A 56365-nucleotide genomic window follows, 5' to 3' on the forward strand; every position below is an offset into this window, starting at 1 on the left:
TTCTACACGCACGCACTCACGGTCGGCAATGTCGAGCAGGAACATCCTAGGCCGACATCCGGTGCTCGCGTCCGAGTCGGTGGGGCGTGTGTCGATGCTGCGGTCAGGGCCAGGCAGGGTGGCGCGTGGGTGGACTCTGGTCTGCGCTTCCGCCAGGACGGCGCGTGGAGCCAGAGGTCGCACTAGTCGTCAACGCCACTCCGGACGGTGTCGTACATGCTGTCCACGACTGCACTTGAGTGGACCGTGTCATTGCATCCGCACATCACCGGATCGCCGAAAGTACTGACGGTGGAGCTGCTGCATTCTGGCCTTCGGAGTGAGCGGTCGAGAATGAGTCGCAACCGATTGGCCCGAACAGACGCTGCGATTCCCTCCCCTACATAGCCGCAGGTAGGACAGTTTGAGCCTCCGCGAGGAGTACTCGACCAGGGGAGTGTCCCACGAGGGCAGGTGGGTCACACGTCCAAGTCTCGCTTACGGATTGCGGGCACGCCAGCATAGAGCCCGTTCGGCTCGCAGTCCTTCGTGACGACCGCGCCGGGCGCGACGATGCAACCAGCCCCGATCGTGACCCCGGGATTGACGATGACCCCGGCGCCGAGCCATGCGCCATCTCCGATGATGACCGGTTGAAAGTTGGTGGGATCGCTGGCCCGCTTGACGCTGGGGCCGATCTCGTGGGTGCCGGTCATGACGATCACTCGCGGACCGAACGACACGTTGTCACCGATATTGATGCCACCCGTGGGATGAAGCGAGCAGCCTGTATTGAGGAACGCTCCGTCGCCGATGGTCAGCCCGGATATATCGCCGCCGACGGTCATGCCGTGCATGATGCGAGCGCGGCCGATCTTCGCGCCTGCTGCCCGGAGCAGCGTAAGTCGCACCTTCGAGTGCAGGAGCGCGGATGCGGCGGGACTGTTGGCGAGCCAACCCTTGATCGTCATTCAGCAGATCCTGCCCCGTGGAGCATCTCGATGCGCTTCTCGGGGTGGCGCTCGTAGTAGGTGCCGTGGTCCTGCGTGTACTTGAAGATGCCACCCATCACAGCGATGGTGATTGCGACGAGCACGGCGAGCGCCCACCAGTAGACAGGCTTGATCCTGACATCCATTAAGTGCATGAGGTGCATTCTCCGTGAGGGTGCCTAGGGGTGCATCTCGAGTGCCGGCGCGGCACCAGGCGCTCAGCTACGCAACGACGATCAATGCGGACATGAACAGGCCGGCGAGTGCGCCTCCGGCTAGGCCCCACAAGATGTCGATCTGCGTGTCGTTCATGGAGGGGATTGTTTCTCATCCTCGCTATGGTCCTCGCATCTGACCCGCTCGTAACGCATCTGCGTGGACGGTACGGGAGTCGTCCGCGCTGTTCCTCGTCTGTTTCGCAAACCTGGCTGAGCCCAGCCGCCCACACCGACTCATGAATCAACTCAGCGAAGCAGTACTTGCCCTTCCCCGCACGCTGAACTCGTCCGTAGCCCTCGCATTGGCGACGATCGGCCTCGACCGTGTCGAAGTCGTCGTTGTCGCACACCCGGATGCGACGAGCATCCGCCCCATCGTCGAATGGAGTTCGCCGGTCAGGAATTACGAGCGGACCTCACCAACGCGATCGATCCCACCTTGGGAGGTCGCACGTCCGCGATCACGGCGTGGTCCGTGACCCCGTCGTCGCGGCACTGCTCCAGAGCGTGGACTCGGACGCGGTGGTACTCGTCTCGAACCTGTCCCCCGTTGCGGGGTGAGGCGATCTGTTTACGGCGACGGCATCCCACCGTTGACGTGGATCGTCGAACCCACCACGTAGCTCGATTCCGGTGACGCCAGGAACACGTAGGCCGGTGCCAGTTCGGTCGGCTGTCCCGCACGTCCGAGCGGGGTGTTCTGCCCGAACTCGGGCAGTTCTTCCTTCGGCTGGCCGTCCGACGGCTGCAACGGCGTCCAGATCGGTCCGGGCGCAACCGCGTTCACACGGATACCCTTCTCCGCCAGCTGGGTCGCCATGTTCTTCGTGAAGTTGTTGATCGCGGCCTTCGTCGACGAGTAGTCGATCAACGCCGGCGACGGCTGGTACGCCACGATCGAGGTGGTGTTGATGATCGTCGAGCCCGGCTGCAGATGCTTCAACGCCGCACGGGTGGTGCGGAACATCGCGAGGATGTTGACCTGGAAGGTCTGCTCGAGCTGATCGTCGGGCAGGTCGTCGAGCCCCTCTACCGCGATTTGCTTGCCCGCATTGTTGACGAGGATGTCCAGTCCACCCAGCTGTTCGACCGCCTGGTTCACGACGTCGGAGCAGAACGAGGCATCCGTCAGATCACCGGGGAGAGTGACCGCCTTGCGACCGCTCTCGGTGATGATGCGTGCGACATTCTTGGCGTCGGGTTCTTCGTCCGGCAGGTACGAGATCGCGACGTCGGCGCCCTCGCGCGCGAACGCGATGGCAGTGGCAGCGCCGATGCCGGAGTCGCCACCGGTGATCAGCGCCTTGCGACCTTCGAGGCGGCCCGTGCCCCGATACGAGAACTCGCCGATGTCGGCCTTGGGCACCATGTCGGCGTCGAGTCCCGGCTCGGGCTGATCCTGCTTCGGAGGTGAGATGGAGGGGTAGCGAGTGGTCGGATCCTGAAACTTCAGTTGATCGGTCTTAGTGGTGTGTACGTCTTCCTCAGGCATGAAATACCGTCCTGTACATCGGTGGAGTCGTCGAACTGCGCAGATCTCGTTGACAGTCGACTTCCCGCCGGACCCGCCTCGCAAACGCCCCCGGATGCCCGAAGACCGTCGAGGCAGCTATCACCGGCTCAACCGGCGTCCTCCCATCGCGTATCACCGTCTTCGGGAAACGGTGGCGGGGCCTCGCGCTGGTCACGAGCCCGAATGATTCGCCCTAAGATCACGGCCACGGCGATCGACACGACAACCCAACCGAGGAGTACGAACACAATCCACTGCACAAGTTGGACAACGGTCCAACTTCGTGTTTCGTAGCCTGACGGGCCGGATATCACCCGATGAATTCACCCTGCCGCTGGAGGCATAAGACCTACTCGGGCCAGAAGAAGTGTGCCCACAGACAACAGAAGCCCCGCCGGAAGGCCATGCGAGTAACCTTCCGGCGGGGTTCGATGTCACCGTGCAGGGGACGGCGACAGCCTGAGACACTACCGCGAAGTTGATCTTGGGGCGAGAATCGCTCGATCGAAGATCAGTACGCGCCTTCGCTGGCGACGACCGCCTTCACGGTCTTCATGATGATCAGGACGTCGGAGACCATGGACCAGTTCTCCACATACGACAGGTCCAGACGCACCGACTCGTCCCACGACAGGTCCGAGCGGCCGCTGACCTGCCACAGGCCCGTGACACCGGGACGCACCAGCAGGCGACGCTTGACCCGGCCGTCGTAGCTCTCCACCTCACGGCGCAGCGGCGGACGCGGACCCACTACGCTCATCTCGCCGCGCACGACGTTGATGAACTGCGGCAGCTCGTCGATGCTGAACCGGCGCAGGACCCGACCCACACGGGTGACGCGCGGATCCACTCTCATCTTGAAGAGCAGGCCGGCGCCCTCGTTCTGATCGAGCAGCTTGTCGACCAACTTGTCGGCGTTCTGCACCATCGAGCGGAACTTGATCATTCCGAACGGGGTGCCGTCGATACCGATGCGCTCGGACTTGTAGAAGATCGGGCCGCCGTCCTCGAGCTTGATGAGCAGCGCTACGACAGCGAAGACCGGAGCCAGACACAGCAGCGCGGCGAGCGAGAAGGCGAGGTCGAACAGACGTTTCCCGCTGCGCTTCGCACCGTGATAGCTCGGCTTCTCCACATGGATCAGTGGCAACCCGGCAACCGGGCGCATCTCGATGCGCGGGCCGGCGACATCGACGACGCCCGTCGCCACCACCAGATCGGCGCGCTCGGGTTCGAGCTGCCACAGCAGGTCGCGGATGCCTTCGTGGCCGAGGGTCTCGGTGGCGGTCACCGCGACGGTGTCGGCACCCGAAGCACGCAACGCTTCGACGACGGTGCTCTCGTCGCCGTGGATCGGGATCTTCCGTCCGTCCACATCGATACTCTCGCCCGGCACACCGGAATACCGCGGCACGCACACGCCCACCACGCGATAACCCTCACCGCTACGGCGCTGGAACGTGCCGGCCATGTGGCGAACTGCGCGAGCGCCACCCACCACCAGCACTGACGTCGTGAACTCACCCTTCCGGCGCCGACGTGCGACAGCTCGTCGCCAAACCCACCGGAAGAACAGCAGTCCCGCGAGACCCACGGGCAGAGCGATGGCGAGATAGCCGCGCGCAAGCTCCATCCGGAAGATGAGCGCCACGATGGCAACGAGACCGAAAAGATTGAGCGTCGCCGAAACGACGCGCTGATATTCCTCGAAGCCGGCGCCGATGACCCGCCTGGAGCGGGTACGGAACAGGGAAAGAAATGCGATCCACGCCGCGCCGAACGCAACGGAGATCAGCGTGTAACTCAGCGTTCCGACGCCGTCCATGGTGACGAGCGAATCCTGCCCGAACCGCATCACATGCGCGAGCGCAATGGCCAGCACGACGACCAGAGCGTCGGTGACGAACAGAGTGTTGACGTAGGACTTCTGCCATCCCCATCTGGTGGACATCCGAGCACCGGCCGGAGCGCCGGTACTGGTGTCGATAAGCGAAAGGTCATGTGCAGCATCGTCGTTCGTGTGACGAACTGTGGTCATGACGGAAGAACCCTCATAGTGTGTCTCCTCCCCGAGACGCTTCGACGCTCGAGCACCTCCCTGCACTCGGACGTCGACAACCCCGTATATCGATGCCGCGTCCTCCGTAGCGACTCCGATACGTTATGCGATTGAGATCGTCTCACAGAAGTGTCGCTCGCGCGCGTCAACAAAAGAGAAGTTATCGAGAAACTCGTCCGTCGGTAGCGTGCCCGGGGTCGAGATCGAGGCGCCTGAGCGTCTGCGCGTTGAGCGCGACGACGATCGTCGACGCCGACATGAGCACCGCGGCCACGGCCGGCGAGATCGCGATACCGGCGAAGGCCAGCACACCGGCCGCCAACGGAACGGCGACGACGTTGTATCCGGTTGCCCACAGCAGGTTCTGCCACATCTTGCGGTAACTCGCGTGCGAGAGCTTGATGATCGACAGCACTGCTCGCGGATCGTTCGCGGCGAGGACGACACCGGCCGACTCGATCGCGACGTCCGTGCCCGCTCCGATCGCGATACCGACGTCGGCTCGCGCGAGGGCAGGCGCGTCGTTGACCCCGTCGCCGACCATTGCGACGGTGTGCCCGCGCTTCTGCAATTCGGCGACCTTCGCGTCCTTGTGTTCCGGGAGCACTTCCGCGAACACTTCGTCGATGCCGAGATCGGCGGCCACGGCGTCGGCCACCTGCTGGGCATCACCGGTGATCATCGCGACCTTCACGCCCCGCGCATGCAGGGCGTCGACGGCCTGCCGCGATTCGTCGCGCACGGTGTCCTCGAGCGCCACCGCGCCGAGCACCCGACCGTCGGAGGCAACGTGCAGCACCGATGCACCGCGTCGTACCCATCCGTCGGTGACCGCGGCGACGTCGTCGGGCACCGACAACTGCAGGGACGACAGCATGGACGGTCCGCCGATCGTCACCTCCACTCCGTCGACGAGTCCACGCACGCCTCGGCCGGGCAACGAGCGGAAGTCCGTCACTGCCATCCGCTCGGCGGACGGCACGCGGGCACGGGCGGCGGCGACGATGGCTCGCGCGACCGGGTGCTCGCTGTCGGCTTCGACCGCTGCTGCCAGAGCGAGCAGATGATCCTCGTCGGTTCCCGCCGTGGCGACGACACCGGTGACCTCGTGCCTGCCCTGTGTGAGGGTGCCGGTCTTGTCGAACAACACTGCGTCGACGGTGCGCATGCGTTCGAGCGCCAACCGATCCTTGACGAGCACACCCGCCCGAGCCGCACGTTCGGTCGAGATGGCGATCACCAGCGGGATCGCCAAACCTAACGCGTGAGGGCAGGCGATGACGAGAACGGTGACGGTACGGACCACCGCTTCGTCGAGATTGCCGAGCAACGTCCACACGAGGAAGGTGAGAGCACCCGCGATCGCGGCGAAGTAGAAGAGGAAGGCCGCGGCGCGATCCGCCAAGGCCTGCGCGCGGGACGAGGATGCCTGGGCATCGGCGACCATGCGTTGGATGCCGGCCAACGCGGTGTCCTCCCCCACCGCCGTGATCCGCACCCGCAGCGCGCTGTCGGTGGCGACGGTGCCCGCGACCACCGTGTCGCCGACGTCGCGGGTGACGGTCTTGGATTCGCCGGTGACCATCGACTCGTCGACCTCGGCGGTGCCGTCGATGACCGTGCCGTCGGCGGGCACGCGTGCTCCCGCGCGCACGAGCACCACGTCGCCGAGAGCCACTTCGTGCAGCGGCACCTCGACCACACCGTCGTCGGTGACCTTCTCGGCAGTGTCGGGCAGCATCGCGGCCAGTGCTTCGAGTGCTCCGGACGCCGAACCCAGCGCCCGCATCTCGAGCCAGTGACCGAGCAGCATGATGACGATCAGCAGCGCCAATTCCCACCAGAAGTCCAGGTCGAAACCGCCGACCTCGAGAGTCGTGGCCCACGACGCGACGAAGGCGACGCTGATGGCCATGGCGATGAGCAGCATCATCCCCGGTCGGCGGGAACGTAGTTCGGCCCAGCCGCCGGTCAGGAACGGCACGCCGCCATAGAAGAAGATGACGGTGCCCAGCACCGGTGGGATCCACTCGGTACCCGGAACATCCGGGAGGTGGTAGCCGAAGAGCTCGGCGACCATGTGGCTGAAGACCACGACCGGCACCGACAGGATCAGACTGACCCAGAACCGTCGCCGGAACATCTCGCCGTGGGCGCCGTGTCCCGCGTGACGATCGTGACCGGCGTGCTCGTGCTCGTGCGTGTGTTCGTGCACCTGCTGGGACATCGACAGCTCCTGACTCGGCCGACGGGACGAACCTACGACGCGGATCGGCTATAGAGTGGTCAACAACTGACGCATCGTGTCGATTTCCTTCTGCTGCGTGTCGGCGATGGTGCGGGCCAGCTCGACGGTCTCGGGGTACTGCCCGTCCTCGATCTCGTCCTGCGCCATCTCGATCGCTCCCTCATGGTGGACGATCATCTGCTCCAGATACAGGCGGGCCGCGTCGACACCCTGCGCGTCGGACAGTGCCTGCATGTCCTGCTCGCTCATCATCCCGTCCATGTGCGGCATGTCGTCCATACCCGGCATGTCCGAGACAGATGGCATGCCGGACATGTGGCCGTTCATTCCAGGAGCGTCGTCCCCGTGCATGGGCATGCCCCATTCCTGGAGCCATGCCTCGAACTGCTCGATCTCGGGTTGTTGCTCTGCCTTGATCTGCTCGGCCAGCGCCCTCACCGGCTCCGGGATGCCGTCCTTTGCCAGCAGCATGTCGCTCATCTCGATGGCCTGCGCATGGTGCGGGATCATCATGCGCGAGAACATCACATCGTCCTGGTCGAACCGCGCGGAGTTCGCCTCGGCGGATGTCGGGACCGAAGTGGCGGTCGCCGTGGTTGCTTCGTCGCCACCGGAATCACTGCACGCCGACGCTGCGAACGTCACCGCCAGCGCGATCGCACCGGCAGCCAGAGTCTTCTTGTTCATGATGTCCACCCTCGCGGGTGTACTCCCGGGATCCGATGGAGATCGCATGAAGATTTGCTCAAGATCTGCGGGCGCATCGTCAGCACCTCTGCGGGTGACGATGATGGATCCCATGCCTTCTTCTGCCCGTGTGACGGGACCTTCCGGCGGATCCGCACCCGTCCCGAGCTCGACCGCCCGGATGCGAGCCATGGTCGTCGAGGACGAGGAGTCGTTGGCGAAGCTCGTGGGTTCGTATCTCGAACGCGACGGCTTCGACGTGACGATCACCGGCGACGGATCCGAGGCCGTGACCCTCGCGCGGCAGGTCGACCCCGACATCCTGGTGCTCGACCTCGGCCTACCCGGACTCGACGGTGTCGAGGTGTGCCGGCAGCTGCGAACCTTCTCCGACGCGTACGTCGTGATGCTCACCGCGCGTACCGAGGAAGTCGACACCCTGATCGGTCTGTCCGTCGGGGCAGACGACTACCTGACGAAGCCGTTCAGCCCGCGCGAACTCATGGCCCGCATCCAGGCCATGCTGCGTCGTCCCCGGACCACTGCACGGATCTCAGCCTCTACGGGCCGGCAGGACCGCGTGTTCGGCGATCTGTCCATCGACGTCGACGGACGGGAGGTCGCCGTGGGCGACACACCGGTCGCGCTCACCCGCACCGAGTTCGACATCCTCGCCGCCCTGTCCCAGGACCCCGGCGTCGTGTTCACCCGGGCACAGCTCATCGCGGCCGTGTGGGGGCAGAATTGGGTCGGTGACGACCACCTCGTGGACGTGCACATCGGCCATCTGCGCCGCAAACTCGGCGACGACGCGAACCAGGGACGTTTCGTGCGCACCGTCCGCGGCGTCGGCTACCGGATGGGTACAGGACAATGAAGTCCCGCTCCCCCACCGCGACGAGTTTCGGCACCCGCCTGTTCCTCGCGCTCGTGGCCGTCGTCGTCGGATGTGCCGTCAGCGCATGGCTGGTCGCGTCCGCTCTCGCTCCCGGGATCTTCCACGACCATCTCGGACAAGCGGGGATCGATCACGATTCGAGCCAGGCCGCCCACGTCGAAGAAGCCTTCACCTGGGCCATCGTCCTCGCGTGGGGTCTGGCGGTCGCGATCGCAGTGCTGTTGGCCTCGGCGGTCAGTTGGTACATCGCGCGTCGTATCCAGCGTTCGCTCGATACGGTGACCACCTCTACCGCGCAGATCGCCGGAGGTCGCTACGACACCCGCGTCCCCAGCCCCGACCTCGGCCACGAATTCGACGAACTGGCAACCAGTTTCAACGAGCTGGCACGACGCCTCGAAGCCACCGAAATCACAAGGCGCAGAATGCTCGCCGACCTCGGACACGAAATGCGCACACCCATCGCCACACTCGACTCCTATCTGGAAGCACTCGAGGACGGCGTCCGCACTCTCGACGACGACACCCGGCAGATTCTGCGAGCCGCCACCCACCGGCTGAACCGCCTGGCACAGGACATCACCGCGGTCTCCCGGGCGGAAGAGCACCTCACCCGCATCCATCGGGTGCCCACTACCACCGGCACCCTCGTCGCCACGGCGGTCGACGCGGTGCGCGAGCAGTACGACGGCAAAGGCGTGACGTTGCAGGCCGAGGTCGTCGAATCTGCGCCGGTGACGGTCGATCCCGACCGGCTCGGACAGGTGCTGGCGAACCTGCTGGACAACGCCCTACGGCACACACCGGCAGGAGGAAACGTCACCGTCGCCACTCGCATCCTGGGCCGCGGCCGAACGGAGATCACCGTGACCGACACGGGCGCCGGCATCGCGCCCGATCACCTCGACCACCTCTTCGACCGGTTCTACCGCGCGGACACCGCCCGCGACCGGAATCACGGCGGCAGCGGCATCGGCCTGACGATCGCGCGGGCACTCGTCGAAGCCCACGATGGTCGCATCCACGCGCACAGTGACGGACCGGGCTGCGGAGCCCGGTTCACTCTGGAACTGCCGACGGCGAGTCAGGCGTAATTGGACAGGACGAACTCGGTCAGCCCCTTCCGGACCGCTTCGACCGCATGCTTCTGGCCGCGCTTGAGCACGAAGCCGGGAACCGGGACCTTCGGTTCGAGCGACATGGTGACGTGCACTCGCGTGCCGCGCTCGGTCGGTTCGAGTGCGTACTCGCCGTCCTGGCTGCGCTGCATGGAGCTCTCGACGAGAGTCCACGACGTCGAACTCTCTGTCCACGAATGCTCGATCGTCTGGGTGTCGGAGAAGCCGAGCAGCGACAGGGTCATGCGGATCCGGAGCGGCCGGCCGTCGTCGTCCCGGGTGAGCACCTCGACGCTCTTGTGCGCCGACGACCACTCGGGAATGCGCTCGACATCCTTCAGGGCGCGCATCACCTGCTCGGGTGTGGCGTCGATGTCGAAACGATCGGAGACGGTGGCCGCCATGTCGGATCCTCCTCGTCGGGAAACGCGGTACAGGGACCAGATGCCCCCGGATACCGCACGGCGAAACCCCGCCGATGGTGCCGGCGGGGTTCGGTCCGTGCTGTCGATCAGCTGTCGACGCGCACCTCATCGCCGGTGATGAGGAAGGTCATCAGGTCGGTGCCGACGGTCAGCGGGCCGTCGTAGTTCTCGCGGGTGCGTTCGACGAGCATCTCATCGGAGATGCCGGGGACGCGGCCGGGGATGCCGTTGACGATGTGGCTGTAGACCGCCATCTTCGGCTGGGTCTGCTCGAAGATGTCGCCTGCCTGCTGCGGGTTCGTGTGATGCGCGTACACGCTGGGGAGCGCCGACGGATCCTCGAAGTCGGCGACCTCGTGCACCAGCACGTCGACGCCTTCACCGAACTTCAGGACGTTCTCGGTGGGAACGGTGTCGCCGCTGATGAGCACCGACTTGCCCGCATAGTCGACGCGATAGCCGACCGCCGGCTGGATCGCACCGACCGGATCGTGCTCCACGGTGAACATCGTGACGGTGACGCCGTCCTGGTCGAAGACGACGCCGTCTTCTGCGAACTCGTGCGATTCGATCGGCGTGGTCGCGGGATCGACTTCCTTGTCCGCGACGCGCACGTCGATGTCGTTGCGGTAGGTGCTCTGCATTCCGTCGCCGATGTTCCGGACGCCGACGGGTCCGTAGAGCTGGAAGGCGCCCTCGCGCCCACCGAGTGCCGGGACGTAGCTGCTCATCCAGAGGTCGGACAAACCGTTGATGTGGTCGGAATGGAAGTGGGTGAGGAAGACGGCGTCGACCTGACCGACCGGAACGCCGGCCTGCGTCAGGCGGACTGTGGCTCCGCGCCCCGCATCGAAGACGAGGTTCAGACCGTTGGCCTGGACCAGCGTGGACATGCCGTAGCGCTCGGTGCTCGGCACCGGGCTGCCCGTGCCGAGCAGCGTCACGCGCATCTCTCCCTCGGCGGGAGCGTCGGCCGCGGGGTGGGCAGAGTCCGAGGCAGAGCCGTCCGAGACCGTCGTTTCCTGGACCGTGTCCTGAGCAGCGGATTCTCCGGTGCTGCAGCCTGCGAGGGCGAGCGCGAGAACACCCGACCCCACTACTGCCGCAGTGCGGAGTCGGCCGAATTCGAATGAGCGTCGTGACACCGGAGGTTCCTTCCAAGGGAATCAGAACTGTACGCACTGCGTACGTCACGAACGCTGTGCGTACATACTGTGCGGGTCATCACAGCGGAAAGTCAAATCACGGTTGGGTGTCGGAGATCGAGAACGGCCCCGGAGTCGAAACCCCGAGGCCGTTCTTTTTCGAGCTTGTGTCAGTAGGCGCCGTCGCTGGCGAGCACTGCCTTGACGGTCTTACCGATGATCAACACATCGCTCACCATCGACCAGTTCTCCACATACGACAGGTCCAGGCGCACCGACTCGTCCCACGACAGATCCGAGCGGCCACTGACCTGCCACAGACCCGTCACGCCGGGGCGCACCAACAACCGGCGCTTGACCCGACCGTCGTAGGCCTCGACCTCACGCCGCAACGGCGGACGCGGACCCACCACACTCATCTCCCCACGAATCACATTGAGGAACTGCGGCAACTCGTCGATGCTGAACCGCCGCATCACCCTGCCCACCCGCGTAACCCGCGGATCGTCCTTCATCTTGAACAACGGGCCGGCACCCTCGTTCTGCGCGAGCAGCCGATCGACCATCTTGTCGGCATTGGTGACCATCGACCGGAACTTGACCATCCCGAACGGCTCACCGTCGAGACCGATCCGCTCGGCCTTGTAGAAGACCGGACCCCGATCCTCCAACTTGATGAGCAGCGCGACCACCGCGAACACCGGCGCCAACGCCAGCAACGCCAGGCCCGCAAACGCCAGATCGAAGATCCGCTTCCCCGACCGCTTCGCCCCGTGATAGCTCGGCTTCTCGACATGGATCAGCGGCAGGCCGGCCACCGGACGCATCTCGATACGCGGACCGGCCACATCGACCACACCCGTCGCCACGACCAGGTCGGTGTCGAGCGGCTCGAGCTGCCAGACCAGATCGTGCAAACCGTCGCTGCCCAGGGTTTCAGTGGCGGTGACCACCACCGTGTCCGCCCCCGACAACTCGAGCGCTTCGACGACGGAGTGCTCGTCGCCGTAGACGGTGATCTCCCGGCCGTCGACATCGATCACATCACCGGGCGCACCCGAATAGCGCGGCACGCAGACACCGACAACGCAATAGCCTTCCCCGTCCTGACGGGAGAAGGTGCTCGCCATGTGCCGCACCGCCCGGGCACCGCCCACAACGAGTACCGACGTCTGGAACTCACCCCGAGCACGCTTGCGCGCGATCACCTTCCGCCACACCCACCGCGACAACAGCAAACCGGCAAGACCCACCGGCAACGCGATAGCAAGAAAGCCACGCGCGATCTGCTGGTTGGTGATGAGCGCGATGATGGCGATGGTGCCGAACACGGCGAGCGTCGCCGAAATGACCCGCTGATACTCGTCGTAACCGGCACCGATCACGCGACGCGACCGCGTACGGAAGACGCTCAGCGCGCCCAGCCAGGCCACGATGAGGACGGCAGATACCACCGTGTAATCGAGCTGACCGCCACCTCCGGCGCGGAGTAGATCCTCGTAGCCGAAGCGGACGGTCTGCGCCAGGATCACGGAGAGGACCACGGTGATCGCGTCCGTGAGGCACAGCCTCTTCACGTACACGTTCTGCCACTTCCACCGGTTGACACCGGTGCCGGGCGACGCGTCCGCGGGCGCACGGTCAGGTGCGCGCCGCGGAGCGTCGGACGGGTCGAGCCCTCGATCATCGACCGTCGTCATCCCGCAGTCCTCCCCATGAATGTGTCTCCTCCCCGAGACAAAACTATTTCCCGACGAATCCGGCCCCGGCGCTGGAACCGGACTCGAGCGAGCGTTACCCGAACTATCCCTGAGAAATAACTGAGCGTTACGTGTGAATCGAAGTCTTGTCGCAGATCAGCCGCGAAATCCAGACCCTGTTCGGTAGCCGGTCATGGGATCGTGTCGTGTGTTCGGTTGAATCCCTTGGTCTTCGAGTGCATCTACCTGGTCGTAGTCCGAACGATGGGAATACGAGAAGTGATGATAATCACGTTTATGTGACGTTCTTTCCAACCCGGGGCCCGATCGATTTCCCGAGATCGACGAGAGCCGGGCGCCGAATAGTGTTACTTCGAGTTTCCGAAACATCAAGCGCCCCCTGCCCGGTGGTGAGGACACCACGCGGCCCGCGCAACCCGACCGCCATGCCGATAGCCGGAGATGTGGCCGGGATAGGCTTCGGTATCGCTAGCGAGAGCCCCGAGGAGAACTGTTGAGCACCCTCCAGACCCTTGATCGCGGTCTACGCGCGCTGGACATCGTGTCGCAGCGACCAGGGGGAATCTCGATCGCGGAACTCTCGGCCGAGCTGGAGGTCGCTCGGGCCATCGGCTATCGAATCGTCGCGACTCTCGAAGCACACTCGCTCGTAGCCCGAATGCACGACGGCCGGATCAGATTGGCAGTGGGAGCCGCACTACTCGGTTCGCGCTTCCGTCCCCGCTTGCGCGAGGTGACGCAACCGCTCCTGCGAGACCTGGCTCAGCAGACATCGGCCACCGCTTTCCTGTCGACCCTCGAGGGCGACGAGTGCGTAGTGATCGCGGTGGCCGAACCCGATTCGGGCATCCTCCGAGTGGGCTACCGAGTCGGCACCAGACATCCCGTGTCCAAGGGCGCGGCTGGTATCGCCATCCTTGCCGGTCGCCCCGCATCGGAGTCCGACACCGACGCGATCCGACGCGCACGCGAGGACGGCTTCAGCATCACCGCCGGCGAACTCGAACACGGCGCTGTCGGCGTGGCAGCCGGCGTGCGCTCTCCCGTCGACCATGAGGGCATGGGATTCGAGGCGAGCGTCGGCGTCGTCGCGATCGAAGGTCTCGATACCGACACTGCGGCAACCGCCGTTGTGGCGACCGCCGCACGGATCAACAGCCTGCTCGATACCTGACCAGTACAGCCGCGCTCGAGGACGCCCGCTGAGGGCGTCCTTTTCTTGCCCTCAGCACAGAGATCCAACCCCGGCATTGACGCCGAGTGTGACCACCGTTACCGTCTGAATGTGCGTTCAACGAACACATATGTTCGATAAAAGTAAATTCGCAGTTCGCAGATGGAGAGCATCATGACGAGTCAGTCGATCGGCACCGTCCTCGACACCCCGCAACCCGCCGCGGAGAGCCATTGCCCCATCGACCACACCGCCTTCACCTCCCCGACCGGCTGCCCTGTCTCCCCGCGCGCCGCGGCGTTCGATCCCTTCACCGGGCCGTACCAGGTGGATCCGGCCGCATCTCTGCGGTGGTCCCGGGACGAAGAACCGGTCTACTACAGTCCCGAACTCGGCTACTGGGTCGTCACGCGCTACGAAGACGTCAAAGCCGTCTTCCGCGACAACGAACTCTTCTCGCCTTCGATCGCTCTCGAGAAGATCACCCCGACCTCCGACGAGGCGAACGCTGTTCTGGCCCGATACGGCTATGCCATGAACCGCACTCTCGTCAACGAGGACGAACCGGCACACATGCCGCGACGGCGAGCGCTGATGGAGCCCTTCACTCCCGCCGCGCTCGCCCACCACGAGCCGATGGTGCGCCGGCTGACCCGCGAATACGTCGATCGTTTCATCGATGCCGGTCACGTCGACCTCGTCGACGAGATGCTCTGGGAGGTTCCGCTCACCGTCGCCCTGCACTTCCTCGGTGTGCCCGAGGAGGACATGGACACCCTGCGCGAGTACTCGATCGCACACACCGTCAACACGTGGGGACGTCCGGCTCCCGAGCAGCAGGTCGCCGTCGCCGATGCCGTCGGGAAGTTCTGGCAGTTCGCGGGCACCGTTCTCGACAAGATGCGGAAGGATCCCAGCGGGCACGGCTGGATGCCTTTCGGCATCCGCGTTCAGCAGGAACAGCCGGACGTCGTCACCGACTCCTACCTGCACTCGATGATGATGGCCGGCATCGTCGCCGCGCACGAGACGACCGCCAACGCCTCTGCGAATGCCTTGCGGCTGTTGCTCGAACATCGCGACGTGTGGGAAGAGATCTGCGCCGACCCGAGCCTGATCCCCAACGCGGTCGAAGAATGCCTGCGTCATTCCGGATCGGTAGCGGCGTGGCGGCGTCTCGTCACCGCGGACACCACGATCAACGGTGTCGCCATTCCTGCCGGGGCGAAGCTACTGATCGTCAACTCGTCCGCGAACCACGACGAACGCCACTTCGACCAGGCCGACGACTTCGACATCCGGCGCGACAACGCCAGTGACCATCTCACCTTCGGGTACGGCAGCCACCAGTGCATGGGAAAAAACCTCGCACGCATGGAGATCCAGATCTTCCTCGAAGAACTGACCCGGCGCCTGCCACACATGGAGCTGGTCCCGGATCAGGAATTCACCTACCTGCCCAACACCTCGTTCCGCGGACCCGATCATGTGTGGGTTCGCTGGGATCCGACGCGCAACCCCGAACGAGCCGACCCGGAATTGCTGTCCCTTCAGCAGCCGGTCAAGATCGGCGAACCGTCGAAGAACACGATTGCTCGCACCATGGCCGTCTCCGGGCTGGAACGCGTTGCCGACGACACCCTGCTGATCACCCTGCGCGACACGAGCGGGCGGCCGCTGCCGAAATGGTCCGCCGGGTCGCATATCGACGTCGACTGCGGTGCAGTGTCGCGGCAGTACTCACTGTGCGGTGATCCGCACGACCGCACCACTTTCCAGGTGGCCGTCCTCCACGATCGGGAGAGTCGGGGCGGGTCGCGCTGGATCCACACGGAACTTGCCGTCGGCGCCACGCTGCGTGTACGCGGTCCCCGCAACCACTTCAAACTCGACCCCGACGCGAAGCGGTACGTCTTCATCGCCGGCGGCATCGGCATCACCCCGGTGATCGCGATGGCCGACCAGGTCAAGGCCGCCGGCGGCGACTACGAGATCCACTACGCCGGACGCTCGCGTACCTCGATGGCGTTCCTCGACCGGCTCGCCCGCGACCACGGCGAGAGTGTCCGGGTCTATCCCGGCGACGAAGGCGTCCGAATGGATCTTCCTTCGCTCTTCGCCGACCCGGAAGACGGCACACAGGTGTACTCGTGCGGTCCCGAACGTCTGCTCTCCGCACTGAGCGAGGCCACCGCCCATTGGCCCGACGACACCCTGCACGTCGAGCACTTCTCCTCCACGCTCGAAGAACTCGACCCGTCCAAGGAACACGGCTTCGACGTAGTGCTGAAGGATTCCGGCATCACCGTCCCGGTCGCCGCCGATCAGACAGTGCTCCAGGCACTTCGAGCCGCCAACATCGACGCGCAGAGCGATTGCGAGGAAGGCATCTGCGGTGCGTGCGAGGTACCTGTCCTCGACGGCGAGGTCGACCATCGCGACCTGGTCCTCACCAAGGCCGAGCGCGCAGCCGGGAAAACCATGATGACCTGCTGCTCCCGCGCATGCGGCGACAAGCTGACCCTCCAGCTGTGACACACAGCAGCCCCCGAAACTGATCCGAAAGGCACGACATGACCACCATCGAGCAGTCGGGTACGCCGTCGGTTCCACCGGACTCCGGCACACCGACCACCAGAACCCCCTTCAAGCGGGTTCTGGCCGGCAGCATGGCCGGCGCCGTCCTCGAGTGGTACGACTTCGCGATCTACGGCATCCTTGCCGCGACCGTCCTCGGCCCTCTGTTCTTCCCCAGCGGCAACGCCGTAGCGTCCTTGCTGATGGCACTCGCCACACAAGGACTCGGGTTCGTCGCCCGGCCCCTCGGCGGCATCGTCTTCGGTCATCTCGGTGACAAGTTCGGGCGCAAACCCATCCTGGTGGCGACGTTCCTCATGCTCGGCGGTGCCACCGCTGCGATCGGCTTGCTGCCGACCTACGGCCAGATCGGTATCTGGGCCACCGTCGCCCTCGTGGTCCTGCGCATGATCCAGGGCTTTGCCCTCGGTGGCGAGTTCGGTGCCGCAGTCATCCTGGTCAGCGAATACGGCGAACCCAAGCGCCGTGGATTCTGGGCGGCGTGGCCGCAGTCCGGAGCGCCGGCCGGTACCGTCCTGGCCACCGTCACGGTCGGCATCCTTGCGGTCGTCTTCCCCGGGGACGCCTTCGACAACTGGGGCTGGCGCGTCGCCTTCCTCCTCGCCGTGCCCCTGCTGATCATCGGCTTCCTGATCCGACGGGGTGTCGAGGAATCTCCGGTCTACCAGGCCGCACAGGCGAAGGCCGAGTCCGCCGAGGACAAGGCCGTACGCAAGGAATCGTCCAGCATCATCGCGGCCCTGCGTAAGCCGCGCCCGCTGCTCCACGGCCTCGGCATGCGCCTCGGCGAGAACATTGCGTTCTACGTCTACACGATCTTCGTCATCGCCTACGCCACGACCTATTTCGACTACACGCGCGGTGCCATCGTCACCACCGTCGCCTTCGCGTCGGTCTGCCAGTTCCTCGGAATGATCGGCGGCGGATGGTGGTCCGACCGGGTGGGACGCAAGATCGCCATGCTCGTCCCGGCCGTGTCGCTCGTCATCTGGGCGCCGATCTTCTTCTCCCTGGTGCACACCGAGAACATGACCGCGCTCGGTGTGGGTGTGTGCGTCGGCGCGCTGCTGCACGGCATGCTCGCCGGCCCGGAAGCCGCATGGATCACGGAACTCTTCCCCACCAAGTACCGCTTCGCCGGTTCGTCGCTGGTGTTCCAGGGCTCGTCGATCATCGCCGGAGCGCCTGCCCCGTTCATCGCGGTGTGGCTGGTCGACCGATTCAGTGCCACCGCAGTCATCGTCTACCTGGTGATCACCATGTCGATCACGGTGATCGCCGTGGCCACCAGTCGCGAAACCAAAGGTGTCGATCTCGACAAGCTTGAAGAACTCTACTGAGCACACCTTGATGTCGAGCCCCACCGACGCCGTCCCCGGCGCCGGTGGGGTTCGGCTTTTGCGAAACAACTTCGCGCGGTGAAACGGGGTTCGCCCGGCGTGTTGCAGGGGCGAACCTCGTTTCACCGCGTCAACCGGTGGGGGTCAGACGCCCTCGGGCGCGAGCACGATGTCGAACCGGGCCTTGGCCCAGGAGCTGTCCCCGAGGTCGCGTCCGTCCGGCGTCGGGGTGCCGGGCGCCTGCTGCGCGAACTCCTTGACGAGCGAGTCCTTCACGCCGAAGACGCTGTCGCCGATCTCGAGCTGCGGGTCGCCGTCGACGAAGATGTGGGTGACCAGGGTCCGCAGCTCGTCGGCGCTCACCATGAAGTGCAGGTGCGCGGCACGCACGGGTGAGCGACCGGTCGCGTCGAGCATCTTCCCCACCGGACCGTCGTGCGGGATGGGATACGGGACGGGTGTCAGTGCCCAGAATCGGTAGGCGCCCTGGTCGTCGGTGAACAGATGCGCGCGACCCGCGACACGCCCGTCGGTGTACTGCACGTCGTAGAAGCCGTCCTCGTCGCACTCCCACACCTCGATGCGAGCATTGGGCACGGGGTTGCCGTCGGTGTCGGTGACGGTGCCCTCGATCCAGCACGGCTGGCCCGACGCGCCGCCGGCCATGTCGCCGCCGAGCGGGATCTCGGGTGCGTCCTCGACGAAGAACGGGCCGAAGACGGTCGCGTCGGTCGCACCCTTGTACGCCTGGTTGTTCACAGCGATGGTCTGCATCGACGCACCGAGAACGTCGGAGAGCAGGACGAATTCCTGACGCTTGTCGTCGGTGATGTGCCCGACGGCGGTGAGGAACTCGATGGCCTTGTTCCACTCGGCTTCGGTCAGGCGCACGTCGCGGATGAAGGCGTGCAGGTGCGTCGTCAGCGATTGCATGATCTGCTTCAGCCGCGGGTCGGGGGTGTTCTCGAAGGACGCCAGCACCCGGCCGATCAGTTCTTCTTCGAGGGCCTGTTGGGCGGGGGTGGTGCGGGTACCGGGTTCGACGGTCATGGCCGCTGTCCTTTCTACGACGGGAAGTTGTCGCCGGCGTGCGCGCTGCGGAGCAGATCGCGCAGGTCGTCGGCGGAGACGGAGCGAGGGTTCGACGGGGGTACGACGGGCAGGACCAGCTCGACCGCTTCGTCGATATTCGACTCGTCGAAGCCGTAGTCCTTCAGCGCGCGCGGAGCATTCAGCTCGGCGCGCAACGCGTTCAGGCCGGCGACGGCGGTATCGGCACCGAAGGCCGCGGCCATCCGGCGTTCGGCATCGGGCGCTGCCGGCGCGTTGAACGCCAGCACGTAGGGCAGCACCGTGGCGTGGGTCTGGGCGTGTGGCAGGTCGTAGGCGCCGCCGAGGACGTGACAGATCTTGTGATGCAAGCCCGAACCGGCGGAGGCGAACGCCACCGCCGAGAGGTAGGCGCCATAGAGGGCCTGTTCGCGCCCCTCGAGATTCGACGGGTCGGCCTGGATCGCCGGCAGTCCTTCGGTGAGCGCCCGGATGCCTTCGGCGCCGAGTGCCCGGTTGATCGGGTCGGCGCGCGGTGCCCACATGGAGTCGACGCAGTGCGCGAGCGCGTTGAGACCCGACGCCACCGACAGTTCTGCCGGCAGCGACAGGGTGAGCTGTGCGTCGTAGACGACGCTGACGGGCAGCACCGCTGTGTCCACGCCGGTGGTCTTCCGCGAGGCCTCCGTCAGACCCCATACGTTTGTTGCCTCGGATCCGGCGTAGGTAGTGGGCACCGCGACGATCGGGATGCCGGACGTGAGTGCGACGGCCTTGGCGAGTCCGGTGGTGGAGCCGCCTCCGACGCTCACGATCAGGTCGATTGCATGCTCTGCGGCCGCCTTTCGTGCAGCCTCGGCGCGCTCGACCGGCACGTGCGGGGCGACACCGTCGTGGAAGACGGCGACGTCGATGTCGCGGCACACCTGCTGCGCCACAGTCTCTTCGGCGGGTGAGGCCACGACCATCACGCGGGTCGCGCCGAGGCGGGACACCTCTCCGGCAGCGTTCTCGGCCGCTCGTCCCGCCCCGAACAGCACGCGTTGACCGAGGGTGACGTGGTGGAAATCCATAGCCATGGTCGATCTTCCTTTCACGCGGCCGGGGTGGTCACGTCGACGGTCAGGTGGAGGCCGGCGAGGATCGTGTCGAGCGAGGCCTGCAGCCCGGCAGTATCCGACGCGGTGGCGGCGACATAGAAGTCGGGTCGCAGAATCACGAACTCCGCTCCGATCTCGTCAAGCCATGCGCTGTACGTTCCGTCGACGTCCGTCACGTCGCACTCCGCTTCTCCGATACGCACGCAGCGACCGTCGAGATCGGCCCACCGCCGCGACTGTTCGACGGTCAGCAGGTCGGCCGGTGACTCTCCACGTCCCAGGATGATCCACCCGCGCCCGACCACGTCGTCGAACCGTCCGGACCGGCCGTTCGCCTCCACGATGCCCTGCACCGACAGTTCGCCTGCGTGCGCGGAGCCTTGCTGCCAGATACCCGGTCCGAGAGAGGCGATGTCGGGGACGACCGGAGCGCCGTCGGACGAGGCTGCCTCTGCGATCATGCGACGATCTCGCTCCGCCGCCTCCTCGGGGTCGGCGATGCAGATGACCTGCCCGAGACGCATCGAGAAGTCGATGTAGTGACGCACGTGCCCCTTGCGTTCGGTGCCGTACGAGTCGAGAACGGCGTCGTCCGCCCGGCCCGACAGCACCAGGTCGAGGCGCCACGCCAGGGCGACGGAGTCGCGCAGGCCCGCACACATACCCTCGCCCGCGAAGGGCGGCATGAGGTGTGCGGCGTCTCCCGCGATCAGTCCCCTTCCGCGACGCCATGTCTCGGCCCAGCGCGCCTGGAACCGGTAGACGGCGGAGCGTTCGAGCTCCGCATTGTCGGGGTTCACGCCCCACGGCTCGAGCAGTCGCCAGGCAGATTTCTCCGACGCGAGTTCGGTCGGGTCCTCGCCGGGCAGCACCATGTACTCCCAGCGGCGCCGGCCGGGGCCGCCGGGAACGATGGTCGTCGGTCGCACCGGGTCGCACAGCTGCCAGTGAGTGGGACCCAGGTCGGGCAGGTCGCCCTTCGGGATCATGTCGAGGATCAGCCAGTCGAAGAAGAAGCCGTGGTCGGTGAAGTCCAGCTCGAGGGCTTGCCGGACGAAGCTGTTGGCACCGTCGGCTCCCACGACGTACTGCGCGCGGATCTGTTCCTGCACGGACGCACCGGCGATGTCGGTCACCGTGCCGCTGACGGTGATGCCGTTCGCGTCCTGTTCGAGACCCACTGCGGTCCAGCCGCGCCGGATGGTCACCGTGGGCAGTTCGGCCGCGACCTCGCGCAGACGTTTCTCGAGCTCGGGCTGGGAGAACCAGTAGCGCGTGCGCCACCCCGAGGCAGCGACGGACTTCCAATCCACCTCGAGCAGGGTCTCCCCGGCGGCGTTGCGCCAGTAGTAGAGATCGTCGTGGAACTCGATCGCCGGATCGTCGTCCGAATCGATGCCGAGAACGGCGAGGATGCGGGCGATCTCGTGATCGAACGTCACGGCGCGCGGCTGCTCGTAGGGGGTGGGCCACTTGTCGACGACGGTGACGCGATGCCCTTGCCGGCCGAGAAGGACCGCCAGGAGGGTGCCGACCGGTCCGCAGCCGACGACGGCGACATCGGTGTCGAACTGTCGGACGTCGTCCGCGGGAAGAGTGTGGAGGTTCGTCATGGCGAGTGGCCTTTCGGGTGATCTACGTCATACCGACTGAGACCATGGTGACATAGTCCTCAATATTGAGCAATCCCTCAGTTTTGATTGCATGCTCATATCCCTGTTCGCCTGGCGTACGGTACGGACGTGCCCACCACTTCGAACGAAGCCGCAACGCCTGCCACGTCGCGCCACCAGCGCCGACGCGAGAAGACTCGCGCGCGCCTCATCGAGGCTGCGCGCACGTTGGTCGCCGAACGGGGCGTGGACGCGGTCGGACTGTCCGACATCACCGAAGCCGCCGACCTCGGCGTCGGCACGTTCTACAACTACTTCGCGTCCCGCGAAGAAATCGTCGAAGCCGTCGCCGAAGAATCCATCGAATCACTCGGCGCCCGTATGGATTCGATGACCGAGGACATGCCGGATACGGCGGAGAGGTTCGCGTCGTCGCTGCGGCATCTGGTGCGACACGCGATGAGCGACACACTGTGGGGATGGTTCGTCGTCCGACTCGGCATCGCCCACCCGAAACTCATCGCCATCCTCGGTCCCCGCGCCGCGCGCGACCTGCGCTACGGCGTCGACGCCGGCCGGTTCACCATCACGGATATCGACATCGCGACGGCCTGCGTGTTCGGCTCTCTGCTGTCGACGCTGCACCACGTGGTCTCGGCCGAGGCTCCCGAGAACATCGACGAGATCTACGCACGGGCGATGCTGTGCATGGTGGGGATGGATCCCGCGGAAGCGGAAGAAGTCGCCACGCGCCCGCTGCCGGAACTGCCCTGACGGGCGTCGTTCAGAGACGTTTCAGGAAGCTGAAGAAACCGGGGGTGTGCACCTCACGCAGACGCGTGAGTTTGCGGTAGGAGATCAGCCAGACACCGTCGACCTTGCGGTACTCCTCGTGGTAGTGCCCCCACCCGTGCAGCGACTCCTCGACGCCGTCGTTGTCCCACCACAGCTGATCTTCCATCGCCCAGATCCCGCGGGCGGTGGAGTCGGATTCGAGGACGATCTCCGGGCAGTGGCCGTGGTGCGCCGAGGTGATCGACACCGGTCCGTCGAGGAAGTTGCTGATGGCGCGGGTGAGTGCCTCGCGTCCGACGACACGGCCGGGCTGTTCGCCGGTGCGGGGTTGTTTGTCGCTGGGGAGTCCGCCCCACGTCTCGCTCACGACGTCCTCGGTGTGCAAGGTGGGGTACAGCTCCCACTGCTTGGTGTCCATCACCCGCAGCCGGGCCGAGAAGACCTGCTCGATCTCGTGGATGGCGAGAAGCTGTTCGGCCGCAGACAGGTCGCTGGTCGGGCGGTCCGTGGTCTCGGTCATGGCGATCCTTCCGGAGCGGGCGGTCAGCTGCTTGTCTACCGATCGCCGGACGGAATCTCCTGCGACATCCCGTTGATCGGAACAACCGGCATCCTCGCGCGGTGAAACGGGTCCGGCGCGGCGTGTTGCAGGGGCGCGCCTCGTTTCATGGCGTCAACATGGGCGCGGGCCCCTCCGAGTTGCCCAGGATGTTCCGTTCAACGGAAACACCGGTGCGCGCTCACATCACAGCTGGGACTGTTCGACACGCCACACCTGCACAGCGCAAGTCGCTCCGTGCCCCGGAGCACCCCTCCACGTAGTCCCGGCTCGTCAGCAGCCGATTCCCAGGAAGAGTCACCGTCATGGGCCAAGTATTGGACAGGATCATGCAGCACGCGGACGAGATCCGCAGTGAAGGCATCGTCGGCGACGAGCAGATGCGACTGTCGGACATCTCGGCGAAGCACCTGCGCGACTCCGGCATCATCCGCATGTTGCAGCCGAAGGAATTCGGCGGCGCGGAAGCCCACCCCCGCGAGTTCGCCGAGACCGTCATGTCCATCGGCGCTCTCGACGGTGCGACCGGCTGGGTGGCAGGCATCGTCGGTGTGCATCCGTGGGAGCTCACCTTCTTCGACACGAAGGCCCAGGAGGAGATCTGGGGCGACGACAACGACATGTGGATGGCGTCGCCGTACGCACCGATGGGTGTCGCTGTGCCGGTCGACGGGGGTTACATCCTCAACGGCCGCTGGTCGTTCTCGTCGGGTACCGACCACTGCGGTTGGGTGATGATCGGTGCTGCCGTCGGCGACAAGGACGGCAACCGCACCGGCCAGGTCCTGCACGTGCTGCTCCCCCGCTCGGACTACGAGATCGACGCGGACAGCTGGAACGTCATCGGCCTGCGCGGCACCGGATCGAAGGATCTGATCGTCAAGGACGCGTTCCTGCCCGAGTACCGCACGATCGATGCGGACATCGTGCTCAGCGGAAACGGCTGGCGACACGCGGGTCGCGACGAGACGCTGTACAAGTTCCCCTTCTCGTACATCTTCCCGCTGGGCATCACCTCGTCGCTGATCGGCATGACCGAGGGCGCGCTGGCCTGCTACATCGCCGCGCAGAAGGAGCGCGTTCAGGTCACCGGTGTCCCGATCAAGGAGGACCCGTACGTCCTTTTCGCGATCAGCGAGGCGGCCGCCGAGATCTCCGCGTCGCGGCTCGCGTTGCTCGAGACCGTCGACCGGTTCTGGGACAAGACCGACCGCGGTGAGGAGATCAGCTTCGAGGAGCGCGCCATCGGCCGGCGCACCCAGATCTCGTCGGCGTGGCGTGCGGTGCGGGCGATGGACGAGATCTTCGCGCGCGCCGGTGGCGCGGCGGTGCACCTGAAGACACCGATGCAGCGCTTCTGGCGCGACGCGCACGTCGGTCTGACCCACGCCATCCACGTGCCGGGCATGATCTACCACTCCGCAGCTCTCACTCAGCTCGGTGGCGACCCGCAGGGCCCCTACCGCGCAATGATCTGATTCCCTTCCACTTTCGAGGACGACGACATGACTGAACTGAGAGGTCTCGGCTACCTCCGAATCCAGACGCAGGATGTGCCGCGCTGGCGCGCCCTGCTGCTCGACGGGCTCGGCATGGCCGAGGGAACCGGGCCCGAGGCCGACGGCTTCTACGCCCGCATCGACGAGCGTCGCTCGCGCATCCAGGTGCTGCCTGGCGAGTCCGACAAGGCACTGGCCGTGGGCTGGGAGGTGCGTGACGAGTTCGCGCTCCAGCGCGTGCGTGAGGCCGTAGAGAAGTCGGGACGCACCGTCGAGGTGCTCTCGCACAAGGAAGCGACCTACATCGACGCCGAGGGTGCCATCGCGTTCGAAGATCCGGCCGGAACCCGCCTCGAGGTGTTCTTCGGGCCGGTGCTCGACCACAGCCCGGTCGTGACGCGGTTCGGTGGACACTGGGTGACCGGCGGCCTCGGCCTGGGCCACGTCGTGCTGCCGACGGCGAACTTCGCCGAGACGTACGAGTTCTACACGCAGGTGCTCGGTTTCCTGCCGCGCGGCTCGATCCGCCTCGACGAGGACGGTCTCGTGCGCGTCCGCTTCCTCGGCATCAACGAGCGGCACCACAGCCTCGCGCTGTGCCCGGCTCCGCCGAACGAGGAACCCGGCCTGGTGCACTTGATGACCGAGGTCGACACCCTCGACGCGGTCGGTCAGGCCCTCGATCGGGTGAACAAGCTCGACTTCTCGATCTCGTCGACACTCGGCCGGCACACCAACGACAAGATGATCTCGTTCTACGTTCGTGCACCCGGAGGCTGGGACCTCGAGTTCGGCACCGAGGGCATGCTCGTCGACGAGCGTCACTACACGTCCGAGGAGATCACGGCAGATGCGTACTGGGGCCACGACCAGTCGGGATCCGAGCCGTTGAAGGCGTTCCTGCCACCCACTGCCTGACACCCCACGGTCCGTCCGACGAAATGCACCGCGACTTCCGGTCGCGGTGCATTTTCGTTGTTCCTGAAATTCGTTCTTCCGCGGAGCTCCGAGTGGCGCTACAGTCGTAGATACTCATTGATCGGTCGATCAATCAACGAACATGCCACGGAGAAGACCATGCCCGAAGTCCTCCCCACCCCCTCGTCCGTCATGGATCGCCTCGGCCTGCTGCTCGAACCGTTCCGCGACACGGACGGCCTCACCCTCACCGAGCTGTGCCGACGGACAGGCTTCCCCCGTTCGTCCGCTCATCGGATGCTTCTCCAACTCGTGCGGGTCGGGTGGATGCGTCGCAGTGGCACCACCTATCACCTCGGTCCGAAGATCGTCGAGCTCGGCGCCCTCGCGCAGGCACACGACCGGATCCACAGCGCCGCCCTCCGCTCGATGTACGACCTGCACCGAGAGACCGGTCTCGCCGTTCACCTGACCGTTCTCGACGACGACCAGGTCGTCTACCTGGAGAAGGTGAGCGGCGCGCAGTTCACCGACACCACATGGGCGGGCCAGCGGCGCCCCGCCGAGGACGCCGTCGCCGGCCTGGCGCTGCTGGCGCGACGCGACGGAACCCACCCCGCCCTGACGGGCAGCAACGGGCACTCGCTCGTCGGCGGTGTCGTACACGGAGGCGAGTGCTTCCGGCACGCCGTCGCCGCCTTCGCCGCGGGCGACGGCGAGATCGCCGCACTGTCGCTGGCCGGCCCGGTGGAGGCGATCAGCGAGGACGCGGTCCGACGGTTGCGTCGGGCCGCCGACCATCTGGAGACGACCTTGACCGCGTGACCTCACACCCTGTCAACCGATCCGCTGATCAATCGATCAGTCGATGATCTCGATGCATTGCGAGGATCCCATGGCACTCGACGACGAGTTCTCCAACGCCTTCATCGCCCGCGTGGCCGGACTGCTGGACGAGTTCCACACCGGCGATCGGCTCACCCTCTCCGAGCTCTCGACTCGCACGGGTCTGCCACGCTCGTCCACCCACCGCTTGCTCACACAGCTCGTCGAGCACGGCTGGGTGAGCAAGCGCGGCAAGACCTACGCCCTCGGACGCACCCCCCTCGAATGGGGCGCGTTGGCGCGGAACCACGACCGTCTGCACCGAGCAGCCCACCCCGTCCTGCACGACCTGCATTCGGCGACGGGTCTCGTCGTGCATCTGGCCGTCCTCGAAGGTGGCGACGTGCGCTACGTCGACAAGATCGGACGTGGACCCCTCGTGCTCCCTTCGCGCATCGGCGGGCGGCAGCCGGCACATCGCACCGCCCTCGGTAAGGCCCTCCTGGCCCACACCCGACTGCACGCCTCCCTTCCTGCAACAGGATGCACGTACCCCAGTGCCCCGAGAGCAGAGCATCTGCTGTCCCGCAACGAGATCGCACATATTCGCGAGCGACGTGTCGCGCACGAGCGTGAGGAATCGGTGCCGGGTGTCGCGTGCGTGGCGGCGCCCATCGGAAACGGGCAGACGTGCGTGGGCGCACTGTCCGTGACAGGACCCGTCGACATCGTCGACACCGTCGGCCTGGCCACCCCGGTCCGGCTCGCGGCGCGGGCGGTGTGGCGTGCCCTGTCCCCGAGCGAATCTCGGCCACACCTCACCCGATCGGTGGGTCAGCGCACCAGCGCCTGACCTCCGTCCACCGGAAGCGAGTGGCCCGTGATGTAGCGGGCGGCCTCGCTGCACAGGAAGACGACAGCGGGCCCGATATCGGTTTCGGGATCGCCGAGCCGGCCGAGCGGGATCGAACTCGCGTACGCGGCCGCTTCGTCCGGTTCGCGTTCCGCCCACTCCTGCATGGCCACCGAATCGGCGAGCGGCAGAATCGAATTGACACGGATCCCGTCCGCCGCCCACTCACAGGCGGCGGTGCGGGTGAGAACCCGGATCGCTTCCTTCGCAGCGGCGTATCCGCCCGTCCCCGAGGGGTTCCACCGGATACCGGCCGCCGATCCGAGATTGACGATCGAACCACCGCCACGCAGGTACGGATGGCAGGCCCGCATCATCCGCCAGGTCGCGGTGGGCCCGGATTCCATACCTCCGCGGTACACGTCCTCGTCGAGTTCGAGGAGCGTTCCCGGCGCCGGCGACTGCGCGTTGTTCACCAGGATGGACAGTCCGCCGAACTCCTGCACCACGGCGGCGACCGTCTCCTCGACCGCCGCACCATCGGTCACGTCGCACACATACGGCACCGCGCGACCACCACGGTCGGTGATCTCCACGGCGGTCGCACCGATCGTCTCCGCGGTGCGACCCACGACAGCAACAGCGGCGCCGGCGGCGGCGAGCGCGAGTGCAATCCCCCTCCCGATGCCCTGGCCTGCGCCGGTCACGAGAGCTGTGGCGCCTGCCAGCGGCGTAGCGGGAACGATCGGGTCCATCCGGGACACGGCCATGCATACTCCTGAAGACGTGAATAACATGAACCCATTGATCGGTTGATCAATGGGTGTGGCAGAATACGGTCCGAAGCAGGCCTGTACGGGCCTTACGAGAGGACGACGGTGGACCCGCAGGAGCGAAAGCGGCAGATACTCGACCGGTCGGCGGAGATCTTCGCCCGCAAGGGGGTCACCGCCACCACCATCCGCGAGATCGCGGACGCGGTCGGTGTCTATTCCGGAGCGCTCTACCACTACTTCCCGTCGAAGGAAGCGATCGTCACCGAGCTCATCCGCGAGTACATCACCGACCTCAACGAACGATGCCGCGAGGTGCTGGCGCGGTCGCTACCGCCCGTCGAGCGACTCGTGGCATTCACACAGATCGCACTGGAGACCTCCGAGGACTACCACGGAGCAACCTCCATCTGGCGACGCGAAGGCGAGTACATGCGTGAGCGCGTCGTCGAGGCCGACATGGTCTCCTCGGCCGACGCCATGCAGGTCGCGTGGCGCGAGGCCATCCGCGACGGCATCGCCGAAGGCGTCTTCCGTACCGACATCGATCCCGAGACGTTCCGGGAACTGATCTACGACGCGGTCTGGCACGCCTCCCGCTGGTACCGGCCCGGTCCGGACCGTACTCTCGCCGCCCTCGCGCGCACCATCGTGTCGGTGTTCGTCGACGGTTTCCGTCGCCGCGAAGCGTGATCCGTCCCGCCGCACGCAGCGGGACGGATCATCGGATCACTCCGCCGAACCGGCGAGGTTCTCCTCGACCTCCTTGTGCCACGACTCGAGCGCACGCGAGGTGTCCACCTCGAACTCGAAGCGCTGCGTCATCTCGGGCGTGACGTCGTCGAGGTCGACGTAGAACTGGTTGTACCAGCGACGCAGTTGGTAGACCGGGCCGTCCTCCTCGGTGAGGAGCGGATTCTCGATGCGGGACTTGTGCTTCCAGATCTCGATGTCCTGGGCGAACTGCTCCTCGAGACCGTCGGTGAACATCTTCGCCATCTCGGCGGCCTGCTCCTCGGACATACCCTCGATCTTCTTGACGATCGTGCCGAACTGCAGCACGAACGAGTTGTTCGTGACCGGGTAGTGGCAGTTGATCAGCTTCGACTCGATGGTCGTGCCCTCGGAGACCGTGTAGATCGTATCGAGCATGAAGGACGGACCGTAGTAGAAAGCGTCCGAGATGGTCTGCGCCTCCGGCAGATCCATCTGCACACCGGTCTTGATGTCGTCGCGTCCGTAGGAGCGCATGTGCTGGCCGGCGATGTGCCCGTCGAAGACGTTCTTGAAGTACTCGGGCATCTGGAAGTGCACGTAGAAGAAGTGCGCCATGTCGACGACGTTGTCGACGATCTCGCGGCAGTGCGAACCCTCGACGTGGATGGTCGTCCACGTCCAGTCGCTCCACTGACCGTCCTCGTAACCCTCGATCTCGGGGATCGCGAGTTCCGGTGTGGGTTCGCTGTTCTGCGGGCAGTGCCAGACGAACAGAACACCGTTGCGTTCCATCGTCGTCCACGCCTTGGTGCGACCGAGCTTCGGCGTGCGACGCGCGTACGGCACGGCCTCACAACGGCCCTGTCCGTTCCAACGCCAGTCGTGGAACGGACAGGCGATGGTGTCGCCCTTGATCTCGCCGCGCGCGAGGTTCCCACCCATGTGCCGGCAGAAGGCGTCGAGCACGTGCAGCTTTCCGGCCGTATCGGCGAAGACCACCAGATCGGTGCCGAACACCTTGACCTGGTGCGGCTTTCCGTCACGGAAATCCTTGGCGAGGCCGATGCAGTGCCATCCGCGCGCGAAGCGGGTGGGGTTGGTACCTGGATCGATGTTGCGGATCTCGATCCGCTCCTGGGGGACGGTCATGTTTTCTCCTGCGCTGACGAGGGGTGATGGGGCTGACGAGAGTCGAAGGCGAGCGACGATCACCGGGCTGGGGCGACCGTCTCCGTGGAAGCGAGAGGAGCGATCGTAGGATCGATCCGGTTCCCGGTCCGGATCACACCGTCGGCCACCGCCTCGTCCACGGTGCGATCGAGCGCTTCGCACCGCATCACGTAGGCACCCGGACCAGCGGTGGCGATCTCTCGGCACGACTCCCGGGCCTCGTCGGACCATTGGATGCTGGTATGAGCGGGGCTGTACTTCGCGACGAGCACACGAGCGCCGCAGGTATGACAGGCGAGCGACTGCATTGTTGCCGGTTCCCTTCCTCGGATGAGCCGAGACTAGGAACCGCGATGTGTGCGGCGACACAGCTTTTCAGCCCAGCGGGACAAACGGAGTTCTAGCGAACGCCCGGCGACTTCTCGTCGCGCGGTGAAACGGGGTTCACGCGGCGTGTTGCAGGGGCGAACCCCGTTTCAGCGCGTCAGCTGGGGAGTAGCCGTGGGATGCGGACACGGAAGGTCGAGCCGACTCCCTGTTCCGACTCCACCTCCACTTTCCCACCGTGCGCCGCGACCAGCGCGGCGACGATCGACAGACCCAGCCCGCTCCCACCCGATGCGCGGGTGCGGGAGGCATCGGCGCGGTAGAAGCGTTCGAAGACGCGCTCGCGGTCGTCGGGATCGAGACCGGGGCCGGTGTCGGCGACTTCCAGGATCGCATCGGAGTCCGAGGTACCCACCCGCACTGTGACATCGGCGTCTGGTGGGGTGTGGGTCAGGGCGTTTGTGACGAGATTGCTCAACACCTGACGCAGACGGGCGTCGTCGCCGAGAACCTCGGGAGTGCCTGGGCCGTCGATGATGTCGAGGGTAATGGTCCGTTCGGGTGCGACGGCGCGCGCGTTGTGCACCGCGTCGGCGGCGACCGCGAGCAGATCCACCGGGGAACGGTCGAGCGGACGTTGTTCGTCGAGTCGCGCAAGCATCAGCAGGTCTTCGACGAGCAGACCCATACGGCGGGCCTCGCGTTCGATGCGGTCCATGAGCATGACGGTGTCGGTACTCGCGCCCTGCCGGTACAACTCGGCGAAACCGCGGATGGTGGTGAGCGGAGTTCGGAGTTCGTGGCTGGCATCGGCGACGAAGCGACGCATCTTCTCCTCCGAGCGTCGCGCCGACTCCTCGGATGCTGCGGTTGCTGCGAAGGCTGATTCGATCCTGCCGAGCATGGCGTTGAAGGTCACCGACAACCGCCCGATCTCGGTTCGGGGATCGCCCTCGGGCACCCGCTCGCTGAGGTCGCCTTCAGCGATCGCGGCGGCGGTGCGCTCGACCTCGTCGAGGGGACGCAGGCTCATCCGCACGACGACACCGCCGCCCACCGCCAGTGCGACCAGCACGACCGCACCGATCACCGTCTGCAGCAGGACGAGGCTGTCCACCGTCTCGTCGGCCTCGGCCAGGCTCATCCCGACGGTGGTCACGACACCCGACGTGTTCTCGGTGCTCATCACCCGCCAGTGCGGACCGTCGTCGCCCACGGATCCGACGGTGACGGGCCTACCGGTCGGATCCTCAGGCACATCCGGTGCGGTCGACTCGTCGTTGACGACGAACAGCACTTGTCCGTCGGCGTCGACGACCTGCACGTAGAAGGGGCTCGGTGGTCGCCGGGAGGTGGGGGCGTCCAGCGGTGGCGTCGGTGGCGGCTTGTCGGGTCGCGCCCAGGTCCGTGCGGCCTCCTCGAGGTCCCGGTCGACGCGCGACAGCAGAGAGTTCTGCAGAGCCGAGGTGACGGCAACACCCGACGCGAGCAGACCGATGCCGGCCAGGAGCACCAGGGCGGCCACCAGCGTCCAACGGAGTGGCAGCGCCCGCAGCCGGTTCATGTGCGGGGTTCCCGCATCACGTAGCCCACCCCGCGAACGGTGTGGATGAGGGGGACGTCGCCGATGTCCACCTTGCGTCGCAGATACGACACGTACGACTCGACAACCCCGACCTCACCGCCGAAGTCGTAGTTCCACACGTGCTCGAGGATGCGGGGCTTGCTCAGCACCGTCCCGGCGTTGAGCATGAAGTACCGCAGCAGCGTGAACTCGGTCGGCGACAGCGACACGGGCTTGCCGGCCTTGAACACCTCGTGGGTGTCCTCGTCGAGTTCGAGGTCGGCGAAGGTGATGCGGGAGCTGCGTTCGGTCTCGGACACCTTGCCGGCGCGGCGCAGGATCGTGCGCAGCCGGGCGATGACCTCTTCGAGGCTGAACGGTTTGGTGACGTAGTCGTCGGCGCCGAGCGTCAGGCCCGCGACCTTGTCCTCCACCGCGTCTTTCGCGGTCAGGAACAGCACGGGCGCGTCGATGCCGTCGGCGCGCAGGCGGCGCAGCAGGCCCATGCCGTCCATCCCGGGCATCATCACGTCGAGGATCACTGCGTCGGGCCGGAAGCGTCGCGCCTTGTCCAGTCCTTCGGCGCCGTTGCTCGCGGTCTCCACCTCGAAGCCCTGGAACTTCAGGCTCACGGACAGCAGTTCGACGATGCTCGGCTCGTCGTCGACGACGAGCACGCGCGCTTCGGGAATCCGGTCGGTCACGACTTCGATTGTCGCGGGTAGGGCTGGCACCGCGCTCGAGATTTCCTGGCAGGTTCCTGTGAGCTTTCCGATTGTCAGGAAGTTGCCAGGAGAACTCCACGGAACCTCGAGATCACGAGTGTGTGCTGTGGGGGTGAACAACGGCTATCAACAGACCGCGAGCAGACTGCACGCGTTCAACCGGTACGAGATCAAGTATTTCGTCGACGAGATGAAGGTGCCCGAACTACGGCGCGAGCTCGCCGCCCGGATGGACACCGATCCGTACTCCCCACACGGGGGCTATCCGGTGACGTCGCTGTACTACGACACCCCGGATCTGCGGTTCTACTGGGAGAAGATCGAAGGCTTGAAGTTCCGCCGCAAGGTACGCATGCGGCTGTACGGCGACCCGGCCGCATGCACCGACGACTCTCCCGTGCAGGTCGAGATCAAGCAGCGCGTCAACCGGGTGACGCAGAAGCGTCGCACTGCCCTCCCGTACGGCGTCGCCCTGCGATGGCTGAACGGACGCGAGGACATCGAGTGCGACGACTCGCAGCGGCCGTTCGTCGACGAGGTCTCCGGTCTCGTGGGGAATCTGGATCTGCGACCGATCGTGACCACCGGCTATCTGCGCGAGGCGTTCGTCGGACGCGACGCCGACCTCGGCCTGCGCGTGACGATCGACCACAAGGTGCACGGCCGCGACCGCGACTTCCACTTCGCGTCCGGCGCAGAGAACCGCTTCATCATCCCGCCGAAGCTGGCCGTCGTAGAGCTCAAGGCCAACGAGCGGGTGCCCTACTGGGCGACCGATTTGACGGCCCGGCTGGACATGTCGGTGATCCGGGTGTCGAAGTACTGCCAGTCGGTCGAGGCGTTCGGGCTCGCACCCCGGTCCCGTTTCGGTGCACCGGAACTGGTGTCGCCGGACGGCTCCGACGCGCGGGTACCCACCGATCTTCTGTCCACCGAACCGATCCCGGCTCGCTGACCTTCCCCTTCTCCGAAACAAGGACGGATATGAATTTCGATTTCCAAGATCTCAGTGGCACGTTCACGACCTTCGACATCGTGGTGTCGCTGGCGTTGTCGTTCGTGCTGTCGAGCGTCATTGCGTGGGTCTACCGCTACACGCACAAGAACGTCTCCTACAGCCAGTCCTACGTGCAGACGCTGGTGCTGGTCGGCATGGTCATCGCGCTCATCATGCTGGTGGTCGGATCGAACATCGCCCGGGCGTTCGCTCTCGTCGGCGCGCTCTCGGTGGTGCGATTCCGCAACGCCATCAAAGAAACTCGCGATGTCGGGTTCATCTTCCTGGTGATGGCCATCGGCATGACCACCGGTACCCGCTTCTACGTGCTCGCCATCGCAGCGACCGTCGCGATCTGCCTCGTACTGCTGATCATGAACAAGTTCAACTGGTTCACGCTCGACGTGCAGCGTCAGGTGGTCAAGGTGCAGGTGCCGCCGGAGCCGGCCTACACCAGCACCGTCGAGGACATTCTCATCAAGCACTGCAGTGAATACGAGTTGGTGTCCACCGAATCCGTCCGCGCCGGCGCTCTGGTGGAGCTGTACTACACGGCGCAGCTGAAGAAGGGCACGAGCTCGAACGACCTGATCGCGGCACTGAGCGCCGTCAATGCCGGCCAGCGGGTGAGCGTCCTGACCGGATACGACCAGACCGACCTGTGATGACTGCACCCACCCCGCGGCGCCGTCTGCGGCACCGGATACCGACCTCGCTGCGGCGGCACTGGAAACTGCCGGTGGCGTTCATCGCGTTCGTCGCGATCGTGGCCACGGCCTTCGGAGCGACACGCGTGCGGCCCTACATCACAGGCGACCCGACGATCATCTCCTCGGAGATCACCGAGAACGTCGCCGGCACAGTCGATCTGTTCGACACCTCCGTCACACACGAGTTGTCGCTCGAGATCGGCGACGCCGAGTACGACGACATGATCTCCTCATACGAGAAGGACGGCGACAAGGAGTGGGTGGTCGCCGATGTGGTCATCGACGGCACCCGCATCGACGACGTGGGTGTGCGCCTGAAGGGCAACTCGACGCTGCGCGGCCTGCAGGGCGAGGGTTTCGATCAGGCGCAAGGCCCGCCCGGGATGGAGGGCACGGTTCAGGTGGATCCGGAGGATCCGACCTCGTTGCCCTTGCTGATCCGTTTCGACGAGTACGTCGACGGTCGCGCGTATCAGGGCATGACAGAACTGTCGGTGCGGCCCGGCTCGCCGGTGATCAACGAGGCGATGGCGTTGTCGCTCACCGCCGAGACCGATCAACCGACCCAGCGGTACGCGTACACGGTGTACTCGGTCAACGACAGCGCCACCGCGACACGACTGGTGCTCGAGCATCCCGATGAGCAGTACGCCAACTCGCTGTTCGACTCCCCCGGCTATCTCTACAAGGCCGATGCGTCGTCGCGGTTCGAGTACGTCGGCGACGACCAGTCGGACTACGCCGACCAGTTCGAGGAGATCAATGCCGCCGACTCCGGGACGCTGCAACCCATCATCAGCTTCCTGAAGTGGATGGACTCGGCCGACGACGCAGAGTTCGACGCGCACCTCGCCGACTGGGTCGACGTCGAGTCCTTCGCTCGGTACGTCGCCACACAGAACCTGCTCGTCAACTTCGACGACATGGCCGGACCCGGTCAGAACTACTACCTCTGGTACGACCTCGACACGAAGAAGCTCTCGGTGGTCTCGTGGGATCTGAACATGGCCATGCAGGGTGATACTTCCGCCGGCCCGGACGACTCCATCTCCATGATGGGCGGCATGGGACCGGGCGGTCGCCCGCAGGGCATGGTGGGCGCCGCGCCACCGGAGGGGATGCCTCAGGCCATGCCACCTGGAATGCCTGGAGGCGAGAGTCGCGGACCAGGCGGCGGCAATACCTTGAAGACCCGTTTCCTCGACTCCGACGCCTTCACGGAGATCTACCACCGGGTGTATCAGGAGCTGTCCGAACAGATCTACGGCAACGGTCTGGCACTCGAGGTGCTCGACGCGGTGGCGGCGTCGGTGCCGACCTCCGACGGCCTCACTGCCGAGGCGCTGCAGGAGAGCGTCGACTCGATGCGCTCCTGGATCGGGGAACGTACGCAGGCACAAGTTCAGTGGATTCAGCCCCGCTGAGCGAGGTCGGATCCACCGAAGTTACGGATACTGTCGGGCCCATGACTTCCGAAGAAATTCTGCTCGTCGAGCAGCGCGATTCCGTCCGCATTCTCACCTTCAACCGCCCGGAGGCGCGGAATGCGCTGAGCTCGGCGCGGTGAACGGCGCCGCCATCACCGGTGGTCTCGAAATGGCACTCGCGTGTGACTTCCTCATCGCGTCCGAGCGCGCCCGCTTCGCCGACACCCACGCGCGAGTCGGCGTCCTGCCGGGTTGGGGACTCACCCAGCGCCTGCCCGCGGCGGTGGGTCCGGGCTTCGCGCGTCGCATGAGCCTGTCCGGCAACTTCGTGGGTGCCGAGGAGGCGCTGCGTGCGGGTCTGGTGACGCAGGTCGTCGCGCATGACGAACTGCTCGGCACGGCCGTGGAGGTCGCGCGGACGATCGCCGGCAACGACCAATCCGGTATGCGGGCGTTGCTCGCGTCGTACCGCCGGGCCGAGGAGCATGTCGTCGAACCGGCCCTACGGGTGGAGCAGCAGACCTCGGAAGAGTGGATGCGGGAGTTCTCGCCGTCGCGGGTCGCCGAGCGACGGGCTGCGGTGATCGAACGCGGAAAGTCCCAGAACGCCGTGAATCCCAAGTCCTGAAACGCCCATGATCAAAGGGCATTTCGGTCTAATCGGACACTTTTATCACAGAAATATAACAACTAGTGACGGCAGGTAACAGGCTTTGAGGCCTTCGCGAAGTATGGGACGGAAGTGAATCGATCTTGCGGATCCATTCACTTCCCGCGCCCGTTCGCGGGCGTGCCCATCCACAACGACATGGAGGTATTCCTATGCTGCTCGGATCTCTCGCACTGACCCTCGGTGGACTGCTCGCCGCTCTCGGCATCATTCTCTGACAGCCGGACCGATCGACTCCGCGCCCGCACCACCCCCTGCGTGCGGGCGCGGTTCGGTCCATTCGGACGGATCCACTTCCGGAGTCCGGAAAACTGTTTCCTCGTCACACTTTTCGGACATCTTCTTCTCGAGTTCGTCCTTCTCGCGCTGCGCCATCTCCGGTTCCCGACACCGATGCGCGTAAACAACTACTCCGGCAACGGAACGTTCTGCAGTCGCAGCTGACCGCGAGCGAGGACCTTGCCGGTCGTGGTGTCGGTGATGATCACCAGCCACAGTTGCTGAGTCCTCCCCTGCTGCAACGGTTCTGCCGTGACCGACGCGCGGCATCCCGTCGTCGAACGTAGGAAGTGGCTTCCTCGACGACGAAGCCGCTCGCCTCGACGAATCGGCTCGGCGGCTTCTGCCCGTAGTCCTCGATCGTCGGACGAGCCTCGGTAGTTCCGGTCATCGCCCTGCTCCAGTGGGGGGACAAATACTGTGCAGATCCCGACGGCCCGTCACTGCTCATCGAACACCGCGACTGTGGCGCTTCGGTCGAAGCGGTCGTGCAATGCGCCCACGGCCACGGTCCGCTGCGGCCGAGCGAGTCGCAGACCCGGCCGGGTCCGACCGCGCGAAAACCCCCCGAGGGCACGAAAACATAACGAAGTGAACTTTCGGTCCGCGGCAGTGTTTCGCACCGAGGCGGCGGGTACTCCTCGGTCAGCGTCCCGGTGCGGACGCAGTCCGGATAACCGAACGACAGGAGGAACATATATGCACTTCGGATCTCTTGCGCTCCTCGGCGGACTGCCTGCGAAACCGGGCATCGCCCACTGAGCCAGCGCACACCGCGTCCGCATCCGTCCTGGGTGCGGACGCGGTCGTATGTGCGATGAATTTCTCGGGCGGCGCGGGTCGGTATGGTCACCGACCCCAGAAGGAGCCGACATGCCCGAATTCGTCACCCACTCGATCGACGTCCCTGGCGCGACTCTCGTCTACGACGTCCGCACCGTCCCCGGCGACGCCACCTCGCTGCTGCTCGCCGGATCCCCGATGGACGCGAGCGGCTTCACGAGCCTCGCCTCCTTCTTCGACGACCGGACGGTGATCACCTACGACCCGCGCGGCACGGGTCGTGGCACGCGCACCGACACGTCGATGCAGTCCACTCCCGCTCTGCACGCCGACGACCTGCACCGGATCCTCGTCGAACTCGATCTCGGTCCCGTCGACGTCTTCGCCAGCAGCGGCGGCGCGGTCAACGCGCTCGAACTCGTCTCGCGCCATCCCGAGCGGGTGCGCACGCTGGTCGCGCACGAACCGCCGATCGTCGAGCTGCTGCCCGATCGCATCGGGGCCGAGGCGGTGCGCGACGACATCCGCGACACCTATCAGCGCAGCGGCCTCGGACCGGCCATGGCGAAGTTCATCGCCCTGGTCGGCTACGAAGGTGAACTGACCTCCGACTATCTCGACCGGCCCGCTCCGAGCCCGTCCGACTTCGGACTGCCCAGCGAGGACGACGGGACCCGCGACGACGTGCTGCTGGGCCAGAACTGGATGTCGTGCACGGGCTACCACCCCGATCTCGACGCTCTCGCGAACGCGTCCACGCGCATCGTCGTCGCAGGTGGTCGCGAGTCGGTACGCCAGCTGTGCGGCCGCGCCGCGGCAGCGCTCGCCGACCGGCTCGGCACAACTCCGACGCTGTTCCCCGGCGATCACGGTGGCTTCATGGGTGCCTCAGAGGGTATGCCCGGCGATCCTGAAGCTTTCGCCGCCGTGCTCCGCGACGTGCTCCAACCGAGCCGCGTGTAATCCGTCCGATCGTCGAGTTCATGGGCTACACCCAGCCCTGGTATTCGGTGCGCGACCTAGACGAACCCGTGGTCGGAGCGATGGTGATGCGCGCCGTGGCCGCGTCTTCGTCTACATCCCGAAGAGCGGGTACGTCGGCATCGGAGTCGTCACCGTGATGTCGTTCTTCGAGAGTGCTCACAACAGGGATGGGTGACAGCAGAAGCTTTTTCGCACGATCACTCCGTGTCGCGCAGCGCGCTCCTGCATTCGAGTCGGCGCCGATCGGCCAGGTGGGCGTCGCGCAGCACTTCGAGCAGACGCGGCGTGGTCCGCTCGCCGGGTTCGACGACCGCGACCCATCCCAGTGAGCCGTAGAGCGGATGAGGGATGAAGACGTCGGCCTCGGCGAAGTCGATCGTCGAGGGGTCGACGGACCGGGGTGGGTAGCCGAGCAACTCGGTGAACAGCTGTGTCCCCGCATGCACGTTCATGCGCCATCGGCCCGGCTCGTCGAGGCGTGAATCCCCATCGTTCGGATAGTTCTTCGTCACGATCGTCGCGTAGGGCTGCCGCTTGTGCGGGATCTCGCCGTCCGGGGCGTAGTAGAAGAAATGGTCGCCCCACGAAATCTCGGGGAGCCCACTCCCATCCTGTGGTGCGAGCTCGAGGACACCGCTGAAGCTTCTGATCTGCGCGAGGATCTGTTCCATGGTCATACTTCGAGTGTCACCTTGAAGTGCTTATGGAGGGTTCGAGCAGTGGAGCACACGATGACGACGGGGCGCCTGGCCGCAGCCACCGGATACTCCGTGCAGCAGGTGCGCGATCTCGAACGCCTCGGAGTGATCCCTTCCGCCGTACGAATGCCCAACAGCTATCGCAGATTCGGTCCCGAACACGTCACGGCCCTGCGCGCGTACCGCGCACTGGCTGTCGCGGTGGGTCCCGTCGAGGCGCGCAGGGTCATGCACGATGTGCAGGTCCTCCCCTACGACGAGGCACTCGCCCGTGTCGTCGAACTCCACAGTGGGCTCGCGCGGGCACGCGCCGAGAGTCTCACCGCGCTCCGCGCACTCGACACCATCGTCGACGAGGCCGCCCACGACGCGCCTCCACTACCCGGCGACGCCATGAGCATCACCGAGCTGGCGAACGCCATCGGAGTGCGATCGTCCACCCTGAGGTTCTGGGAGAAGGAGGGATTGGTCGCGCCCGAACGGATCGACCGTAACGCTGCGCGGAGCTACTCCCCCGCCGCGGCGCGGGATGCGCGGATCGTTGCCGCACTACGCGCGGGTGGCTACCGCATCCCGGCGGTCCGGGCGGTGATGGCAGCGATCGGAACCGACAATGACACCGATACTGCTAGGGACGCACTCCACGAGCGCCTGCACACCATCGCAGTGCAGTCCGAAATGTTGCTGCGAGCCGGTGCAGACATCGCGAACCTGATCGAGAACCGGACTCCGCGCTCGTCTAACTCGAATCCGAAGAGTGCAACCGCCACGGCACACTCGTCACCATCACCCCGGGCTGGAAGAGCAGACGACTCTTGAGTCGCAGCGCGCTCTGATTGTGGAGCAGATTCTCCCACCAGTGCCCCACGACGTATTCGGGGATGAAGACGGTGACCACGTCGCGCGGCGAGTTGCCGCGCACCCGCCTGACGTAGTCGAGTACCGGTCGCGTGATCTCCCGGTACGGCGACTCCAGCACCTTCAACGGAATCGTGATGTCGCTGGCTTCCCATTCGCGCACGAGAGCGCGGGTGTCCTCCTCGTCGACGTCGACGGTGATCGCTTCGAGGGTGTCGGGGTGGGTGGCCGAGGCGTACGCGAGCGCGCGACGTGTCGGGTGGTGCAGCTTGGCCACGAGCACGATCGAATACGTGCGGCTGGGCAGCAGACCGTCCCATTTGCCGGCGTCGAGTTCGGCCGCCACACGTCGGTAGTGGTGGTTGACGGCCCGCATCGTCACGAAGACGATCACCATGGCGAGGATCGCGATCCACGCGCCGGCGAGGAATTTCGTGATGAGCACGATGATCAGGACGGTCCCCGTCATCGCCAGACCCACACCGTTGACGACGCGCGAACGCTGCATTCTCCGGCGGTGACGCGAGTCGGTTTCGGTGGCCAACAGCCGCGTCCAGTGACGAACCATTCCGGTCTGGCTCAACGTGAAGGAGACGAACACTCCGACGATGTAGAGCTGGATGAGATGGGTGACCTCGGCGTCGAACACCCATACCAGCACGATCGCTCCGAGAGCCAGGAAGACGATGCCGTTGCTGAACGCGAGCCGATCGCCCCGGGTGCGCAGCTGGGTCGGCAGGTGTTTGTCCTGCGCGAGTACCGACGCGAGAACCGGGAACCCGTTGAATGCCGTATTCGCGGCGAGGACGAGGATCAACGCGGTCACGGCGGTGACGAGGTAGAAACCGAGCGGGAAACCGGTGAAGACCGTCTCGGCGACCTGCGCGATCAGTGTCTTCTGGTGATAGTCGGCCGGTGCCCCGCTCAATTGTGTCGCGGGATCTGCGGCGACGACGACCCCCAGTCGCTCGGCGAGGACGATGATGCCCATCAGCAGCGTGATCGCGATGGCGCCCAGCAGGAGCAGGGTGGTGGCAGCGTTGTGCGATTTCGGTTTCCGGAAGGCCGGCACCCCGTTGCTGATGGCCTCCACTCCCGTCAGGGCCGCACATCCCGACGAGAACGCGCGGGCGAGGAGGAAGGCGAAGGCCAGCCCGGCCAGGTGGGATTGTTCGGCGGCGAGTTCGTAGTGCGACGACTCGGCGCGCAGAGGGACGTCGGACACGACGAGACGCACGAAGCCCCAGACGAGCATCACCCCGACACAGAACATGAAGGCGTAGGTGGGCACGGCGAAAGCTGTTCCGGCTTCGCGGAGTCCGCGCAGATTGACCGCGGTGAGGAGTGTGATCGCGGTGATGGCGAACAGCACTTTGTGGTGTTCGACGAAGGGGACGGCCGACCCGATGTTCTGGGCGGCCGACGAGATCGACACGGCGACCGTCAGCACGTAGTCGACGATCAGCGCGCTGCCCACCGTCAGGCCGGCGATCGCACCGAGGTTCTTCGTCGCCACCTCGTAGTCGCCGCCCCCCGACGGATAGGCATGCACGTTCTGCCGGTAGCTCGCGACCACTACGACGAGGACGACGGCGACCGCGAGACCGATCCACCCGGAGAATGCGTAGGCGGACAGGCCCGCCACCGACAACACGAGGAAGATCTCCTCCGGCGCATAGGCGACGGACGACAGAGCGTCGGACGCGAAGACCGGCAGGGCTATCCGTTTCGGCAACAGCGTGTGGCCGAGCGTGTCGCTTCGCAGCGGCCTTCCCAGCAGCACTCGCTTGGTGATGCTGTCACGGCCCTTGCGGATGGTTACGGCCACGACCACCGACTCCTGTCCGGCGCATACCCGCGCACGCAGAAGCGAACGGTACGCTCGTATTACGCCGCTCGCCAGAGGTGCAGACCGGGCGAATTTCACCCCGCCGATCACCCATCGGTGAGGTTGGCAGGTGACACAATCGTCGATAGCGTAGAGACGTTGTTGCTCCTCGCAACAAACCGTGCCGCGTCTCCTCCCCTTTTCGACTCGGCACAGACGGACCCCGTCGGCCCCTCCCCTCGTTGAGCCGACGGGGTTCTCTCATCGATTCCCCCCATGCGGTGGCTCACACATTTTCGTACAGAGCGGTCCGTCTGGCGGATCTTGCGGCGATCCCGTACAGCGGCAGCAGAACTTGACTCGTCCACAGTGCGCGCGGTCGACTACTTTCTTTCACCACGCTCACGATCCGGAGAACCCTGATGACCGATTCCATCCTCGAGCTCTACGTCAACGACGGATTGTCCGACGAGGAAATCGATCAGCAGAGGGCCACCTACGGTCCGCTCACCGGAGACGTGCGCGAGCTGATCCAACTCGCACTGCAGACGCGTGTGGATGCCGACGACGTCGCGCGGGCGCGGGAACATCTCGCAGCCGCGCGCGAGATCCTCGAACGCGACCGGGAGGACGGCCCGTACGGCACCCGGTTCAACGATTCGGGCCGATTCCGTAACTGGGGAAACGCCGCAATAGGCTTGCGCAACGCGATCGCCCCGATCGGCGGCATCCACGAGGACGACGACGGACGCGTGTGGACGGACATCCACCTCGGTCCCGTCTACGAGGGGCCGGCCGGGCACGTGCACGGCGGGGTCTCCGCACTGCTGCTCGACCAGATCCTCGGCGACGCCGCGCGCATCTCGGGATATCCAGGGATGACGGGCACGCTCGCCATCCGCTACCGCAAGCGCACTCCCCTCGGCGCTCTGCGCGTGGAGGCGAAACTCGACCGCGTCGAGGGACGTAAGGCGTTCGTCGTGGGGCACATCGCCGACTCGGAGGGGATCTGCGTGGAAGCGGAAGGCATCTTCATCGCTCCGGTGTGGATGGTTCAGCAGCGTGACTCGTTCGCGGAGATACCGAGACCCGAATAGGCTCACAACGCCCATGGTCGACCATCAGGGTTGTGAGCCTCACCCGTGTGTTGTGAACCTCCGGACGCCGGAGCCGACGATCAGGTGCTTGCTCTGACGACCGTCACCCTGCAACGCCTGAGCTGATGCTCCTGTTGCGAGGGTCACGACTTGCGACTCGGTAGGTCCGACTCCTCCGCCAGTACAGTTGATCGATATCCGGCAGGAGCGAGAGGAGTCGACCGTGCAGAACGCCGTGTTCTACTCGCTCGTCGCGATGTGTTCGTTGTTCGCCGCGTCGACGTGGTGCCTCTCGCGCCCCCTCCTGCTGTCGAGCTCGGCCGCGTTCGTGGCATCCGGGCTCTGGGTGCTGATGAACGGACCTCTCGAGGGTCGTGTGCTGTACTCGGTGACGCCGAATCACGGACTGACCGAGGCCGACCTGCTCTCGGGAGTGGGCGTGTGCATCGCAGCCTGGGGTTTCTGGACGACGCGGAACCGTCGGCGACGGCGGCGTTCGCAGCGACCGGCGTCGTACCGCAGGCATCCCGACGGGTCCAGAGCCATGCCGACCCCCGTCTTTCCGGCGGAAAGCGACGTCGAAACGGGCCCCATCCGCCGCAAAGCAGGATGAACGTCGCGGTTCGACCCCGAGAAGATTCTCAGGTCTCGTTTCAGTATCGACTCTGGACGAGTGCCCAGCTGTCACCTAAGCTCCAAAGCGGCCACGGCGTAGGTGGCCGTGTCTCCCTAGAGTCCTCCCCGACACAGGAGATACAGCGCGAGGCCCCCGCCGGCTCCTCCCCTCGAATCGCTGGCGGGGGCCCTTCCCTGTCGGCCTCCCCGACGACAGGGGCAGATCGATGGTAATCAGGTCCCGATGTCCGATTCGTCCTGCGTTCGGACGAAACGCCGGGTAACCCTTGTGACCTTCGTCTCTGCGGCGCTGTTCACAGCATAGAGCAATCTGCTCACTCGCGTGCATAGGTCTTTCTCGAGTTCACCGAAAGATCAACTCGCAGAGTCCGTTCTGCCGCTTTCGCGCGCTTCGCACTCTTCCGTCAGGCACGATCCGCCAGCTCGGCGTGCCCGGCCTGACGAGCACAATGCGCGCAGCAGAAGACGGCATCCGCCGACTCCACGCCGTGCCCGAGGATGCGGCAGTGACAGTGGGCGCACTGCGGCGCCATCTCCTCCTCTTCCGGCGTCACGATCGGACGGTGTCTGCTTTCCTTCCGGTCGGGTACCCGGAACCGCCGGAACACACGAGCCCGCCCACACCGATTCGGTGCGGGCGGGCTCGTGGACGACGGATCTATACCGGTTCAGGTTCCCTCGCTTCGTGCTTCGCGGCTTCCTGCTGCGCGGCCTCGAGCTTCAGGCGTTGTCCGAGCACCGACTTGCGGCGACCGTAGACGAAGTAGATCGCCACTCCCAGGACCATCCAGACGGTGAAGCGGATCCACGTCTCGACCGAAAGGTTGAGCATGAGCCAGCCGCAGGCGAGGACCGCGAGGATCGGGACCAGCGGCACGAGCGGCACCCGGAATCCGCGGGGCAGGTCGGGGCGGGTACGGCGGAGCACCATCACGCCGACGCAGACCAGGACGAAGGCGAACAGCGTGCCGATGTTGACCATCTCCTCGAGCACACCCATCGGGAACACCGCGGCGAGGACGGCCACGACACCACCGACCATCAGGGTGATGCGCACGGGCACACCCTTGTGGTTCGTGACGGCGAGCTTGCGGGTGACGAGTCCGTCGCGGGACATCGCGAACAGCACGCGGGTCTGGCCGAGCATCATCACCATCACGACGGTGGTGAGGCCGGCGAGGCCACCGATATTGATGGCCATCTGCGCCCAGGTGATGCCGTGTGCCTCGAAGGCCGTGGCCAGCGTGGCACTGCCGTCACCGACCAGCTCGCTGCCGGTGCGCAGGTCGGTGTACTTCACCATGCCGGTGAGCACGAGCGTGACGCCGACGTAGAGGACGGTGACGATCGCCAGCGAACCGAAGATGCCGCGGGGCAGGGCCTTCTGGGGGTTTTTGGTCTCCTCGGCGGTGGTGGCGACGACGTCGAAGCCGATGAAGGCGAAGAAGACCAGGCTCGCTGCGGCGAGGAGGCCGTACCAGCCGTAGGTGCTGCCGCCCGCGCCGGTGAGCGCCGAGAACAGCGACTGATGCAGACCGGATGCGGCGCTCTCCGCCTCTTCGGCCTGCGGGACGTACGGCGAGTAGTTGGACTTGTCGATGTAGAAGATGCCGACGACGATGACGAGCAGGACCACCGCGACCTTGATGGCGGTGACGACGGCGGAGACCCGCGACGAGACCTTGGTGCCGATCGCGAGGATGATCGTGATGGCGCCGACGATGAGCAGCGACCCCCAGTCGACCGTGATCGGTCCGAGGTCGATCGACGCGTCCCCGCCGAACATGCCCCCGAGATACATCGACCATCCCTTGGCGACGACCGCGGAGGCGAGGGCGAACTCGAGGATCAGGTCCCATCCGATGATCCAGGCGACGAACTCACCGAAGGTGGCGTAGGAGAAGGTGTAGGCGCTGCCGGCGACCGGTACCGCAGAGGCGAACTCCGCGTAACACAGTGCGGCGAGACCGCACGCGATCGCGGCGAGGACGAACGCCAGCGAGATGGACGGTCCGGCGAGATTGCCGGCGGTGCGGGCGGTGAGGGTGAAGATTCCGGCTCCGACCACGACGGCGACGCCGAACACGGTCAGATCCTTGGCGGTCAGTTCTCGTCGTAGCCGCGAACCGGGTTCATCGGTATCCGCGATCGACTGTTCGACGGATTTGGTCCGCCAGATGCCGACTCCGGGCATTGTGTGCTCCTCGGGGTGATTGCGGCGCCCGCCACGCCCGGTCCGGGCGAGGGGTAGGCATGTCGCTCACTTCGCGCGCATTACGTTGCAGCAAGCAGTGTTTGCGTGAGCATTTGATGTAGCAATCATGGCACTGGCTCGTGAAGTGTCAATATCTTTCTGTTCGGCTGAGCATTATGCTCGAGTGGTGACGCGCATCACAACGGAAAGGGTGTCATCGTGTTCAGTCTCGACCGGCTCGACGCAGCTCTCCTCGGAGAGCTCACTCGCAACCCCCGGGCAGGAATCGTCGATCTGTCGGCGAAGCTCGGTGTCGCCCGCAACACCGTGCAGTCGCGCATCAGGAAACTCGAGGAGTCCGGTGCCGTCACCGGATACCGACCGGTCGTCGACCTGCCGAAGCTGGGTGTGCCGCTGCAGGCGTTCATCGGCGCCGAGCTCGTCCAGGCACAGATGGGGCATGTGATCGCCCAATTAGGCCGATTCCCAGAGGTATTGGAAGTCCACGCGACAACGGGCCGGGAGGATCTCCTGATCCGGATGGCGGCGCAGTCCCAGGAGGACCTCCTGTTGGTCCTCGAACGGCTCCACGCCATCGAGGGCGTCGCGCACACCACCACGACGCTCGCGCTCACCACGCCGATCGAGTACCGGACGCAGCCACTCGTCGAGCACATCACCCGCAATGCGGGGCACGGGCGTTCCTCGTCGGCCGGAAACTCCTGAAGACACGAGAAGGGGAGGCACCTCGCGGCGCCTCCCCTTGTTCCCCTGTGCGGATCAGTTCCCCTGTGCGGATCAGGCAGTATCGATGCGGCGCTCGGCGATCCGGTTGGCCGCTGCGCCCGGCGTGACGCCGAGAGTGCTGGAGACGTCGAAGATCTCGGCGGTGCGCTCGAAGATCGACTCCACTCGTGTGCGGACGACGTCGGCGGCGGATCCGTCGACCTCGCCGGCGACCTGGATCAGTCCGCCCGCGTTCGCGACATAGTCGGGTACCCAGACGATTCCGCGCTTGCCCAGCAGGCCCTCCACCTCGGGCTGCGCGAGCTGGTTGTTGGCCGCACCGCACACGAGACGTGCGTCGAGGTGGGCAGCGGTGGTCGAGGTCAGCGTGCCGCCGAGAGCGCACGGGGCGTAGACGTCGGCGGACGAGGCGACGACGTTGTCGGTGACCTGCGCCGGGAACTCGTCGACCACGCGGGCGACCGCGGCGGGGTTCACGTCGGAGACGATCACCTCGGCACCGTCGGCGACGAGCAGCTTCACGAGTTCGTAGCCGACCTTGCCGAGACCCTCGACACCGACCCTGCGACCCGCGAGAGTCGTTTCGCCCCAGACCGTCCGAGCGCCGGCACGCATGGCCTGGAAGACACCGAGCGCGGTCAGCGGCGAGCTGTCGCCGGATCCGCCGGCGGCGACGGTGCGCCCCACGGCGTGGGCGGTGTGCCGGCCCACCACGTCGAGGTCCTCCGCGCGGGTTCCCACGTCGGCGGCGGTGATGTAGCGACCACCGAGTGACTCGACGAATCGTCCGTAGGCGGCGAGCAGTTCGTCGTTCTTGTCCATCTTCGGATCACCGATGATGACGGCCTTGCCGCCACCGAGGTTCACACCGGACACCGCGGCCTTGTAGGTCATGCCCCACGACAGTCGCAGCACGTCCTCGAGTGCCGACATCTCGTCCGCGTAGGGGTAGAAGCGGGTGCCGCCGAGGGCGGGTCCGAGTGCGGTGGAGTGGATCGCGACGATGGCGCGCAAGCCGGTGGCCGCGTCGTGATGGAAGACGACCTGCTCGTGCGGACGGTCGGTCAGGCGGGCCGAGCGGCCGAACACGCCGTCGGACGTGGTGAACTCGGGGAGGTCGAGGGCAGAGGTGGTCATCGGTGGGTTCCTTTGCAGCAGAGGGTGTTCGTGCTTCAGAAGTCGGTGTCGATGCCGAGCTCGGCGAGGCGGGCCCGGTACTGCTCGACGGAGCGGAGCTTGACGTCCTCGTAGCCGCGCACCATGTCGGGCAGGGCCGCGATCTCGGCGGCGCGGTCGTAGGAGTCGACGTCCAGATCGGCGGCGAGCCGCTGGATCGTGGCGGTGTAGTGGGCGAGCAGAGCACGCTCGACGCGGCGGACGTGGGCGTAGCCGAAGGGATCGAGCTTCGTGCCGCGCAGACGCTTCGCCTTGGCCAGAGCCTTCAGCGCGACATGCGATTTCGGTCCGAAGCCGACCTTCTTCTCACGGCCGAGTGCGCGCAGCGCCGGCGGGTGCAGGCGGTAGGTGAGCTTGCGCCCACCGGGGACCTGGCCCTGCACCTCGTCGAGGAAGGCCGGGTCGACGAGCATGCGGGCGACCTCGTACTCGTCCTTGTAGGCGGTGAACTTGAACAGTCCGCGGGCGACGGCCTCGCTGAAGTCCGTGCGGTTCGTGACGCGGCGCTCGGCCTCCCAGGCTGCCTGCACCTGCGCGATGTAGCGGGCGGCGAGGGCTTCGCTCTGGAAGTCGATCAGCGACGCGGCGCGGATCCGCACGAGCCGCTCGACCTCACCCGTGAAGGTGGTGCCGGCGAACAGACGCTCCGGCGCGACGGTGGCAACGCGCTCCGGGCGGGCCGGTTCGGTCGCGGCGGCGAAGGCCGCGGGATCCGCGACGGCCACCCGGCCCCAGCGGAAGGCGGCGATGTTGGTCGCGACGGCCACACCGTTGATCTCGATGGCCTCCTCGATGGCGTCGGCGGGGATCTCGAGTCCGCCGAGCTGGTGGGCGGCGCCCACGACGAGGAAGTTCGCGGCCGAGGTCTCACCGAACAGCGCCTGGGCTGCGGCGAGGGCGTCGAACGAGACGGTCGTGCGGGTCGCGGTGTCGAGGCGGGCGAGCAGGTCGTGCTCGTCGGGGTGCCGGACAGAGCGGTCGTAGACCATGTCGCCGGTGGGGACGCGGCTCGTCGACGCGACTGCCACGGTCTCCTCACGGTTCGCGTAGGCGAGGTTCTTCGGCTCGGTCGCGGTGAGCAGGTCGAGCGCGAGCAGAGCGGTGGCACCGCCCGGGCCGACGCGGTTGCCGGGCTCGAGTCCGTCGGCGGCGAAGCGCAGGTGGGAGACCACCGGGCCGGCTTTCTGGCTCATGCCGATCTGGTCGAGCGACTCGACCTCGAATCCGGCGCGTAGCGCGGCCGTGGCGAGCACCTGGTTGACGGTGACGATGCCGGTGCCGCCGATGCCCGCGAGGAAGACGTTGCGGGTGCCCTTCGGGGTGTCGATGGCGGCGTCCGGGATGCGCGGCGGGGTCGGAGCCTTGCGGCGCTTGGGCTTCTCCGGCGACGTCTCGACGGTCACGAAGGACGGGCAGTCGCCGTCGAGGCACGAGTAGTCGGTGTTGCAGGAGGTCTGATCGATGCGGGTCTTCGAACCGAATTCGGTGTCGACCGGCTGCACCGACAGGCAGTTGCTCTTGACGCCGCAGTCGCCGCAGCCCTCGCACACCGCTTCGTTGATGACGACGCGGGTCGTGCGGGCGGGCAGGGTGCCACGCTTGCGCTGACGGCGCGCGTCGGCGGCGCAGTGCTGGTCGTAGATGAGCACGGTGACGCCCTCGATCTCGCGCAGCAGCTTCTGCGCCTCGTCGAGCCGGTCGCGATGCCAGACCTCGGTGCCGCGGGCAAGGGTGCGCTTGCGGAGGCGCTTCGGTTCGTCGGAGCAGACGATGATCTTGCGGACACCCTCGGTGGTGAGCTTGTGGGTCAGCGCCGGGATCTTCAGGGCGCCTTCGGCGTCCTGCGCGCCGGTCATCGCCACGACGTCGTTGTAGAGCAGCTTGAAGGTGATGTTCACGCCGGCGGCGACGCACGCCTGGACGGCGAGCTGACCGGAGTGGAAGTAGGTTCCGTCGCCGAGGTTCTGGAACATGTGGCCGATGTCGGTGAACGGCGCCTGGCCGATCCACTGCGCACCTTCGCCACCCATCTGGGTCAGGCCGGTGACGGCGCTGTCCTTGCGGCCGGACAGGGTGACGAGGGTGTGACAGCCGATGCCGCCGCCGCCGATCGAACCCTCCGGCAGTGCGGTGGATCGGTTGTGCGGGCAGCCGCTGCAGAAGTAGGGGGTGCGCTGGGTCGACAGCACCTCGAGCGACAGCTGTGGCAGGGGTGCGGGGCCGAGTTCGACGTGGCCGCGGAGCACGCGACGCAGCGGGCCGCGCAGGCGACCGGCGGTGAGCTCACCGTCAACCGGCACGAGCGGGCGGCCGTCGGCGTCCTTCTTGCCGACGATCTGCGGGGCGTTCGCGGTGCCGTAGAGGATCTCGCGGATCTGGGTCTCGACGAAGGCGGTCTTGTCCTCGACCACGATCAGTTCGTCGAGGCCGCGGGCGAATTCGCGGACGATCTCGGGACCGATGGGGTACGGCATGCCGATGCGCAGCAGGCGGATGCCGGCGCGGTGCAGCGCGGCGTCGTCGACACCGAGGTCGAGCAGGGTCTGGCGCAGGGCGTCGAAGGTGGTGCCGGTGGCGGCGAGGCCGACGCGGGCCTGCGGCGGGTCGACCTCGATCACGTCGAGGCCGTTGAGGCGGCCGTATTCCTGGACGATCTTCCAGCGCGGGCCGTAGAGGTCGGCCTCGGCGATGACGCTGTCGCCGGGCGCGGCCATGGGGCGCTGCTTGTAGACGAACGGCCGTCCTTCCCATTCGATCTCGGGGACCGCGATGGGCAGGTCGGAGATGGAGCCGTCGACGGACCAGGCGCCGTCGGCGACGTCCGCGACGATCTTGAGGGCGACGAGGCAGCCCGAGGCACGCGACAGCGCGACGCCGTGCAGGCCCATCGTGACGATCTCGGCGGCGTTGCGCGGGAACAGGACCGGGATGCCGAGGGCGGCGAGGGATCGCTCGCTGACGGCGGGCACGGTCGACGACTTCGACGCGGGGTCGTCACCCACCATGAGCAGCACGCCGCCGTTCGGGTTCACGCCGTACATGTTGGCGTGACGCAGCGCGTCGGTGGCGCGGTCGAGGCCGGGGCCCTTGCCGTACCAGACGCCGACGACGCCGTCGTGAGTCGGCGTGCCGGCGCCGAGCTGCCCCTGGCTGCCCCACACCGCGGTGGCGGCGAGTTCCTCGTTGAATCCGGGCACGAAGGTGATGTCGTGCTCGGCGAGGACCTTCGGCATGCCGTGGAGCATCTTGTCGAGACCACCGAGGGGGCTGCCCTGATATCCGGAGACGAAGGTCGCCACCCGGCGACCGTCCCGCATGGCCCGTACCTGCTGTTCGACGAACAGCCGGGCGATGGCCTGCACGCCGGTGAGCAGCACGGTGCCGGAGCCCGAGCGATATCGGTCGTCGAGGTCGTAGGGAAGTCGTTCGCTCTCCCGGATTACGGTCTCGGTCATTGCGTACCACCCGTCCTTCGTCGCGGCGTCCGATTGTGTCTGCGCCACTTCGATCGCGTCATTTGGTACAGCAATAGTTGATTGAGCTAGGCGAACTCGTCAACATAAGATTTTCCAGCGCATCATTTTGATCAGATGTGATGCACGACACACTGGATGGATGCGCACGGTGCTCAGTTCCGGGCGATCCGGCGCATCCGCCTGGGGAGGATTCGCTCTACCGTTCACGCGGAGGTCGGGCGGTCTCGACCACTTCGACGGCAAGGTCGCGCACGAGTTGGTTGCGCTCCTGGGACAACCTGCGCAGCATTTCGAATGCGCTCTCCGCGTCGAGGCCGAAGCGTTCCATGAGAACGCCCTTCGCCTGCCCGATGACATCCCTCGAAGCACCCAGACGGGCCGCTCGGGAAGCGAACGCGGGCCATCGGTCGTCGTGCATCTCACGAGCGAGTTCCTCGATGGATTCTCGCAATTGTCGTTCGAACCTCACCGAGTTCGCACTACGAGCGCCGCGGCCTTCACCGGTGTGCATACTGCATCGTGGCAGCGAAGCGGCGACGGGGTTGCAGCGTTCGACCGAGGGGTATTGCCCTCGGTAGCCGGAATCGGTGTCCGGACGCCGCACCCGGTGAGGTGCTGCCGGTTCAGACATGCAGCCGGCAGCACCGTCCGGGTCCCGTATACCCGGGTTACTGCATCCCGGGCTACTGCACCGTCAACGCGAACGGTCCATCAGGCCGGTTCCCATCGCAGCCGCGGCCACGCCCAGGACGAACACGATCGCACCCACGATGACGTGGGACCAGATCATGGACGTACTGGTATCTACTCCGCTGACCAGCCACGGCGAGACGAACAACCACAGACCGAGCAGCGGCGCGACGAACGCCAGGCCGTGGGTGCGGCCGTAGGCCGAACCGAGCGCCATGGCGAGCAGTGCGACCGCGAGGCCGCAGATCAGATTGGTGGTGGCGAGTGCCGTCTGATCGGCGAAGCCGATGATCCAGGCGGATGCCGCCGCGTACAGACCGGCAACCATCATCAATCCGTCGGTGACCTGGACTGTGGGCTGTTCGCCCATCCGGTCGTAGCGTTCGCGCATCTCGACGATGTCGGGATGGGTGTGCATTGCAGAATGAGCCGATGATGTCGACATTGTCCTCATCTCCTCGTGGGTGAGAAGTCCGAGGGGCCCTCCTGGGTCCGACACTATTATCGTCGTCCCGGGCGGGATGTTCCCGTAGGGTAGAAAGTCCCGACTTGGTGATCTCGGGCGGAGCGCACCGTATCGATCCGGACCATCAGGGGACGAGGACGGCAGCGCCGCGCACGCGGTCGCCGGCGAGATCCGCCAGCGCGCGATCGGCGTCGTCCAGCCCGTATCGCATCGTCGCGACCCTGATGCGGTGCTGCCCGGCGAACGCGAGGAACTCCCGGGAATCCTTACGGGTATTGGCGGTCACCGACCGGATCTCGCGCTCGTAGAACAGGTGCCGCTGGTAGTTCAGCTGCGGAACGTCGGTCAGGTGGATGCCGGCGATCGAGAGGATGCCGCCGCGGTCGAGTGCTTCGAGTGCAGGCGGCACGAGGTCGCCGACGGGTGCGAAGAGGATGGCGGCGTCGAGGGGCACCGGTGGTGCGTCCGCGGCTCCCTGCACCGACGCGGCCCCGAGTTCGCGGGCCAGATTCCGCGCGTCCTCGCTCCTCGTCATGACGTGCACCTCGGCACCTCGCGCCAGGGCGACCTGCGCCGCGATGTGGGCGCTGCCGCCGAAGCCGTAGATGCCGAGCCTCCCGCCGTCGGGAACCGAGGCGCGCTTCAGCGCGCGGTAGCCGATGATGCCGGCACAGAGGAGCGGAGCGAGTTCGACGTCCTCGTATCCGTCGGGCAGCGGGAGGGCGTACGCCGCCGGTACGGCGACGAACTCGGCGTACCCGCCGTCCTCGTCCCAACCGGTGTATCTCGAATCCGGACACAGGTTCTCGTCGCCACGACGACAGTAGCGGCACTGCCCACAGGTCGAACGCAGCCAGGCCACGCCGACGCGGTCGCCGTCGGCGAACCCTTCGACCGCCTCCCCCACTCGATGGACCACCCCGACCACCTCGTGCCCCGGGACGACACCCGCCCGGTGGACGGGGAGATCGCCCTCGGCGACGTGCAAGTCGGTGCGGCACACACCGCACGCCAGCACGCGCACCAGAAGATCGTTCGGTCCGGTCTCGGGAAGCGGGACGGATTCGAACCGCAAAGGGTGACCGGCGACGGGGCCGGGCTCCACCACGCGCCACGCTCGCATCGACTCAGGCAGAGCCCTCCGGACCCCCGCCCTCCGGACCCCCGCCCTCCGAAGCTCCGCCGCCCGGACCTTCGGTGTGCCAGGGCCGCACATCCGGATCGTCGTCGGCCGGCGGCTCCGGATCGCGTGCCTCGTCGGCGCGGGTCGGACGGTTGGCGCGGATCATTCCTTCGGTTTCCTCTGCGAGCGCGTCGTCCTTCTTCGGACCGTGCTTGTCGCTCCCTCGTTCCATCTCTCTGCTCCTTCCGATGGTTCGCCGAGAATCCGTCTGTAACGCAGCGGCTACTCGGTTGCGGGTGGGACGTGATCGGGGTCGTAGTCCTCGACGCCGGCGGCAATGCGTTCCTGCTCCGTGCGGTACTCGAGATAGTCGTCGTCGACGCGGTCCGGCGACTTGCCGTGCTCGCGCCGATCCTTGGGCGCGGACTCGGTCGGGTCGATCACGTCGTCGAGATCGGGAGTGTCGTGCGGTCCAGTCATGATCTTCCTCCGAACATTTCTCGGTGAAAGGCGGTCTCCCTAGGACTACCCCCGCCCGGCTCCCCGAACCACCTACCCCGGCAGGATGCGAATCCCCGTCGGTCGCCGGAGTGTTTGCCCTCGCCGGTAGTGGTGAACCCCTTGGTACATGAGCAGCACAGACGGTTCTGCCGATCCGTACGACGCAGCCGAAGATCCCGACGCCGATCCCGACAACCTCCTCTCCAAGGCTCCGCAGCAGCCCGACCAGGCGGAGGGCGAGGACGAACCGGACGAGACCGGCGATACCGGACGATCCTGACCGTTCGAAGAAGACATCGATGACCGAAACCGCCCACGAGGGACCGAATTCCGGCGGCACGGAAGCCGTTGAACTCGACAAGGAGGAGCACGACGAGATCGTGCAGGTGATGAAGCAACTCGAGGGCGCGGGAGCATCGAGTGCGGAGTTCACGACGTTGGTGAAGAAGTTGCAGGATCTTCTGCGCCACCACGCGAACGACGAAGAATCCGACCAGTTCCCGGCGTTGAGGACGCATCTCGGGCAGGACACCCTCGTGGAGGTCGGCACCAAGGTACAGGCCGCCAAGAAGCTGGCCCCGACCCGGCCGCATCCGTCCGCGCCGCATTCCGAACTGTTCCACAAGACCGTCGGACCGGGGGTCGGCATGGTGGACCGACTGCGCGACGCACTGACCGGACGCAATACCTGAGCGTCAGGACGGCGCGGCACCCCGTCACGCCGGGTCGGGTTCCTCCGGCGCGCCGTCCTGAGCGCTCGTCCGGGCGAAGAAGGAGATCCTCCCGTTCGTCTCGAGCACCGCGAGGTCGATGTCGGCGAACCGCCGGATGCCCTGTTGACGCGCGGCGGCCATGAGGTCGTCGAGGGACAGACGTCCCCGTTTCAGGTTCTGCAGGTCGGGAGCAACGGTTCGTGGCCGGGACCGCGCCCGACCATCCTGCCCGTGAGGATCCAGACGAACCGACCGTCCTCGTCGCCGAACCCGGTGCACGTGCAGACACGGCGGGCGACCCAGTCCTTGACGGGCCGGCGCCACCACGGCTCCGGAGCGAGGGTGGTGGCGACGAGCCCGGGCAGGGTCACGTTCGCCTCGCGATCGCGGCTCGGCCCGTCCTCGGCATCCGCCGCCGGACCCTTCGAATACCGCAGGTAGAGCAGCGGATCCGTCGCGACGTCGGCGAGCTGGTCGAGCGAGGTGATCAGCGGGATGTCGTCGGGATCGGGTTGGAAACCCCGCACGGACGTGTTCACCTTCGACTCCTTCTGCAGATCCCAGGGCGAAGTCGAAGGGTTCCCTGCCCACCGGCTACGAAACCCCGCACTGCGGTCGGGTCAGTAGGCGCCGTCGCTCGCGAGCACCGCGCGCACCGTCTTCACGACGATGAGCAGATCCTGCACCATCGACCAGTTCGCCACATAAAACAGATCGAGGCGGATGCGGTCGGCTTCGGACAGGTCGGATCGCCCGGAGACCTGCCACAATCCCGTCATGCCGGGTCGCACCAGGATGCGGCGTGGAACGAAGCCCGGGATCTTCTCACCCTCACCCACCGCGAGGGGACGCGGCCCCACGAGACTCATGTCGCGGGCGAGGACGTTGAACAGCTGTGGCAGTTCGTCGATGCTGGTGCGGCGGATGAACCGTCCCACCGGCGTGATCCGCGGGTCGCGGGCCGACTTGTAGAAGGTCGCGTCCTCCTGACCGGTCTGCGCGCGGACCGTATCGACCATCCGGTCGGCATCGACGACCATCGATCGGAACTTCCACATCCGGAAGACGGTGCCGCCCAGGCCGACGCGTTCCTGCCGATAGAAGACCGGACCGCCGTCCTGGAGTTTGATCAGCGCGGCGACCACAAGCATGACCGGCGCCGCGATCGTGAGAGCGAGGACCGCGCACACGAGGTCGAAGGTCGTCTTGGCGATCCGATGCGACCCGCGGTACTGCGGCTCCTCGACGTGCACGAACGGCAACCCACCCACGGGATGCATCGACAGTCGCGGCAGGGCGATGTCGGTGACGCCGGGAGCCACCACGAGATCGACGCGATACGGCTCGAGTTCCCATGCGAGCTCGCCGATATCACCGTTCCCCCAGTGCGTTCCGGCAGCGATCGCGACGGTGTCGGCGCCGGAGAGCTTGACGGCGTTGATCACGTCGGTTTCCGCACCGAGTACCGGGATCTCCTGTCCGGCGACGGTGATGGTGCGCCCGCTCTCCCCCGTGTACCCGGTGGTGCACACACCGACGACGCGGTATCCGGCCGAGGTGTCGCGGACGAACGATCCGACCATCGCATCCACCGCGCGTTCGGAGCCGACGACGAGCACCGAGGTCCGGAACTCGCCCCGCACACGCCGGCGTTCGATCGAACGACGGCACCATCGACGTCCGAGCGGCAGAACGACCAGGCCGACCGG

52 protein-coding genes and 4 pseudogenes (1 of these 56 cut by a window edge) are annotated in these 56365 nt (G+C 66.2%); 23 read left to right on the plus strand and 33 right to left on the minus strand.

Going from position 1 to position 56365, the window contains the following annotated elements; all coding sequences use genetic code 11:
- Positions 1 to 458 precede the first annotated feature (458 nt).
- Positions 459 to 950: an acyltransferase gene (locus tag AC6CID_RS11115; RefSeq protein WP_016932009.1), complete on the minus strand. Its 492-nt coding sequence runs from the start codon at positions 948 to 950 to the stop codon at positions 459 to 461.
- The gene (locus AC6CID_RS11120) at positions 947 to 1126 is read right to left on the minus strand and encodes a hypothetical protein (protein WP_498353956.1); all 180 of its coding nucleotides are present in this window, start codon (positions 1124 to 1126) and stop codon (positions 947 to 949) included. The genes AC6CID_RS11115 and AC6CID_RS11120 overlap by 4 nt, the downstream gene beginning before the upstream one ends.
- 299 nt (positions 1127 to 1425) lie before the next feature.
- Here AC6CID_RS11120 and AC6CID_RS11125 point away from each other — a divergent pair, with 299 nt between their 5' ends.
- Complete coding sequence (locus AC6CID_RS11125) at positions 1426 to 1668, plus strand: aspartate dehydrogenase domain-containing protein (RefSeq protein ID WP_498353957.1); 243 nt, start codon at positions 1426 to 1428, stop codon at positions 1666 to 1668.
- 92 nt (positions 1669 to 1760) lie between these two features.
- Here AC6CID_RS11125 and AC6CID_RS11130 read toward each other — a convergent pair whose 3' ends face one another.
- The 4 genes from AC6CID_RS11130 to AC6CID_RS11145 form a co-directional block, all read right to left on the minus strand.
- On the minus strand, positions 1761 to 2681 hold the full coding sequence (locus AC6CID_RS11130) for an SDR family oxidoreductase (protein ID WP_213933763.1): 921 nt from the start codon (positions 2679 to 2681) through the stop codon (positions 1761 to 1763).
- A gap of 532 nt (positions 2682 to 3213) precedes the next feature.
- A complete protein-coding gene (locus tag AC6CID_RS11135) occupies positions 3214 to 4653 on the minus strand; it encodes a sugar transferase (RefSeq protein WP_498353958.1) in 1440 nt (479 codons plus the stop codon).
- A gap of 268 nt (positions 4654 to 4921) precedes the next feature.
- Positions 4922 to 6988, minus strand: coding sequence for a heavy metal translocating P-type ATPase (locus AC6CID_RS11140; RefSeq protein ID WP_498353959.1), 2067 nt, complete (start codon positions 6986 to 6988; stop codon positions 4922 to 4924).
- A 48-nt stretch (positions 6989 to 7036) separates the two neighbouring features.
- Positions 7037 to 7696: a DUF305 domain-containing protein gene (locus AC6CID_RS11145; RefSeq protein WP_112320182.1), complete on the minus strand. Its 660-nt coding sequence runs from the start codon at positions 7694 to 7696 to the stop codon at positions 7037 to 7039.
- A gap of 190 nt (positions 7697 to 7886) precedes the next feature.
- Here AC6CID_RS11145 and AC6CID_RS11150 point away from each other — a divergent pair, with 190 nt between their 5' ends.
- Together AC6CID_RS11150 and AC6CID_RS11155 are read left to right on the plus strand one after the other, a co-directional pair.
- Positions 7887 to 8573, plus strand: a complete 687-nt coding sequence (locus AC6CID_RS11150; protein WP_019290981.1) for a response regulator — start codon at positions 7887 to 7889, stop codon at positions 8571 to 8573.
- Positions 8570 to 9688 carry a sensor histidine kinase gene (locus AC6CID_RS11155; protein WP_064851766.1) on the plus strand — a complete coding sequence of 373 codons (1119 nt, stop codon included), beginning with the start codon at positions 8570 to 8572 and terminating at the stop codon, positions 9686 to 9688. Before AC6CID_RS11150 ends, AC6CID_RS11155 begins: the two co-directional genes overlap by 4 nt.
- On the opposite strand, the gene AC6CID_RS11160 is transcribed toward AC6CID_RS11155, so the two are convergent.
- The 3 genes from AC6CID_RS11160 to AC6CID_RS11170 all read right to left on the minus strand — a co-directional run bounded on the left by AC6CID_RS11160 (position 9679) and on the right by AC6CID_RS11170 (position 12982).
- Positions 9679 to 10116 carry an SRPBCC family protein gene (locus AC6CID_RS11160; RefSeq protein ID WP_230811541.1) on the minus strand — a complete coding sequence of 146 codons (438 nt, stop codon included), beginning with the start codon at positions 10114 to 10116 and terminating at the stop codon, positions 9679 to 9681. The genes AC6CID_RS11155 and AC6CID_RS11160 overlap by 10 nt on opposite strands.
- Before the next feature lie 107 nt (positions 10117 to 10223).
- On the minus strand, positions 10224 to 11282 hold the full coding sequence (locus AC6CID_RS11165; protein WP_363889264.1) for an MBL fold metallo-hydrolase: 1059 nt from the start codon (positions 11280 to 11282) through the stop codon (positions 10224 to 10226).
- A gap of 170 nt (positions 11283 to 11452) precedes the next feature.
- The gene (locus AC6CID_RS11170) at positions 11453 to 12982 is read right to left on the minus strand and encodes a sugar transferase (RefSeq protein WP_498353960.1); all 1530 of its coding nucleotides are present in this window, start codon (positions 12980 to 12982) and stop codon (positions 11453 to 11455) included.
- A gap of 514 nt (positions 12983 to 13496) precedes the next feature.
- On the opposite strand from AC6CID_RS11170, the gene AC6CID_RS11175 reads away from it, so the two are divergent.
- From AC6CID_RS11175 to AC6CID_RS11185, 3 genes are all read left to right on the plus strand, one after another.
- Positions 13497 to 14177 (plus strand): IclR family transcriptional regulator, encoded by a 681-nt coding sequence (locus AC6CID_RS11175; RefSeq protein WP_006553075.1) that lies wholly within the window; start codon positions 13497 to 13499, stop codon positions 14175 to 14177.
- Positions 14178 to 14351: 174 nt separating this feature from the next.
- Positions 14352 to 16712: a cytochrome P450/oxidoreductase gene (locus AC6CID_RS11180; RefSeq protein ID WP_498353961.1), complete on the plus strand. Its 2361-nt coding sequence runs from the start codon at positions 14352 to 14354 to the stop codon at positions 16710 to 16712.
- Positions 16713 to 16750: 38 nt separating this feature from the next.
- A complete protein-coding gene (locus tag AC6CID_RS11185; RefSeq protein ID WP_498353962.1) occupies positions 16751 to 18115 on the plus strand; it encodes an MFS transporter in 1365 nt (454 codons plus the stop codon).
- A 144-nt stretch (positions 18116 to 18259) separates the two neighbouring features.
- Here the strand turns inward: AC6CID_RS11185 and AC6CID_RS11190 are convergent, their stop codons facing one another.
- The 3 genes from AC6CID_RS11190 to mhpA are packed head-to-tail and all read right to left on the minus strand — an operon-like array spanning position 18260 to position 21878.
- Positions 18260 to 19165 carry a dioxygenase family protein gene (locus AC6CID_RS11190; protein WP_006553078.1) on the minus strand — a complete coding sequence of 302 codons (906 nt, stop codon included), beginning with the start codon at positions 19163 to 19165 and terminating at the stop codon, positions 18260 to 18262.
- Positions 19166 to 19179: 14 nt separating this feature from the next.
- A complete protein-coding gene (locus AC6CID_RS11195; protein WP_037217882.1) occupies positions 19180 to 20244 on the minus strand; it encodes a maleylacetate reductase in 1065 nt (354 codons plus the stop codon).
- Positions 20245 to 20258: 14 nt separating this feature from the next.
- Positions 20259 to 21878 carry a bifunctional 3-(3-hydroxy-phenyl)propionate/3-hydroxycinnamic acid hydroxylase MhpA gene (mhpA, locus tag AC6CID_RS11200; RefSeq protein ID WP_498353963.1) on the minus strand — a complete coding sequence of 540 codons (1620 nt, stop codon included), beginning with the start codon at positions 21876 to 21878 and terminating at the stop codon, positions 20259 to 20261.
- Positions 21879 to 22007: 129 nt separating this feature from the next.
- Here mhpA and AC6CID_RS11205 point away from each other — a divergent pair, with 129 nt between their 5' ends.
- Positions 22008 to 22652 (plus strand): TetR/AcrR family transcriptional regulator, encoded by a 645-nt coding sequence (locus AC6CID_RS11205; protein ID WP_006553081.1) that lies wholly within the window; start codon positions 22008 to 22010, stop codon positions 22650 to 22652.
- Between the two features lie 10 nt (positions 22653 to 22662).
- Here AC6CID_RS11205 and AC6CID_RS11210 read toward each other — a convergent pair whose 3' ends face one another.
- Entirely contained in the window at positions 22663 to 23193 is a 531-nt protein-coding gene (locus tag AC6CID_RS11210; RefSeq protein ID WP_498353964.1) for a nuclear transport factor 2 family protein, read from the minus strand.
- Positions 23194 to 23537: 344 nt separating this feature from the next.
- Here AC6CID_RS11210 and AC6CID_RS11215 point away from each other — a divergent pair, with 344 nt between their 5' ends.
- The 4 genes from AC6CID_RS11215 (at position 23538) to AC6CID_RS11230 (ending at position 27327) form a co-directional block, all read left to right on the plus strand.
- Positions 23538 to 24710 (plus strand): acyl-CoA dehydrogenase family protein, encoded by a 1173-nt coding sequence (locus AC6CID_RS11215; RefSeq protein WP_006553083.1) that lies wholly within the window; start codon positions 23538 to 23540, stop codon positions 24708 to 24710.
- Positions 24711 to 24737: 27 nt separating this feature from the next.
- The gene (gene bphC, locus AC6CID_RS11220) at positions 24738 to 25649 is read left to right on the plus strand and encodes a biphenyl-2,3-diol 1,2-dioxygenase (protein WP_006553084.1); all 912 of its coding nucleotides are present in this window, start codon (positions 24738 to 24740) and stop codon (positions 25647 to 25649) included.
- 159 nt (positions 25650 to 25808) lie between these two features.
- A complete protein-coding gene (locus AC6CID_RS11225; RefSeq protein WP_019290970.1) occupies positions 25809 to 26474 on the plus strand; it encodes an IclR family transcriptional regulator in 666 nt (221 codons plus the stop codon).
- A 70-nt stretch (positions 26475 to 26544) separates the two neighbouring features.
- Positions 26545 to 27327, plus strand: coding sequence for an IclR family transcriptional regulator (locus tag AC6CID_RS11230; protein WP_498353965.1), 783 nt, complete (start codon positions 26545 to 26547; stop codon positions 27325 to 27327).
- Here AC6CID_RS11230 and AC6CID_RS11235 read toward each other — a convergent pair.
- Complete coding sequence (locus AC6CID_RS11235) at positions 27309 to 28097, minus strand: SDR family NAD(P)-dependent oxidoreductase (protein ID WP_006553087.1); 789 nt, start codon at positions 28095 to 28097, stop codon at positions 27309 to 27311. The genes AC6CID_RS11230 and AC6CID_RS11235 overlap by 19 nt on opposite strands.
- Before the next feature lie 108 nt (positions 28098 to 28205).
- Here AC6CID_RS11235 and AC6CID_RS11240 point away from each other — a divergent pair, with 108 nt between their 5' ends.
- Positions 28206 to 28793 carry a TetR/AcrR family transcriptional regulator gene (locus tag AC6CID_RS11240; protein ID WP_019290968.1) on the plus strand — a complete coding sequence of 196 codons (588 nt, stop codon included), beginning with the start codon at positions 28206 to 28208 and terminating at the stop codon, positions 28791 to 28793.
- Between the two features lie 36 nt (positions 28794 to 28829).
- Here AC6CID_RS11240 and AC6CID_RS11245 read toward each other — a convergent pair whose 3' ends face one another.
- The 3 genes from AC6CID_RS11245 to AC6CID_RS11255 all read right to left on the minus strand — a co-directional run bounded on the left by AC6CID_RS11245 (position 28830) and on the right by AC6CID_RS11255 (position 32582).
- Entirely contained in the window at positions 28830 to 29966 is a 1137-nt protein-coding gene (locus tag AC6CID_RS11245; RefSeq protein WP_019290967.1) for a 3-ketosteroid-9-alpha-monooxygenase, oxygenase component, read from the minus strand.
- 505 nt (positions 29967 to 30471) lie between these two features.
- A complete protein-coding gene (locus AC6CID_RS11250; protein ID WP_064060349.1) occupies positions 30472 to 31878 on the minus strand; it encodes a sensor histidine kinase in 1407 nt (468 codons plus the stop codon).
- Complete coding sequence (locus AC6CID_RS11255; protein WP_024101966.1) at positions 31875 to 32582, minus strand: response regulator transcription factor; 708 nt, start codon at positions 32580 to 32582, stop codon at positions 31875 to 31877. The genes AC6CID_RS11250 and AC6CID_RS11255 overlap by 4 nt, the downstream gene beginning before the upstream one ends.
- Positions 32583 to 32715: 133 nt before the next feature.
- Here AC6CID_RS11255 and AC6CID_RS11260 point away from each other — a divergent pair, with 133 nt between their 5' ends.
- The 4 genes and pseudogenes from AC6CID_RS11260 to AC6CID_RS11275 all read left to right on the plus strand — a co-directional run.
- Complete coding sequence (locus AC6CID_RS11260; protein WP_019290963.1) at positions 32716 to 33558, plus strand: polyphosphate polymerase domain-containing protein; 843 nt, start codon at positions 32716 to 32718, stop codon at positions 33556 to 33558.
- Between the two features lie 29 nt (positions 33559 to 33587).
- Entirely contained in the window at positions 33588 to 34265 is a 678-nt protein-coding gene (locus AC6CID_RS11265) for a DUF4956 domain-containing protein (protein ID WP_006553093.1), read from the plus strand.
- Positions 34265 to 35734, plus strand: coding sequence for a CotH kinase family protein (locus AC6CID_RS11270; protein WP_498353966.1), 1470 nt, complete (start codon positions 34265 to 34267; stop codon positions 35732 to 35734). The genes AC6CID_RS11265 and AC6CID_RS11270 overlap by 1 nt, the downstream gene beginning before the upstream one ends.
- A 130-nt stretch (positions 35735 to 35864) precedes the next feature.
- Positions 35865 to 36365: pseudogene (locus AC6CID_RS11275) on the plus strand (enoyl-CoA hydratase-related protein); the annotation flags it as partial.
- Positions 36366 to 36614: 249 nt separating this feature from the next.
- On the opposite strand, the gene AC6CID_RS11280 reads toward AC6CID_RS11275, so the two are convergent.
- Positions 36615 to 36782, minus strand: a complete 168-nt coding sequence (locus tag AC6CID_RS11280) for a hypothetical protein (protein ID WP_019290960.1) — start codon at positions 36780 to 36782, stop codon at positions 36615 to 36617.
- 32 nt (positions 36783 to 36814) lie between these two features.
- Positions 36815 to 36976: pseudogene (locus tag AC6CID_RS11285) on the minus strand (PaaI family thioesterase); the annotation flags it as partial.
- 583 nt (positions 36977 to 37559) lie between these two features.
- On the opposite strand from AC6CID_RS11285, the gene AC6CID_RS11290 reads away from it, so the two are divergent.
- The gene (locus tag AC6CID_RS11290; RefSeq protein ID WP_498353967.1) at positions 37560 to 38432 is read left to right on the plus strand and encodes an alpha/beta fold hydrolase; all 873 of its coding nucleotides are present in this window, start codon (positions 37560 to 37562) and stop codon (positions 38430 to 38432) included.
- Between the two features lie 218 nt (positions 38433 to 38650).
- Here the strand turns inward: AC6CID_RS11290 and AC6CID_RS11295 are convergent, their stop codons facing one another.
- Positions 38651 to 39130, minus strand: coding sequence for a DUF6194 family protein (locus AC6CID_RS11295; RefSeq protein WP_039584959.1), 480 nt, complete (start codon positions 39128 to 39130; stop codon positions 38651 to 38653).
- 54 nt (positions 39131 to 39184) lie between these two features.
- On the opposite strand from AC6CID_RS11295, the gene AC6CID_RS11300 reads away from it, so the two are divergent.
- The gene (locus tag AC6CID_RS11300) at positions 39185 to 39970 is read left to right on the plus strand and encodes a MerR family transcriptional regulator (protein ID WP_498353968.1); all 786 of its coding nucleotides are present in this window, start codon (positions 39185 to 39187) and stop codon (positions 39968 to 39970) included.
- On the opposite strand, the gene AC6CID_RS11305 is transcribed toward AC6CID_RS11300, so the two are convergent.
- Positions 39891 to 41837, minus strand: a complete 1947-nt coding sequence (locus tag AC6CID_RS11305) for an APC family permease (RefSeq protein ID WP_081263551.1) — start codon at positions 41835 to 41837, stop codon at positions 39891 to 39893. The two genes, AC6CID_RS11300 and AC6CID_RS11305, sit on opposite strands and share 80 nt — an antisense overlap.
- Positions 41838 to 42259: 422 nt before the next feature.
- Here AC6CID_RS11305 and AC6CID_RS11310 point away from each other — a divergent pair, with 422 nt between their 5' ends.
- Both AC6CID_RS11310 and AC6CID_RS11315 read left to right on the plus strand, forming a co-directional pair.
- Entirely contained in the window at positions 42260 to 42934 is a 675-nt protein-coding gene (locus AC6CID_RS11310; RefSeq protein WP_039584961.1) for a PaaI family thioesterase, read from the plus strand.
- Between the two features lie 223 nt (positions 42935 to 43157).
- Positions 43158 to 43547, plus strand: a complete 390-nt coding sequence (locus AC6CID_RS11315) for a hypothetical protein (RefSeq protein ID WP_498353969.1) — start codon at positions 43158 to 43160, stop codon at positions 43545 to 43547.
- 427 nt (positions 43548 to 43974) lie between these two features.
- On the opposite strand, the gene AC6CID_RS11320 is transcribed toward AC6CID_RS11315, so the two are convergent.
- Together AC6CID_RS11320 and AC6CID_RS11325 are read right to left on the minus strand one after the other, a co-directional pair.
- Positions 43975 to 44124, minus strand: coding sequence for a hypothetical protein (locus tag AC6CID_RS11320; RefSeq protein WP_006553103.1), 150 nt, complete (start codon positions 44122 to 44124; stop codon positions 43975 to 43977).
- A 104-nt stretch (positions 44125 to 44228) separates the two neighbouring features.
- Positions 44229 to 45764, minus strand: coding sequence for an amino acid permease (locus AC6CID_RS11325; RefSeq protein ID WP_006553104.1), 1536 nt, complete (start codon positions 45762 to 45764; stop codon positions 44229 to 44231).
- Between the two features lie 219 nt (positions 45765 to 45983).
- Between AC6CID_RS11325 and AC6CID_RS11330 the strand changes: the two genes are divergently transcribed.
- A complete protein-coding gene (locus AC6CID_RS11330; RefSeq protein ID WP_449115956.1) occupies positions 45984 to 46490 on the plus strand; it encodes an Lrp/AsnC family transcriptional regulator in 507 nt (168 codons plus the stop codon).
- A 72-nt stretch (positions 46491 to 46562) separates the two neighbouring features.
- On the opposite strand, the gene AC6CID_RS11335 is transcribed toward AC6CID_RS11330, so the two are convergent.
- From AC6CID_RS11335 to AC6CID_RS11365, 7 genes and pseudogenes are all read right to left on the minus strand, one after another.
- Positions 46563 to 47648 (minus strand): Glu/Leu/Phe/Val family dehydrogenase, encoded by a 1086-nt coding sequence (locus AC6CID_RS11335; RefSeq protein WP_039584967.1) that lies wholly within the window; start codon positions 47646 to 47648, stop codon positions 46563 to 46565.
- Positions 47649 to 47683: 35 nt separating this feature from the next.
- Positions 47684 to 51142 (minus strand): indolepyruvate ferredoxin oxidoreductase family protein, encoded by a 3459-nt coding sequence (locus tag AC6CID_RS11340; protein WP_498353970.1) that lies wholly within the window; start codon positions 51140 to 51142, stop codon positions 47684 to 47686.
- 217 nt (positions 51143 to 51359) lie between these two features.
- Positions 51360 to 51530, minus strand: a pseudogene (locus tag AC6CID_RS11345) (ANTAR domain-containing protein); the annotation flags it as partial.
- Positions 51531 to 51857: 327 nt separating this feature from the next.
- Positions 51858 to 52271 (minus strand): SPW repeat protein, encoded by a 414-nt coding sequence (locus tag AC6CID_RS11350; RefSeq protein WP_024101985.1) that lies wholly within the window; start codon positions 52269 to 52271, stop codon positions 51858 to 51860.
- 172 nt (positions 52272 to 52443) lie between these two features.
- Positions 52444 to 53442, minus strand: coding sequence for a zinc-binding alcohol dehydrogenase family protein (locus AC6CID_RS11355; protein WP_039584970.1), 999 nt, complete (start codon positions 53440 to 53442; stop codon positions 52444 to 52446).
- Positions 53443 to 53446: 4 nt separating this feature from the next.
- On the minus strand, positions 53447 to 53674 hold the full coding sequence (locus AC6CID_RS11360) for a hypothetical protein (RefSeq protein WP_498353971.1): 228 nt from the start codon (positions 53672 to 53674) through the stop codon (positions 53447 to 53449).
- Positions 53675 to 53724: 50 nt separating this feature from the next.
- A complete protein-coding gene (locus tag AC6CID_RS11365; protein WP_006552608.1) occupies positions 53725 to 53922 on the minus strand; it encodes a hypothetical protein in 198 nt (65 codons plus the stop codon).
- Between the two features lie 148 nt (positions 53923 to 54070).
- Between AC6CID_RS11365 and AC6CID_RS11370 the strand changes: the two genes are divergently transcribed.
- Together AC6CID_RS11370 and AC6CID_RS11375 are read left to right on the plus strand one after the other, a co-directional pair.
- Positions 54071 to 54223: a hypothetical protein gene (locus AC6CID_RS11370; protein ID WP_019290944.1), complete on the plus strand. Its 153-nt coding sequence runs from the start codon at positions 54071 to 54073 to the stop codon at positions 54221 to 54223.
- A gap of 19 nt (positions 54224 to 54242) precedes the next feature.
- A complete protein-coding gene (locus tag AC6CID_RS11375; protein ID WP_387396966.1) occupies positions 54243 to 54635 on the plus strand; it encodes a hemerythrin domain-containing protein in 393 nt (130 codons plus the stop codon).
- A 24-nt stretch (positions 54636 to 54659) separates the two neighbouring features.
- On the opposite strand, the pseudogene AC6CID_RS11380 reads toward AC6CID_RS11375, so the two are convergent.
- The 3 genes and pseudogenes from AC6CID_RS11380 to AC6CID_RS11390 all read right to left on the minus strand — a co-directional run.
- Positions 54660 to 54845 (minus strand): annotated as a pseudogene (locus AC6CID_RS11380) (YetF domain-containing protein); the annotation flags it as partial.
- Positions 54827 to 55195 carry a DUF6098 family protein gene (locus AC6CID_RS11385; RefSeq protein ID WP_498353972.1) on the minus strand — a complete coding sequence of 123 codons (369 nt, stop codon included), beginning with the start codon at positions 55193 to 55195 and terminating at the stop codon, positions 54827 to 54829. The pseudogene AC6CID_RS11380 and the gene AC6CID_RS11385, both read right to left, overlap by 19 nt.
- An 81-nt stretch (positions 55196 to 55276) precedes the next feature.
- Positions 55277 to 56365, minus strand: partial view of a sugar transferase gene (locus AC6CID_RS11390; RefSeq protein ID WP_019290937.1) — the 3' portion only. Its footprint extends 432 nt past the window's final position; the window shows 1089 of its 1521 coding nt (coding positions 433–1521); its start codon lies beyond the right edge, outside the window; the stop codon is at positions 55277 to 55279.

This window comes from Rhodococcus sp. GQ147, assembly GCF_059759155.1.

What these genes read in the sequence shown, in the direction of transcription:
- AC6CID_RS11115 (WP_016932009.1), bottom strand. Translation starts at nt 950, where the DNA reads ATGACGATCAAGGGTTGGCTCGCCAACAGTCCCGCCGCATCCGCGCTC.
- AC6CID_RS11120 (WP_498353956.1), bottom strand. Translation starts at nt 1,126, where the DNA reads ATGCACTTAATGGATGTCAGGATCAAGCCTGTCTACTGGTGGGCGCTC.
- AC6CID_RS11125 (WP_498353957.1), top strand. Translation starts at nt 1,426, where the DNA reads ATGAATCAACTCAGCGAAGCAGTACTTGCCCTTCCCCGCACGCTGAAC.
- AC6CID_RS11130 (WP_213933763.1), bottom strand. Translation starts at nt 2,681, where the DNA reads ATGCCTGAGGAAGACGTACACACCACTAAGACCGATCAACTGAAGTTT.
- AC6CID_RS11135 (WP_498353958.1), bottom strand. Translation starts at nt 4,653, where the DNA reads ATGTCCACCAGATGGGGATGGCAGAAGTCCTACGTCAACACTCTGTTC.
- AC6CID_RS11140 (WP_498353959.1), bottom strand. Translation starts at nt 6,988, where the DNA reads ATGTCCCAGCAGGTGCACGAACACACGCACGAGCACGAGCACGCCGGT.
- AC6CID_RS11145 (WP_112320182.1), bottom strand. Translation starts at nt 7,696, where the DNA reads ATGAACAAGAAGACTCTGGCTGCCGGTGCGATCGCGCTGGCGGTGACG.
- AC6CID_RS11150 (WP_019290981.1), top strand. Translation starts at nt 7,887, where the DNA reads ATGGTCGTCGAGGACGAGGAGTCGTTGGCGAAGCTCGTGGGTTCGTAT.
- AC6CID_RS11155 (WP_064851766.1), top strand. Translation starts at nt 8,570, where the DNA reads ATGAAGTCCCGCTCCCCCACCGCGACGAGTTTCGGCACCCGCCTGTTC.
- AC6CID_RS11160 (WP_230811541.1), bottom strand. Translation starts at nt 10,116, where the DNA reads ATGGCGGCCACCGTCTCCGATCGTTTCGACATCGACGCCACACCCGAG.
- AC6CID_RS11170 (WP_498353960.1), bottom strand. Translation starts at nt 12,982, where the DNA reads ATGACGACGGTCGATGATCGAGGGCTCGACCCGTCCGACGCTCCGCGG.
- AC6CID_RS11180 (WP_498353961.1), top strand. Translation starts at nt 14,352, where the DNA reads ATGACGAGTCAGTCGATCGGCACCGTCCTCGACACCCCGCAACCCGCC.
- AC6CID_RS11185 (WP_498353962.1), top strand. Translation starts at nt 16,751, where the DNA reads ATGACCACCATCGAGCAGTCGGGTACGCCGTCGGTTCCACCGGACTCC.
- AC6CID_RS11190 (WP_006553078.1), bottom strand. Translation starts at nt 19,165, where the DNA reads ATGACCGTCGAACCCGGTACCCGCACCACCCCCGCCCAACAGGCCCTC.
- AC6CID_RS11195 (WP_037217882.1), bottom strand. Translation starts at nt 20,244, where the DNA reads ATGGCTATGGATTTCCACCACGTCACCCTCGGTCAACGCGTGCTGTTC.
- mhpA (WP_498353963.1), bottom strand. Translation starts at nt 21,878, where the DNA reads ATGACGAACCTCCACACTCTTCCCGCGGACGACGTCCGACAGTTCGAC.
- AC6CID_RS11210 (WP_498353964.1), bottom strand. Translation starts at nt 23,193, where the DNA reads ATGACCGAGACCACGGACCGCCCGACCAGCGACCTGTCTGCGGCCGAA.
- AC6CID_RS11215 (WP_006553083.1), top strand. Translation starts at nt 23,538, where the DNA reads ATGGGCCAAGTATTGGACAGGATCATGCAGCACGCGGACGAGATCCGC.
- bphC (WP_006553084.1), top strand. Translation starts at nt 24,738, where the DNA reads ATGACTGAACTGAGAGGTCTCGGCTACCTCCGAATCCAGACGCAGGAT.
- AC6CID_RS11225 (WP_019290970.1), top strand. Translation starts at nt 25,809, where the DNA reads ATGCCCGAAGTCCTCCCCACCCCCTCGTCCGTCATGGATCGCCTCGGC.
- AC6CID_RS11230 (WP_498353965.1), top strand. Translation starts at nt 26,545, where the DNA reads ATGGCACTCGACGACGAGTTCTCCAACGCCTTCATCGCCCGCGTGGCC.
- AC6CID_RS11235 (WP_006553087.1), bottom strand. Translation starts at nt 28,097, where the DNA reads ATGGCCGTGTCCCGGATGGACCCGATCGTTCCCGCTACGCCGCTGGCA.
- AC6CID_RS11245 (WP_019290967.1), bottom strand. Translation starts at nt 29,966, where the DNA reads ATGACCGTCCCCCAGGAGCGGATCGAGATCCGCAACATCGATCCAGGT.
- AC6CID_RS11250 (WP_064060349.1), bottom strand. Translation starts at nt 31,878, where the DNA reads ATGAACCGGCTGCGGGCGCTGCCACTCCGTTGGACGCTGGTGGCCGCC.
- AC6CID_RS11265 (WP_006553093.1), top strand. Translation starts at nt 33,588, where the DNA reads ATGAATTTCGATTTCCAAGATCTCAGTGGCACGTTCACGACCTTCGAC.
- AC6CID_RS11270 (WP_498353966.1), top strand. Translation starts at nt 34,265, where the DNA reads ATGACTGCACCCACCCCGCGGCGCCGTCTGCGGCACCGGATACCGACC.
- AC6CID_RS11280 (WP_019290960.1), bottom strand. Translation starts at nt 36,782, where the DNA reads ATGGCGCAGCGCGAGAAGGACGAACTCGAGAAGAAGATGTCCGAAAAG.
- AC6CID_RS11290 (WP_498353967.1), top strand. Translation starts at nt 37,560, where the DNA reads ATGCCCGAATTCGTCACCCACTCGATCGACGTCCCTGGCGCGACTCTC.
- AC6CID_RS11295 (WP_039584959.1), bottom strand. Translation starts at nt 39,130, where the DNA reads ATGACCATGGAACAGATCCTCGCGCAGATCAGAAGCTTCAGCGGTGTC.
- AC6CID_RS11300 (WP_498353968.1), top strand. Translation starts at nt 39,185, where the DNA reads ATGACGACGGGGCGCCTGGCCGCAGCCACCGGATACTCCGTGCAGCAG.
- AC6CID_RS11310 (WP_039584961.1), top strand. Translation starts at nt 42,260, where the DNA reads ATGACCGATTCCATCCTCGAGCTCTACGTCAACGACGGATTGTCCGAC.
- AC6CID_RS11325 (WP_006553104.1), bottom strand. Translation starts at nt 45,764, where the DNA reads ATGCCCGGAGTCGGCATCTGGCGGACCAAATCCGTCGAACAGTCGATC.
- AC6CID_RS11335 (WP_039584967.1), bottom strand. Translation starts at nt 47,648, where the DNA reads ATGACCACCTCTGCCCTCGACCTCCCCGAGTTCACCACGTCCGACGGC.
- AC6CID_RS11340 (WP_498353970.1), bottom strand. Translation starts at nt 51,142, where the DNA reads ATGACCGAGACCGTAATCCGGGAGAGCGAACGACTTCCCTACGACCTC.
- AC6CID_RS11350 (WP_024101985.1), bottom strand. Translation starts at nt 52,271, where the DNA reads ATGCACACCCATCCCGACATCGTCGAGATGCGCGAACGCTACGACCGG.
- AC6CID_RS11355 (WP_039584970.1), bottom strand. Translation starts at nt 53,442, where the DNA reads ATGCGAGCGTGGCGCGTGGTGGAGCCCGGCCCCGTCGCCGGTCACCCT.
- AC6CID_RS11360 (WP_498353971.1), bottom strand. Translation starts at nt 53,674, where the DNA reads ATGGAACGAGGGAGCGACAAGCACGGTCCGAAGAAGGACGACGCGCTC.
- AC6CID_RS11365 (WP_006552608.1), bottom strand. Translation starts at nt 53,922, where the DNA reads ATGACTGGACCGCACGACACTCCCGATCTCGACGACGTGATCGACCCG.
- AC6CID_RS11370 (WP_019290944.1), top strand. Translation starts at nt 54,071, where the DNA reads ATGAGCAGCACAGACGGTTCTGCCGATCCGTACGACGCAGCCGAAGAT.
- AC6CID_RS11375 (WP_387396966.1), top strand. Translation starts at nt 54,243, where the DNA reads ATGACCGAAACCGCCCACGAGGGACCGAATTCCGGCGGCACGGAAGCC.